Raw genomic sequence first — 56,810 nt, forward strand, 5'->3', positions numbered from 1 at the left:
TCCGCAGAGCGCCGTACCCGCAAAGCCCGTCCCCGAACCCCACCCGACAGCAGACCGCCAAACAGCCCGGCCATCACACCCAGCGACAGCGACCGCATCGGATAATCAACCAACGAATGCAACAGCAGTAGTGTCGATATTCCAACCGCCGAAATGCGTTGTCCCAGTTGGCCATGCGCGCAAATGTGCCTGGATGCGAGCGCCGTCGGGCATATCATTATCCTTCGATCGATGACCTATCTCCACCGTTGCCGGATTATGCCATGAAGGGTCCGGCCTCATTTGCCTTGAACGCCGAATTCTGCTCGCGTCGAACGCACCTAGCCCGTGGACGTCGGGGAATTGAGTGGGCGCGTCAATCTGTTCGCGATGCCATCCATCTGGAAATGCGACCATCTCGTGGCATAAAGGCTGCCGTTCGGCTGATCGGAGATAGGCGGACCGCCGTCGTCTGTAGAGGTAGCCATTGCCGCCGCGCTTGAAGGTGTGGTTTGAGGCGGCTAGGAAATCATAAGATACCGCCGCGTCGCGGTCATTGGAAAGATAGCGCTGGCGGCCCGCTTCGCGTCCATCAAGACGATTGAATTGACTGATGCCTAAATGACAAACCACCGTATCAATCCTTTGAGTTGTCATCATGGCCCCGACTGACATTCGCAGGACCGTAGGAGCGGTGGGGATCACGCTGGGGGCGATCGCGCTTGGGGTGATATGCTGGATGAGCGGCGTCGATCGCGCCACCGCGCAATCGACGCACCCCGGCGTATCCTTCTTTGGCGGTGAGGCCGCGGCCAAGGGCGCGTTCAGCGCTCTCGTGCAGGGCGATCCACAAACAGCGCTGGTCGATGCCAAGCGCGCGGTGCGCGCAGCGCCTGTCGATCCATCGACGACGTCAGCGTTGGGGAGCGCCTTGCTCGCGCTTGGTCGTGACGATGAGGCTCATGCGGCATTCACCGTGGCCGGGACGCTGGGTTGGCGCGACGTGCCGACGCAGTTTTATTGGCTGGCGCAGGCTGGGGCTGTGGGTGATGTCGGTGTTGTCGCACAGCGGCTCGACGCATTGCTGCGCCTCAACATCACCAATGAGGCGGTCGCGAACGCGCTCTACGGCCTCGGCCAAACCTCACTCGGTCAGCAGGCGCTGGCGATGCTTCTAGTCAAGAATCCTCCGTGGGAAGCGCGTTTCGTGGCGGAAATCAGCGATCTTGAGGAAGCCGATTTTGCCGGACGCATGACCGCGATCGACCTTGCCGCGACGCAGGGCGCGACGTTCGATTGCGAAACGGTTGGGATTGTCGCCGGTCGGTTGGTTCGGAGCGGTAACGCGCCGGCCGGTAAGAACCTCTGGCAAATCACATGCGACCGCACCGGCGGGGGCCTGCTGTCCGATGGTGACTTCGAGGGCGATCCATCAATAGCCTCGAGCAGTCCCTTCACATGGCAAATGCGTTCCGAAGGTGGACTCGATGCTGCCGTCCAGCCGGCACCTGCACCGCTCTCGGGCCATGCGCTTAGGATACAATCGTCCAAGACCGCGCGCATCGATGCTGCCAGCCAACTGACTACGCTTGGCCCCGGTCGATATCGGCTGTCGTGGATAGCGGCGGACGAAGGGGGCGGCCCCGGTAGCAGCGTCACGGTATCAGTGCGCTGCGAGGGGGCAGGGGAACTCACCGACACTTATGTCAGAGCGAGCGCGGTCGAGGGCAATCGGGTGGCGACGACCTTTACGGTGCCGTCGGAGGGATGCCCTGTCCAGACCATCGCGATTCAGAAAGCGGCGAGCGGGTTGGGCGAGACGCAGACCGGATGGATCGATGAGATTACGCTCTCGCCGATCAGTGCCCAAATCGCCGCGCAGAGGTCGTAGCCCGCTGCCGGAGTGAGTTTGGGTTATTGTGGGTCGATGCGCGGTGGCGCTCGCGCGCGCTCAGCAGGTTGCGGCGGGAGATGATGCCGATCGGCGCGCCCGATTGCGGATCGACGATGTGCTGACGGCCCATATTGTCGACGATCATCAAATTGGGGATTCGATCGCGCCGTCGGTCATGATGATCGGGTCTAACGGGTCGCCAGTGTCGATCGGCAATGCCGAGATGTAGGGACTTGAGGATGGCTTCGGTAGTCTCGGGAATGTCGTGGTGGCAGATCTTGTCCCGATCCGAACCACGCTATCAGGCCGATAACGATATTGCTCGCGATCGACATAGCGATGAGTGTATTTGTATCGTAATGCGACCTATAGCAAGCGGGCGCTTTCCATGGCATCATGCATCGTGGCCGACGATCCTCTTCGTGACAGCGATTACGCGGCGCTCGCGACCTTTCGCTACGAACTGCGCCGCTTCGCACGGTTCAGCGAGGAGGCTGCGGTCACCGCGGGATTGACCCCACAGCATTATCAGGTGTTGCTCACGCTCCGCGCGGCGCCCGAGGGCGCGATGCTGGTGGGGGCGCTGGCGGGGCGGTTGTTGCTGCGCCCGCATAGCGCGACCGAGCTCGTCAACCGGCTGGAGAAGTTGGGCCTGGTCGAACGGGGGCATATTGACGACGATCGCCGCAAGGTCCGTGTTGCGATCAGCGTGCGCGGGAAAGCGGCGATCACGGCGCTTGCCGAGCACCACCGCGCCGAATTGCGGCGGATGCGGCCGATGCTCGAGCGGTTGCTTGCGGCGATGTGATGATGGGAAATGCCCGATGGGTTTTCTTGTATGTCGCGAAACGATAAAAGCCTTTTTCGGGCATCGAGGCTCGTAAAGGGGGACAGCGCTGGAGGGATAATTGATTCTGCTCGACCGTTTGTTTCGTTCGTTGATCCAGTCGGGCCGGCTCGAGGTAACCTGGCCGGACGGCAAGCACTCGATCTATCAAGGTAGCCAGCCCGGCGATCGCCACAGCGCGGTGCGTATCACCGACAATCGCACGGCGTGGGCGATTCTGCGCAGCCCGTCGCTCGGCGCGGGCGAGGGCTTCATGGATGAGCGCATCGTCATCGAGGATGGCGATATCCGCCAGCTGCTCGATCTGATCATCTTCAACACCCGTTGGCAGCGCGGCAACGGCCATCGCAACCTGCTCGGCCGTCAGCGCGCCTGGCTCAAGACGATGCTGGAGCGCAACGGCGTCGGGCGATCGGTGCGCAATGTCGCGCACCATTACGATCTCTCCGACCGGCTCTACGATCTCTTCCTCGATGCCGATCGCCAATATAGCTGCGCATATTGGACCGATCCGGGGCACGAGACGCTCGAGCGCGCGCAAGCGGACAAGAAGGCGCATATCGCGGCCAAATTGCTGCTCGCACCCGGCCAGCGTGTGCTCGATATCGGTTGCGGCTGGGGCGGGATGGCGCTCTATCTCAACCGCGTCGCCGGTGTCGATGTGCTCGGTATAACGCTGTCCGATGAACAACTCACGGTCGCGCGGCGGCGGGCCAAGGAGGCGGGGGTCGCGGATCGGGTGCGGTTCGAGAAGATTGATTATCGCGACCTCGACGGGACGTTCGACCGGGTGGTCTCGGTGGGGATGTTCGAGCATGTCGGTCGGCCCAATTACGGGCGTTTCTTCGAGGTCGTCGCCGATCGAATGGCGCCCGACGGGGTGGCACTGATCCACTCGATCGGCCGCGCAGGTGGCCCCGGCGAGACCGATGCCTGGACACGCAAATATATCTTCCCCGGCGGCTATTCGCCCGCGCTGTCCGAGATCATGCCGCATGTCGAGGACGCGCGCCTGTGGGCGACCGACATCGAAGCGCTGCGGCTCCATTACGCGTACACGCTCGAGGCGTGGTACGATCGGACAATTGCCGCGCGCGCGCAGATCGAGGCGGTGTACGACGCGCGCTTTTATCGGATGTGGTGCTTTTACCTGGCGAGCGCGATCACCGCTTTCCGCCACGGCGACCATTGCAATTTCCAGCTCCAACTCGCGCGGCAGCGCGATGTGGTGCCGATCACGCGCGACTATATCGGCGAGACCGAGCAGCGCTATCGCGCGCTCGATGCTGAACCCCGCGCGCGGGCAGCCGAATAGCCTGCGCTATTGGGGGTGCTCTACCCTTCGCACCGCGATCGCGGCAGCGTGTCGAGCAGTTCGCGACGTAGCGCCGGATCGTCGCGGAAGTCGCCGAGCCAACAATGCGTCACCAGCGAGACGCCGTGCTGGTTGACGCCGCGGCTCGACATGCAGCCGTGGCGCGCCTCGACCACGACCGCGACGCCGCGCGGCTTGAGCACGTCATCGAGCGTATGCGCGATCTGGCTGGTCAGCCGTTCCTGCAATTGCAGTCGCCGCGCATAGGCATCGACGAGCCGCGACAGTTTCGAGATCCCGACCACGCTCGCGCCCGGCCGATAGGCAACGTGCGCAACCCCGGTGATCGGTGCGAGATGATGTTCGCAGGTCGAGACAACCGGGGTCGATCGCAGTGTGATCGTGTCCTCATAGCCCGCCGCTTCGGTGAAGGTGCGTGCAAGCAGCGCGGCGGGATCGATCGCATAGCCGGCGAACCATTCGCGCCAGGCGCGCGCGACGCGGGCCGGGGTGTCGAGCAGGCCTTCGCGATCGGGGTTGTCGCCGGTCGCCGCGATCATCGTGCGCACCGCTTGCTCGATGCCCGCGGTTGATCGGTGTGCGTAATCACGCGGTTCATCGGTGGTCGGGAAGTCCATCGGGGCACTGTCGTCATAATAATCCATGCGGTTCTTTCCGTGGGCCGTTTTCATCGGGGTACGCATCATTGGATGCCGCGTCCGCGTGAGGGTTCCCGAAGGACATTGTGTGGACGAGCGGGAACCTTCGTGCCGCGCATCGCATCGAACCTTGTACGGCCCCGGAACCGTTCCGGGGTATCCGACCCAAGGGACAAGGATCATGTTCAATCGAATTGCACTGTTCATCGGTGGCGCCAGCCTGATGGTGGCCGGCGCCGCGGCCTATTCGCAGGAAGCCCAGATTACCGATGCCCAGATCGCACACATTGCCTACACCGCAGGGGTGATCGACGTGGACGCCGGGCGGCAGGCGCTGACGAAATCCAAGAATGCGACGGTGCGCGCGTTCGCCGAGGAAATGGTGCGTGACCATCAGGCGGTGAACGATTCGGCGCTGGCGCTGGTCAAGAAGCTCGGCGTCACGCCCGCGGACAATGCGACCAGTGCGGCGCTCACCAAGCAGGCCAAGGTCGAGCACGATAAGTTGGCCGCGCTCGACGGGGCTGCGTTCGATCGGGCCTATGTCGCCAACGAGGTCGCCTTTCACGGAACGGTCAACGGTGCGCTCAAGGATGTATTGATCCCCGGCGCGCAGAATCCCGAGTTGAAGGCGCTGCTCGAAACCGGGCTGACGCTGTTCAGCGAGCACCAGCTTCACGCCGAGCACATTGCCGCGAGCCTGAAGTGATGGTGGACCGAGACAGGCGCGCGCTGTGCGCCGCCGTCCTGCTGGTGGCCGCGTCACCACTGGTCGGGGCGGCCGCCGCGCCGCCCGCGCCCAAAACCTACACCGTCATCATCGACAAGATGAAGTTCGGGCCCGTGCCGAGCGGATTGCACGTCGGCGACACGATCGTGTGGGTCAACCGCGACCTGTTCCGCCATACCGCCACGGCACGCGATCATAGCTTTGATGTCGATCTGCCGCCCGGAAAGAGCGGGCGGACGGTGTTGAAGCGCCCGGGGGCGGTGGCCTTCTGGTGCAAATTCCATCCCGGCATGAAGGGGCAACTCGCCGTCGCGCGGTGAGATGCGCGACTGATCCCGCGCGCGGCTGGGGGCCGCGCGCGCAGTGCCCCATCGTGGTGTGAGCCAAGCCCCCGCGCCCTTCCGCCAGCGTTCCGTCCAGTGATTGCCTGACAGTCCAGGTAGCGCTATCATTGCGAGGCGTTCTGATGGATGGTCGATAAACCTCAAGCAGTATGCACGATTATAGGGCCGTCTTGGCGGTGGTCCGGCAAGGCGGGCGCGGCAACGATGCGCGATACTATCCGTCCACCGAGCCACGATGCGCCGAGGAGAAGCGGCCGGTCGCGGGAGGGGAATGTTATGCGGCATGGACAATGGACGGCGGCGGTGTCGGCTCTTGCGCTTGCTTTGGCGAGCGCAAGCGGTGCGTCGGCGCAGAACGCTGATCGGCTCGCGCTTGGCAATGCGGGCTATTACGAGGCGCCGGCGGTCAATTGGCTGGTGTTCAGCAACTGGTATGACGGGCTGTTCGCCGATGCCAAGATCAGCGGCGTCGAACTGATCCAGCAGGGTGAGCGGATCGCGACCAACGGCGACGTACGGCTGGCGGCGACTCCTGGCCAATGGGATGCGATCGGGCGGCTGGTCGATCGCAAGGTCGATGCCGCGACCGGAACCGTGACCGCGACGCTTGAATATCCCGATTTTGGCTTCCGCTATGTGATCCGCACCGTACCGCGCGGCGATGCGCTGGAGATCAGTATCGATCTGCCGCAAGCCTTGCCACAGGCCCTGGTCGGCAAGGCGGGGTTCAACCTCGAATTTCTGCCTTCCGCTTATATGCGCAAGACCTTCATTGCCGACGGCAAGCCCGGCGGCTTCCCGCTCTATCCGGCGAGCGCGATGGAGCAGACGTCCCAGCGCAACGCGGCGAGCGGGCGCAGCGACGGCCCCGGCGCCGAGCCGCTGCCGATCGCCGAAGGGCAGCGCATCGTGCTGGCACCCGACGACCCGGCGCGTCGCGTGACGGTGCGGTCGGATGGTGCGGCGCTTGCGCTCTACGATGGCCGCAATCAGGCGCAGAATGGCTGGTTCGTGGTGCGTTCGCTGCTGCCGGCGGGCAAGACCGGGACGGTGCTGCGCTGGAGCGTCGATGCAGCCAGTGTGCCAGGCTGGGTGCGCGCGCCGGTGATCGGGCATTCGCAGCTTGGCTATGCGCCCGGCCAGGCGAAGGTCGCGACGATCGAACGCGATCGCGCCGACACAAGGCAGCCGCCGGTGCAATTGCTCAGGATCGGTGAGGATGGCGCGGCGCAGGTCATCAAAAGCGCCAATGCCGCCGATTGGGGAAATTTTCTGCGCTATCATTATGCGCGCTTCGATTTCAGCGAGGTGCGCGAGCCCGGCATCTATGTGCTGCGCTATGGCGACACGCGCACCGCGCCGTTCCGCATCGCCGATGACCTGTATGCCGATGCCTGGCATCCGACGCTCGACGTCTATTTCCCGGTCGCGATGGATCATATGTTCGTCAACGAGGCGTATCGCGTCTGGCACGGCGAGGCGCATCGCGACGACGCGCGGCAGGCGCCGGTGAACCACGAGCATCTCGATCTCTACGCGCAAGGCCCCACCACCGACACGCGCTTCAAGGGCGGCGAGCATATTCCCGGGCTCAATATCGGCGGCTGGTTCGACGCGGGCGATTTCGATATCCGCACGCAGAGCCAATATGCCGTCATCCGCTCGATGGTGCGCAGCTGGGAGGCGTTCGGGCTGACGCGCGACACCACCAGCGTCGATGAGGCGACGCGGCGCACCGAGATGCACGTTCCCGATGGCGCGCCCGATCTGCTCCAGCAGATCCGCCACGGCACGCGCCAATTGGTCGCGCAGTTCGATGCGGTGGGGCATGCGATCAACGGCATCGTCGCGCCCGATGTCGGCCAATATACCCATCTGGGCGATGCGGGCTCCAAGACCGACGGCAAGATCTACGATCCCACGCTCAAACCCTATGAGGTGAAGGGCGATCGCAGCGGGACGCCCGACGATCGTTGGGCGTTCACGAGCAAATCGTCGGCGCTCAATTACGGGTCGATCGCGGGGCTGGCGGCGGCGTCGCGGGCACTCAAGGGATTTGACGACGCGCTGGCGCAAGAGGCGCTGGGGATCGCGACACGGACCTGGGCCGAGGAGCAGGGCCATGCCCCCGATCTGTACCGCCACGGCAACACCACTGGCGGGCCGCTGGAGGCGGAGCAATTCGCCGCCGCGGTCGAGCTGCTCAAGGCGACGGGCGATGCGCGTTATGTCGAGGCGGTGACGGCGTTGTTGCCGACGATCACCGCACATTTCGCGCCCAATGCGGTGACCGCGGTCGATGCGCTTGCCGATATGCCGCCATCGTATCGCGCCGCGCTCGAGCCGGCGGTGCGGGCCTGGGCGGCGCAATCGGCCAAGATCGCGGCGGCCAATCCTTACGGCGTGCCTGTCACCACCGGCGGCTGGGCGGGGAATGGGGCGGTGATCGATTACGGGCTCACCGCTTACGCACTCCACAAGGCCTTCCCCGAGATTGTCGGCGCCGATCCGGTGTTCCGCAGCATCGATTTCCTGCTCGGCAATCATCCGGGGTCGGACATTTCATTCGTCTCTGGCGTCGGCACGCGCTCGAAGGAGGTGGCCTATGGCAACAACCGCGCCGATTTCAGCTTCATCGCCGGGGGCGTCGTGCCGGGGGCACTGATCGTCAAACCTGATTTCCCGGAGAATCACGAGGATTGGCCGTTTTTCTGGGGTGAGAACGAATATGTCATCCCCGAAGCAGCGGCCTTTATCGAGCTTGCCAATGCGGCGCATGATCTGGCGCAAGGCGTGGCAGGGGCGCAATGACGGTCCGCCGGGCAAGGTGGGCGTGCGTCCCTTGCCCGGCCGATGCACCGGTGACGAGCGCGGTGGGTATGATCGTGTTTCCGGCACCCCGGCTTTCGCCGGGGTGACGGTGTTGTCGAACGATCTTGTATCGCGCGCACGCGCTTCAGGTCAGGCGGCCGAGCCGGTGGTAGAGGTTGCTGAACTTGGTCGAGCGCGGATCGTCGGCGATCCGTTTGACGTGCTCGGCGACCGCTTCCTTGAGGAGCGCGAAATCCTCGTTCGAGAAGACGGCACGACTGCGTTGCGGTTCGGTGGGCATTTTTGTCTCCTTCGTCAGCGTGAGGGAAGTGAAAGTCAGGCAGCTTCTTTGGCGAACTGGGCGGCCTCGGTCGATTCACGGAGCGCGGTGGTCGAGCTGGCACCGCCGGCGATCGCCTGCGCGACGCTATCGAAATAGCCGGTGCCCACTTCGCGCTGGTGGCGCGTGGCGGTGTAGCCCGCGGCTTCGCTGGCGAATTCGGCCTGCTGAAGCTCCGAATAAGCGGCCATCCCGCGATCCTTGTAGCCGCGCGCCAGCTCGAACATGCCGTGGTTGAGCTGATGGAAGCCCGCGAGCGTGACGAACTGGAACTTGTAGCCCATCGCGCCCAGCTCGCGCTGGAACTTCGCGATGTCGTCCTTGTCGAGATTGGCTTCCCAGTTGAAGCTCGGCGAGCAATTGTACGCGAGCAGCTTGTTCGGGAACTGCTTGCGGATCGCCTCGGCGAAGCGGCGGGCATCGGCCATGTTGGGCTTCGAGGTTTCCCACCACAGTAGATCGGCGTGGGCGGCAAAGGCGAGCCCGCGCTTGATGCAATGATCGACCCCGGTGCCGTCCTTCAGGCGGAAGAAGCCCTCGGGCGTGCGCTCGCCGGTGAGGAATTCATGGTCGCGTTCGTCGACGTCCGAGGTGATGAGCTTCGCGCTTTCGGCGTCGGTACGCGCGATCACCAGCGTCGGCACCCCCGAGACGTCGGCGGCGAGCCGCGCGGCATCGAGGTTGCGGATATGCGCCTGCGTCGGGATCAGCACCTTGCCGCCGAGATGGCCGCACTTTTTTTCCGACGCGAGCTGATCCTCGTAATGCACCCCGGCCGCGCCCGCGGCGATATAGGCCTTCATGATCTCGAAACAGTTGAGCGGTCCGCCGAAACCGGCCTCGGCATCGGCGACGATCGGCGCGAACCAATCGCGCGTCGTGCCGCCTTCCTGATGCTCGATCTGGTCGGCGCGCTGAAGCGCATTGTTGATCCGGCGGCACAAAGCGGGGCCGGCATCGGCGGGGTAGAGCGACTGATCGGGATACATCGCACCGGCGGTGTTGGCATCGGCCGCGACCTGCCAGCCCGACAGATAGATCGCCTGCAAGCCGGCGCGCACCATCTGCATCGCCTGGTTGCCGGTCATCGCCCCGAGCGCGTGGATATAATCCTCGCTGTGGAGCAATTCCCACAGCCGATGCGCACCGCGCCGTGCCAGCGTGTGCTCGATCGCGACCGAGCCGCGCAGCGCCACGACATCGGCGGGGGTGTACGGCCGCTCGATGCCGTCGAACCGGTGGGGCGGGGCGGGGACGAGATCGTCGAAGGTCATTGTCGCTTCCTTTACAAATCGTGCCGAATCGACGGCGGGGATAGCGGCTAAGTTGACGAAGTTGACGCGATCGAACAGGTGGCACGGGGTGTCTTTGGGGTCATGGGGTGTGAATCCTCAGAGATGCGTTTGTGTTGATGTAAAGATATTGACAACTCTGTGGCATCGGGGCTTCCTGTCGTGCGAGATTTGAACGGTTGGAACAATAGCAGAACGAAGGCGTGTAGGACATGGCCAGCACCGCGTCGCGTCATGCCGGATCTGTTCCGGCATCCGACGTTCCGCACACTCGGGCGCGGGGGTGTTCGCGGCGCGTTGGACCCCGGAACAAGTCCGGGGTGACGGGTCGAGGGGCGGGCGTATTGGAAGGAGGCGTGGGTGGCCGATCGTAAGCTGTTTGCCGGGCACGCGGTGCGGCGGTTGCGGCGGCAGGCGGGGGTGACGCAGGCGGCGATGGCCGAGATGCTGGCGATCAGCCCGAGCTACCTCAACCTGATCGAGCGCAACCAGCGACCATTGTCGGCGACTCTGCTGTTGCGGCTCGCCGAGCGGTTCGATTTCGATCCGCGCGTGCTGTCGGGCGGCGAGCCGGGCGGGGGCGGGGAGGCGATGCGGCGGCGGCTGGCCGATCCGATGTTCGCCGACCTCGAGGTCGATCGCGCCGAGCTGGAGGAATGGCTGGCGGCGGCGCCGGCCGGGGCGGAAGCGTTCGCGCGCGCCTATGACCGGATCGGGCAGGGCGCGGCGCCGGTGGCGGGTGCCAGCGATCCGCTTGACCTGGTGCGGCGCGAGATCGAGCGCTGGCGCAACCATTTTGCCGATCTCGATGCGGCCGCCGAACTGCTGGCGGACGAATTGCGGCTGGGGGCGGGCGATCTGTACGGCGCGGTCGCCGAGCGGTTGCGCGTCAAACATCAGCTGTCGATCCGCATCCTGCCCGCCGATGTGATGCCCGATCGGCTGCGGCGGCTCGATCTGCACGCACGGCAATTGCAATTGTCCGAGATGCTCGATCCCGCCGCGCGGACCTTCGCGGCGGCGGATCAGCTTGCGCAGATCGAGGCGAAGAGCGAAATCGACGCGCTGGTGCGGGGCGCCGGTTTTGCCGATCGCACCGCCGAGCGGCTCTATCGGCGCCATCTGACGAGCTATTTCGCCGCCGCGGTGATGATGCCCTATGCCCGTTTCCTGCGCGCGTGCGAGGCGAGCGGGTACGATATGGCGTTGCTCCAGCGGCGGTTCGGCGCGGGGTTCGAGCAGGTGGCGCATCGGCTGACGACGCTGAGCCGGGTGGGCGCGCGGGGCCTGCCCTTCTTCATGATCCGGATCGATCGCGCGGGGCAGGCATCCAAACGCTATGCCGGGGCGAGCGGCGCGGCGCTGGTCGAGGCGCCGGGGCGGTGCCCCTTGTGGCGGCTGCACCATGCGTTCGACCGGCCGGGGCGGCTGGCGGTGCAACTGGTCGCGCTGGAAGACGGCACGCGCTGGCTGACGATCGCGCGCACGGTGACGCCGCAGGGGCAGCGGCCGGGGAGCGTCGAGGCCGAATTCGCGATCGGGCTGGGGGTCGAGGCCGGGCTGGCGGCCCCGCTGGCGGCGGCGCGCGGGATCGATCTGGCGGGCGAGGCGGTCCCGATCGGGCTCGGGTGCCGGGCGTGTACGCGCGCCGATTGCCCGCAACGATCGGCGCCGCCGGCGGCACGCGCGCTGGTGGTGAGTGAGCGCGAACGGGGGTTGTCGGCGTTCAGCTTTGCGGGGGAAGAGGGGTGAGTCGGAATGTGGCCGTCGACGCGGCGTCTAATCGGCGTTGTCGACTTTCCTGACCTCGACGGTGTTTTCATCGAAATCATCGAGCAAGCGCGCGTTGATGCCCATCTTGCCGAAATCTTCGCCAAGCGACTGCCAATGGGTTCCGCAGCCGCAGATCGGGCAATGGTGGATGCCGATCATGCGGTCGCCCCAGATATAGGCGGTCGTCTCGCCTGAAATGCGCACCTGATCGGGCGGGAAATAGGCCACGCGCCAGGCGAGCAGCCGACAGAGCGAGCAGTTGCACGCCGCGACCCACGCGGGCCTGGCTGGCACTTCGATCTGCACGTTGCCGCAGTGGCAGCTTCCGTGAATGCCCATAATGCTTTGTACGCGGTGAGGGGGCGGGCCCGCAATGCGGAAGCGGAGCCATGCTCAACCATATGGTTGACTAATGGCGCAGGGTGGTCATATACAACCACATGGTTGAACAACGACTCGATGCGACCTTTGCCGCGCTGGCCGATCCGACGCGGCGCGGGATGCTGGCGTGCCTTGCCAGGGGCGAGGCCAGTGTCGGCGACCTCGCGGCGCCTTATGCGATGAGCCTTGCGGGGGCGTCGAAGCATCTCGGCGTGCTCGAACGCGCCGGGCTGGTCGAGCGGCGGCGGGTGGGGCGGCAGCATCTGTGCCGGTTGAACCCCGCGCGGCTCGCCGAGGCGGACCGCTGGCTCAGGCAATGGGAGCGGTTCTGGAGCGTGAGCCTCGATCGGCTCGAGGTGATGCTCGCCGAGGAAAAGGCCGCGCGGGTAGAGGAGAGCGACAATGGATGACGTGATGACCGACGATCAGGGCGGGATGCTGCGCTTCGAGCGGGTGCTCGACGCGCCGGTGGAGACGGTGTGGGCGTGGCTGACCGAGCCCGAAAAGCGCAAATTGTGGTTCGCCGACGGGCCGATGGACCTGCGCGAGGGCGGGGCGGTCGAACTGGTGTTCGATCACGACCATCTGTCGGTGGACGATGTGCCCTATCCCGAGGACGCGATCCGGTGGAAGGGTGTCACGTCGCGCGAGCGGGTGGTGGCGATCGATCCGCCGCGGCTGCTCGCGATGACCTGGGATGGCGGCAAGAACGGCGTTGCGCGGTTCGAGCTGACGCCCGAGGGCGAGGCGACGCGGCTGGTGCTGACGCACACCGGCATCGGCGATCCGGGCCATCGCAAGGGCACCGCGGCGGGGTGGCGCTCGCACCTCGCGGTGCTGGCCGGGCGGCTTTCGGGGCAGCCGGTGCGCGATTTCTGGAAGCTGCACGCTGAATCGATGAAGGCGGTGTTTGGCGGGTAGGGGTTACTTACCCCTCCGGGGTGGGCCGGGGGGGGCAAGAAGAACGGCCCTTCGACAGGCTCAGGGCGAACGGTGTGCTTGTGTGCCGCCGTCAGATCGCGCCGGTGAAGGTGTCGCATTGCGCCGGATCGCCGGTGTCGAGCCCGCGCTTGAGCCATTGCATGCGATCGGCCGAGCTGCCGTGGGTGAAGCTGTCGGGGACGACGCGGCCCTGCGCCTGACGCTGGAGCGTGTCGTCGCCGATCGCGTTGGCCGCGGTCATGCCTTCCTCGATATCGCCGGGATCGAGCCGCGCGCGGTTCGCTGCACCCCATACCCCGGCATAGCAATCGGCCTGGAGTTCGAGCCGGACCGAGAGCGCGTTGGCCTGCGCCCGGCTGGCACGCGCCATCTGCCGCTGGACCTGCCCCGAAGTGCCGAGCAGATTCTGGATGTGGTGGCCGAATTCGTGCGCGATCACGTAATATTGCGCGAAATCGCCCTGCGCGCCGAAGCGGGTGGCAAGTTCGTCGAAGAAGCTCGTGTCGAGATAGATGCCCTGATCGCTGGGGCAGTAGAACGGCCCCATCGCCGATTGCGCCGCGCCGCAGCCCGACTGGCCGTTGCCCGCGTAGAACACGAGCTTGGGCGCCTGAAAGCGCTCGCCAGCGCGCGCGAAGATCGCTTCCCACGTATTGTCCGCCGAGCTGAACGCGTTGCATGCCGCGCGGCTGGCGGTGTCGGTCGCACATGCCTGTTGTGCGCTTGAGCCGCTGCCGCCGCTGTTGGGGACGGCGATCTGGGTGGTAGGGGCCTGGCCGCCGCCGCTGAGCAGCCCGCTCAGATTGCCGAGCCCGCCGAACACCGCGAACAGGATCAGCACCACGGCGATGCCGCCGCAGCCGAACCGGCTGCCGATCAGCGGCAACAGGCTGAACAGCAGGCCGCCGCCGCCCCCGCCGAACCCGCCGCCACCGCGGCCGCGCTGATCCTCGACGTTGATGTTGGGATCGAAATCGTCGAGCCGCATCGCCCGCCCCCTTCATTGTGGTTAGCGCCATGAATGCGCAAGGTCCGGGCAAGTTGCAATCCGTGCTTGATCTTGTTGCAGTGCAGCGCCATCTTTGACGGCAATGGCCGATGCCTCCCATCCGCGCCCGCGCCGCCAGGCGAAGGCGCTGCCGCTTCCCGATCAGGTCGCGCTGGTGCTGCAGGGCGGCGGTGCGCTTGGCAGTTATCAGGCCGGCGTGATCGACGGGCTCGCCGATTCGGGGATCGAGATCGACTGGGTCGCGGGGATCTCGATCGGTGCGATCAACGCCGCGATCGTCGCGGGCAACCCGCCCGCCGCCCGTGTCGAACGGCTGCGCGCCTTCTGGGACAAGGTGACGAGCACGCTGCCGAGCTTTCCGATCCCGCCCAACGACCAGTTGCGCGAATTCGTGCACGAATGGTCGGCGGGGTTCGTGCTCGCGACCGGGGTGCCGGGGTTCTTCAGCCCACGCATCGTGTCGCCGGTGTTCGCGGTCCCGGGGACGCCCGAGGCGCTGAGCTTCTACGATTCGGCGCCACTCGAAAAGACGCTCAACGAGCTGATCGACTGGGATCTGCTCAACGACGGGCCGGTGCGGCTGTCGGTGGGCGCGGTCGATGTGATGAGCGGCAATTTCCACTATTTCGATACCGATTGCGACCGGCTCGACGCGCGCCACATCATGGCCTCTGGCGCGTTGCCGCCGGGGCTGCCGCCGATCGAGATCGACGGGCGGCTGTGGTGGGACGGCGGGCTGGTCTCGAACACGCCGCTGGCGCATGTGCTCGATCATCAGACGCAGGAACTGCTGGTGTTTCAGGTCGATCTGTTCGCCGCCGCGACCGATCCGCCGCGCACGATCATGGATGTGGCCGCGCGCGAGAAGGAAATCCGCTTTTCGAGCCGCACGCGGCAGGTCACCGATCAGTTGATGCGGCGGCGCAAGGACCAGGAGGCGATGCGCGCGGTGCTCGCCAAGCTGTCGCCCGCGATGCGCGATGACCCCGATGTCGTGGCGCTTGCCGAGCGATCGGCCGAAAAGCCGGTCAATCTCGTCCACCTCATCTACCGCGCCAATGCCTGGGAAGGCGGCAGCCGCGATTTCGAATTCTCCGCGCGGACGATGCGCGAACATTGGCACGCGGGCCATGAGGCCGTCAGCGAGACGATGGCCAACGCACAATTGGTGGCGCAGAATATTCTCGACGGACGCAGTTCGGCGTTCGACCTGACCAGCCACCTGCCGCGTTCGCCCTGAGCGTGTCGCGGGGCCGTTCTTTTTTGGTCAACCGAGAAAGAGCGGTGCTTCGACAAGCTCAGCACGAACGAGACTCTGGAAAAGGAGAAGACCATGTTCCTCAAGGGTAAAACCGCCATCGTCACCGGGTCGACCTCGGGGATCGGGCTTGCCTATGCACAGGCGCTCGCCGCCGAGGGCGCGCAGGTGATGATCAACGGTTTCGGCGACGCGGGCGAGATCGAGAAGGAACGCGCCGCGCTTGAGAAGGCGAGCGGCAAGGCGCTGTACGACGCCGCCGACATGACCAGGCCCGAGGAGATCGCGGCGATGGTGCAGCGGTGCCACGACGAACTCGGCGGGCCCGACATCGTGATCGCCAATGCCGGCATCCAGCACGTCGCCAAAATCGAGGATTTCCCGCCCGAGAAATTCGAGGCGATCATCAAGATCAACCTGAATTCGGCCTGGTATCTGTATCGCGCGGCGGTGCCGTTCATGAAGGCGGCGAAATGGGGCCGGATCATCGCCACCGCCTCGGCGCACAGCCTCGTCGCGAGCCCCAACAAATCCGCCTATGTGATGGCCAAGCATGGCATCGCGGGGCTGACCAAGACGCTCGCGCTCGAGGTCGCGACCGATGGCATCACGGTCAATTGCATCTCGCCGGGCTATGTCTGGACGCCGCTGGTCGAGCATCAGATCCCCGACACGATGGCGTCGCGCGGGCTCAACCGTGAGAAGGTGATCAACGACGTGCTGCTCGACGCGCAGCCAACCAAGGAATTCGTGACCGCCGAGCAGGTGGCGGGCCTTGCCGTCTATCTGTGCCGCGACGAGGCCAAGTCGATCACGGGGACGAACCTGTCGATGGACGGGGGCTGGACCGCGGCTTGATCCGATTCCTCTCCCTGTAAGGGAGGGGTTAGGGGTGGGTGGAACCTCGCGCGACCGCCGCGAGGATCACCTGCACGACGCCGTCGAGATTATCGGTGACGTCGTTGTTCCAGAAGCGAAGCACGGTCCAGCCGCGTGCTTCCAGATAGGTCGTGCGTGCCTTATCCTGCTCGGTTTGCAGCGCATGATGGCCGCCGTCGAGTTCGATGGCGATGCGCGCCGATCGGCACGCGATATCGACGATGCGGTCACCGACGACCAACTGACGCGTGAAGCGCGGCCGGTGATGGCGCAGGGCTTGCCAGAGGCATCGTTCGGCGGATGTTGCTTCTCGCCTCAGGCGGCGGGCGTTCGCGGTGAGTTCGGCCGCGGTGCGCTGCATGGGGGTGAGAATAAGGGATGGTGCGCAAGCGTCCACCCACCCCCAACCCCTCCCTTGCAGGGAGGGGAGTCAGAGCGGGTACTCAATTCGCCCAGGCGGCGTCGTCGATGTGGAGTTCGCAGGTGGGACGGGCGCCCCAATCGTCGATCTTGACGCGGCCCGCGAGCCACAGGCGGCGATGCGGCGGGGCGCCGAGCAGGGCTTGCCCGAGTGCGGTATCGGCCTGGCGGAACGCGACCGCCTTGAGGCTGCCGCCGTCGTCGCCCGCCACGATCGCCCGGACATGGCCGTTACCGACCACATCGGCCTTGATGATGCGCACCGGCCCGGCGGCGACGCGCGGCGCAGGCCAGCCCATGCCGTAAGGGCCGCCGCCCTCGAACGCGGTGACGAGATCGATCGTCAGCCCGCGCGGCGCGAGCAAGGCATCGAGCAGCAGCGCGCGTTCGCCGAGCGCGCGCGTCACCGCGTCGGCGAGGCGATCTTCAAGGAAATCGGCCAACGTTTCGACCTTGTCGCCGTCGATCGTCAGCCCGGCGGCCATCGCGTGCCCGCCGCCCGCGACCAGCAGCCCGCTATCCTTTGCCGCGAGCACCGCCGCGCCGAGATCGACCCCGGCGATCGAGCGGCCCGAGCCTTTGCCGACGCCGTCGTCGTCGAGCGCGATCACGATCGTGGGGCGGCCGGTCTTTTCCTTGAGGCGGCCCGCGACGATGCCGATCACGCCCGGATGCCAGCCTTGGCCGGCGACCACCGTGACCGCGCGATTGCCTTTGGCGGCGACGATTGCCTCGGCTTCTTGCTGCACCCCGGCCTCGATCGCGCGGCGTTCCTCGTTGAGCATATCGAGTTCGGTCGCGATTCGGCGTGCCTCGTCGGCGTCGCGCGTGGTGAGCAGGCGCACGCCGAGATCGGAGCGCCCGACGCGCCCGCCGGCGTTGATCCGCGGGCCGAGCGCGAAGCCGAGATCGCTCGCGGTCGGCGCGCGGGTGAGGCGCGATGCCTCGATCAGCGCGTTGAGGCCGATGTTGCGGCGCTTCGCCATCACCTTGAGGCCTTGCGCGACGAACGCGCGGTTGAGCCCCTTCAGTTGCGCGACATCGGCGACGGTGCCGAGCGCGACGATATCGAGCAGATCGAGCAGGCGCGGTTCGGGCCGTTGCGCGAAGAAATTGCGCGCGCGCAGCGTGCGGATCAGCGCGGCGCCGAGCAGGAAGGCGACCCCGACCGCGGCGAGATGACCATGCGCGGCGCCTTCGGCTTCGTCGAGGCGGTTGGGATTGACCAGCGCGTGCGCGACCGGCAGCGCGGCGGCGCATTTGTGGTGATCGACGACGATCACGTCGACGCCCGCGTCCTTCGCCATCGCGAGCGCCTCGAACGCCTGCGCGCCGCAATCGACGGTGACGATCAGCGACGCGCCCGCCTGCGCAAGCCGCACCAGCGCCTCGCCCGAGGGGCCATAGCCCTCCATCAGCCGATCGGGGATATAGGGCGCGGCCTCGATGCCGAGATCGCGCAGCAGCAGGATCATCAGCGCCGCCGAGGTCGCGCCATCGACATCGTAATCGCCGAAGATCGCGATATTCTCGCCAGCCTGCACCGCATCGGCGATCCGCGTCGCGGCGCGATCCATATCGCGAAAGATCGACGGATCGGGCATGAAGCCGCGGATGCTGGGCGCCTTGTGCGCGTCGATCGCGTCGCGCGGGCAACCGCGCGCGAGCAGCAATTGCGTCACCAGATCGTCGGGCGCGAAGCCGGGATCGCGCGCATCGGCGGCGAGCGCGCGCCAATGCCACGGCTGGCCGAGGATCGATGCGGTGATGTTGAGAACGGCGGTCACGGCAGCGGGGGTAGAGGATTGCGCGGGGAGTTCAAAGGGGCGTGTGGCGTCCGCCGTCACGTGGCGGCGCGATGGCCACCGAAACCGCGTTCAGGGTGACGGTGGAGAAGGGGCTACATCCCCGCCTGGGCGAGCCAGCTCGCCTCGCGAAACCATTTGGTGATGATGTATTTCACGCCCTTTTCGACCGGCATCCCTTCGTGCAGCGTCATCGGGTTGGGGGTGCCATCGGGCTTCATGTTGTTCCAGACGAGCAGCAGCCCGCGTTTCGGCGCGACGCGGATGCCGGCGCTGGGGAACCAGGTGGCGCCGCCTTCGGCGACATCGTTCAAATAGATCATCGCCGTCCAGGTGCGCTGGCCGCCCTCGTCCTTCATCCGCTGCCAGTAATATTCGCTTTCGTGGAAATAATCGTGGTGCGCGCGGAAATGCTGGCCGGGGGCGTAGCGCTGGCCCTGCATCGTCTCGCCATTCTGATAGGCGATCCCCAGCAGATCGGCGATGGCTTCGTCGATCGGGCGGACATCGGGCGACCAGCGGCTCATGTCGCAGCTTTCGGAGGTGCGGAAGCCCTCGTCGGCGCGCTCGGACAGCAGCGTCGACGGGCGGCGATCGGCGTCGATCATCCGGATCAGCGCATCGCATTGGGGGCGATCGAGAAAATCGGGGTGGTAATAGAATTGGATGTCGTCGACCGCCGCCCGGGTGATCGCGGGATTGGCCTCGAGCCGCGCCGATACCGCGGTGGCGACGCGCTTGCGCGCGGGGGCCTTGGGTTTGAGCAATCCGAACATCGGGCTAGATTGCGTGGCCAATCGCGAAAGGCAAGACCCGGCGGTACGCCGTAGCGAACCGCCGGGCCCGTCGGGCGCGGGAGCCGATGCGCCCTACCTGATTGGCCTCACCAGAAGATGTCGTAGACGACATCGATCACTTCGCCCGAGTAGATATCGACCAGCAGCGCGTCGTTATAATAGCGCACCCAGCGATACGGGCCGTAGGCCGGCGGCAGGCGATAATAATAGGGGTCGCCGATCCAATAATTCGATCCGAACAGCATCGTATCCATCCGGAAGCCGATCGAGAAGCGGCGATAGCCGTAATTCCAGCCGTGTGGCGCGTAATAGCGCGGCAAATGGTAGGTCGAGCGGTTGCGGGTGCGATAATCGCGCCAATCGTAGCGGCGATCGTCGCGCCAGCGCCGGTTGAAATCGGTCCGGTCGTTGAAACGATCGTTGTTGCGGGCGTGATCGGTCCAGTCGGCGCGGCTGCGGTCCCAGCGATCGTTGCGGTCGCCGCGGTTGGACTGGTAGTGGCGGTCGTTGCGATCACCCCGGTTCCATTGGGGATTGCGATCGTTGCGATCGCCGCGGTTCGCCTGTGGCGGACGATCGTTGCGGTCGCCGCGGTTCCACTGTGGATTGCGGTCGTTGCGATCGCCACGGTTCGCCTGTGGCGTGCGATCACCGCGCTGCTGCCAGGTGGCGGGGCGCTGACGATCGGGACGCTGCTGGGCGGCCGCACCGGCGCGATAATCGGGACGCGCGCGGTTGGGATCGACCCGCTGGATCGGGCGCGTCGCGTTGCGCTGACCCTCGGGTCGGGCGACGCGCGCCGGGGTGCGCGTTTCGGGGCGTTGCGCCGGACGCGGCGCCGCGGCCGGGCGGGCGGGGCGCTCGATCCGCGCGCTGCGATTACCGCGATCGCCATCGCCGCGATCGTGGCGCTGCGCATTGGCGGCCATCGGCATCAGCACCGTCGAGAGCAAGGCTGCAAGAAGGGTCAAACGCATGGGGTCATCTCCCAGAGGGCAGACGAGGTGCCGGCCCGATCATGGACTAACCGTGCCACGGTGCCGGTGAGCCGATGCTGAATTGGCGTGTCAGCTTTGCGAAAGGATTGGGCGAAAGGATTGGGCGACAGGATTGGCGGGACCGATCACCCCGGCGGGGTGAGCGCGGGGACACCGCGCGCGGCCTCCGCCGGGTCGATCCCCGGTCGCGCGCCGGCGTTGATCGTCTCGTCACCGCTGAGCACGCGCCCTGCACGCTGGATCGCGCCGACCAGCCGGGGGTAGATGCCGCAACGGCAGATGTTGGTGATCGCGGCCTTGATCTCGTCTTCCGAGGGTGCCGCGTTCTTTCGCAGCAAGGCCGCTGCCGCCATGATGATGCCGGGGATGCAGAAGCCGCATTGCGGGACGTTGGCGTCGATAAAGGCGAGCTGGAGCGGATGGTCGCGCTCGCGCGCCAGCCCCTCGATCGTGGTCACGAACGCGCCCTCGATCTCGCCGATCGTCACCTGGCACGCGCGCACCGCGTTGCCGTCGATATCGATCGTGCACGCGCCGCAATGCCCGGTGCCGCAGCCATATTTGGCGCCGGTGAGGTTCGAGGCGTCACGCAGCGCCCAGAGCAACGGCGTCTCGGGCGGCAGGCGGTATTCGACCGGCTGGTTGTTGACGGTGAAGCGGGTCATGGCACCTTCTTGGCACACCCGGCGCAAAGCGGAAACGCCGTGTTTCCGATTGGAGCGTTGTGGCCGGCGGTGCGGGCCCCGATCTTTCGACCATGACGCTTCCTACCTTGTTCATTCCGCACGGCGGTGGCCCCTGCTTCTTCATGGACCCGGCGGGTGGAGCGCCCGATCCGATGTGGCGGCCGATGCAGGCCTATCTTGCCGGGCTGATCGCAACCCTGCCCGAACGCCCGCGCGCGATCCTGCTCGTCTCGGGCCATTGGGAGACGGCGCTGCCGAGCGTCCATCTGGGCGCGCAGCCGGCGCTGCTCTACGATTATTACGGCTTCCCCGAGCACACCTATCATCTGCGCTGGGACGCACTGGGCGCGCCCGAGCTTGGGCAGCGGGTTGCGGCGCTGCTCGCCGACGCAGGGATCGAAAGCGGCGAAGAAGAGGCGCGCGGCTGGGATCACGGCGTGTTCGTGCCGATGAAGGTCATGCTGCCCGCGGCGGATATTCCGCTGCTCCAACTCTCGTTGCGGGCCGATCTCGATCCCGCCGCGCATATCGCGATCGGCCGCGCGCTGGCGCCGCTGCGCGACGAGGGCGTGCTGATCGTCGGATCGGGGATGAGCTTCCACAATCTGGCCGCGCGGGGCCCCGCGGTGACGCCGGTGGCGCGCGAATGGGATGCCGCGCTGACCGCCGCCGTCACCGATCCCGACCCCGCATCGCGCGCGGCGCGGGTGATCGCGTGGGACAGGCTGCCGCACGCCCGGTTCGCGCACCCACGCGAGGAGCATCTGTTGCCGCTGATGGTGGCACTGGGCGCGGGGGGCGACGATCCGGCGCGGCTCGACTTCACCGGCGAGGTGATCGGCTGGCAAGTCTCGGCCTATCGCTTCGGGTAAGCCCTGAGGCCTTAGTTGCGCCAGCTCGTGTCGATCTTGTCGACGAGGCGGACCATCGCGTCGAAATCGGCCTTGCCCGCGCCGCCGGGGATCTGGACCTTGGAGAGGTCGCGCTGGTGGACCGCGACGACCTCGGGCGGGACTTCGAGCGGGGTACCCATCGAGGCGGTCGCGATCTGAATTTCGCACGCGCGCTGGAGCGACCAGTGCTTGATGAACGCCTCGGGCAGCGTGCGGCCCATCACGAGGATGCCATGGTTCTTGAGGAACATGACGCGCTTGTCGCCGAGATTGTCGATCAGCCGCGCGCCTTCCTCCGCGCGAACGGTGACGCCCTCGAAATCGTGATAGGCGATCTGGCCGGCGAAATTGCACGCGTAGAAATTGGTCGGCCTCAGCCCGCCTTCGACCGACGACACCGCCATCCCCGCGGTGGTGTGCGTGTGCATGATGCAATGCGCGTCGGGCAGATGGCGGTGGAACACGGCGTGTTGGGTGAAGCCGGCGAGGTTGACCGGAAAGGGCGATCCGTCGAGCTTGTTGCCGTCGATGTCGATCTTGACGAGGTTGGAGGCGGTGACCTCGGAAAAGTGCAGCCCGAACGGGTTGATCAGGAACGCGCCGTCTTCGTCGGGCACCTTGAGCGTGATGTGGTTGTAGATCATCTCGGACCAGCCGAGCATGTCGAACACCCGATAACACGCCGCGAGCTGCTGGCGCGCTTCCCACTCGGCGTCGCTTAGCTGCGTGTTGCGGATTGCCGTTGCCATCGGGCCTCTCCTTCAAGGTCGCTGTTTGCAGGCGAGTATCGCATGGAGGACGGGGAGGGGCAATGTTCGGGGTGGATGTGGGTGGTATGGCGGCGTCCAATGCCATAATGATAGGCCGAAGTCGGTCGTGTTGATCAAGCCGCTGATCGTAGGGTGCCCTATGCCGAACAAGCCCGCCGTGATGATGTCGACAGCGCTGATGGCGCTGTTCGCGGTTTCGGCATCGCCTGCCTTGGCCGACCCCCGTTTTTCCGATTTTCCAGCGCTGGAGGTTTTGGAGGGGGAGGCGGTTCATCCCGATTATGCGGCCGACGCCGCGATGTATCGCACCATGATCAGGCGCGGCATCGAGGACGGGCCCAATGCGGGCGGTCATTATGCGATCGTCCCGATCGGCTGCGGCGGGGGATGCTCGGTTGTCGTGATGGTCGATCTGCGCAACGGTGCCTTGCTGGACTTTCCCGTGGGCGGCGAGGAATATTACCAGCTCGCGCTTGGTTTCGAGCGCGATAGCCGGCTGATCGTTGCCGACTGGAAAGACCCTTCCGACGGCGCGTTCAATACATGTGTCCGGCGCTTTTACGAGATCACGGATGGCGACATCGCGCAGATCGGGGAAACGAGGCGCGCCGTTGGGGATTACACAAGCTGTTCGGAGTGATGAGCGGGCTTCGCATCACCTCTCTCTAACCGTCGGCCGGCGTCTCGCCCCGATCTGGCGCGACGAATCTTGGTGCCGGTGCCGGTTGGATGACGCCATCCCGCGCGATGAACGCACCGCGCGCGACATTGTGCGGATCGGCGGGGGCTTCGTCGAAATCGAGGACGGGGGCGACGCAGGCCTCGTGGCCGGCGAAGGCGGCGCACCAGGCGTCGCGCGGGCGGGTGCGGAAATGCTCGGCAAGGATCGCCTTGCGCGCGGGCCAGCGGGGGACGTCGAATTGCGCGTCCCATTCGGCGCCGCTCAGCCCCATCACCGCGCGTAGCGCGGCGTAGAATTGGGGTTCGATTGCACCGACCGCGAGATATTTGCCGTCGGCGCAGACGTAGGTGTCGTAGAAGGGCGCGCCGCCATCGAGGAGGTTGGTGCCGCGCTCGCCCGGCCAGCGACCGGTGGCGCGGAAGCCCCACATCATGCTCATCAGCAGCGCTGAGCCCTCGGTCATCGCCGCGTCGACGACCTGCCCTTCGCCGGTGGCGCGCGCGTGGAGCAGCCCGGCGAGCATCCCGAACGCAAGCAGCATCCCGCCGCCGCCGAAATCGCCGATGAGGTTGATCGGCGGCACCGGCTTGACGCCTGCGGTGCCGATCGCGTGGAGCGTGCCCGAGACCGCGATATAATCGATGTCGTGGCCTGGATCCTGCGCGCGCGGTCCCGTCTGGCCCCAGCCGGTCATGCGGCCATAGACGAGCGCCGGGTTCTCGGCGTGGAGTGCCGCCGGGCCGAGCCCGAGCCGCTCCATCACGCCGGGGCGGAAGCCTTCGATCAGGCCGTCGGCGTCATGCGCGAGGCGGCGGATGGCGGCGGCGCCCTCGGGACTTTTGAGATCGAGCGTTCGCGTCTCGGCGCGCGACCGCACCAGCGGGTCGCGCGGGTCGGACGGCGTGCCCGGGCGCTCGATGCGGATCACCTCGGCGCCGTGATCGGCGAGCATCATGCCGCAAAACGGGCCGGGGCCGATGCCCGCGATCTCGATGATGCGGATACCCGCCAATGGTGCCGTCACTGCCCCTCCTTTGTTCTTCGGCGCAATTTAAGTCTCCTAACGGTGCCTGAATCGCCGTTGGCTTTGCGCTTCAACCTAGCGCCAGGTGCAGGCTTTGGTAGATGCTAAAGCATACTCGCCGGCGAGGTGAGGAGCAGCGCGACGAGCCCGGCCTGGCGGCTGGCGCCGGTTTGGCGCCGCGTGCCGGCGTTGCCGCGATCAGGCTTTCGGTCGGCGTGAAATCGAACAGCGCCGCGAGCACGGGCGATGGGGCGGCCATATCGCCCCATGCGATCGAGGTGCAGGCCGCGAAGCTGGCGACGGTCAAGGTGGCTATGGCGGTCGTGTCGGTCTGCGCCTGCCTTTCTAAGAGCGGACATACGATATAATGATGCTAGTGGGACTGGCCTCGTGCAGGTGCACGGGGCCAGTTTCTTTCAGAACAGGGAACGTCCCACGCAATGACCAATGAGGCTCAACCAGACCCCGCGGTACCGCCCGCAGAATCTGCCAACGCAAGCAAGATCAGCGTGTCGCGAGGGCTGGGCGCGTGGCTGAAATCGCACGCGACCAGCCTTGCCTTTACCAGCTATCAGACGGGCCAGTTGTTTCTTGTCGGCGTGCAGCCCAACGGCACCGTCTCGTTCAACCAGCAGAATTTCACGCGGGCGATGGGGGTCTATTATCGGCCCGGCCGCCTCTATCTGGGGACGCATTTTCAGCTCTGGCGGCTGGAGAATATCCTGCAGCCGGGCCAGGTCGGGAACCAGCATTTCGATCAGGTTTTCGTGCCCCGCAATGCGCAGGTGACCGGCGACATCGACATCCATGAACTGGGCGTCACCACGAAGGGGCAGGTGGTGTTCGTCAACACCCGCTATTCCTGCCTTGCGACCCCCGATTCCACCCACAGCTTCCGCCCGATCTGGAAACCGCCGTTCATCTCCAAGCTCGCGGGTGAAGATCGCTGCCATCTCAACGGACTGGCGATGGACAAGGGCGAGCCGGCCTATGTCACGGCAGTGAGCAAATCGGATGCGCTGAGCGGCTGGCGCGACCGGCGCCACGAAGGCGGCATGCTGATCGACGTGCGAACCAACCAGATCGTCACCGACAAACTCTCGATGCCGCACAGCCCGCGCGTCCATGGCAAAAAGGTCTATGCACTCGATTCGGGGCGTGGCCAGATCGTCGAGATTTCGGCCCAGGGCGAGATCAGGGATATCGCCTTTTGTCCGGGCTTTCTACGTGGTCTTGCGATCCATGACGGCCATGCCATCGTGACCGTCTCGATGCCGCGCAACGGCGCGTTCAATGGCCTCAAGCTCGATGACGAACTGACCCAGCGTGCGACGACGCCGTGGTGCGGCGTGCTGATCGTCAACATGACCAGCGGCGACATCGTCGAATGGATCCGGCTGGAAGGGCAGATCACCGAATTGTTCGACGTGACGGCGATGCCGGGGGTGAAATGCCCGATGGCGGTTGGCCCGAGCACCCCCGAAATCGCGTCGACGATCACCTATAGCCAGCTCGACTAGCGCCCGAACCCTGGCGATAGCGGCGGTTGGATAGCGCGCGCTATCGCCGGGGCAACGGTGGCGCGGGCTGGTTGAGCACCAGATCGGCGTCGGAGAAGCGGATCGGGGTGCGTACGCCGGGCACCGTCGTGCCGTCGTCGCGCGCGATCGCGAGCGCCATGCCGCGCGCGATCACCTGCGGGTCGGCGAAGGCCTCGGCCACGGTGTTGATCGGCCCGGCGGGGACGCCCTCGGCCTCGAGCCGGGCGAGGAGGGCGTCGCGAGGGAAACGCGCCATCGCCTGCGTGACTCGCGTGGTCAGGGCGTCGCGGTGGGCGACGCGCGCGGGGTTGGTGGCGAAGCGTGGGTCGTCGGGCATGTCGCTTAGCCCCACGACCGCGCAGAAGCGGCGGAACTGGCTGTCGTTGCCGACCGCGAGGATCAGCCAGCCGTCGGCGGTGGGATAGGCCGCATAAGGCGCGATATTGGGGTGTGCGTTGCCGAGCCGCGTCGGCGCGACGCCCGAGACGAGATAGTTCATTGCCTGATTGGCGAGCACCCCGGTCATCACGTCGAGCAGCGCCATGTCGATCTGCTGGCCGCGCCCGGTCCGTTCGCGCATCGCCAGCGCGGCCTGGATCGCGATCACCGCGTAGAGCCCGGTGAAGATATCGACAAAGGCGACGCCGATCTTCTGCGGTGCGCCCGCGGGATCGCCGGTCAGGTCCATGATCCCCGACATGCCCTGAACGATGAAATCATAGCCTGCGCGGTGCGCATAGGGGCCGTCCTGCCCGAAGCCGGTGATCGAGCAATAGATCAGCGCCGGGTTGCGCGCCGCGAGGCTTGCGTAATCGAGGCCGTAGCGGGCGAGCGCGCCGACCTTGAAATTCTCGATCACGACATCGGCGTCGGCGATCAGCGCCTTGACCTCGGCCTGACCCTCGGGGGTGCGGAAATCGATGACGACCGCGCGTTTGCCGCGGTTGGTGGCGTGGAAATAGGCCGCGTCGCGGCTGCCGTCGGCATTCTCGACGAACGGCGGGCCCCAGGAGCGGGTGTCGTCGCCATCGGGGCTTTCGACCTTGACGACCTCGGCCCCCAGATCGGCGAACACCTGCCCCGCCCATGGCCCCGCGAGGATGCGCGCGAGCTCGACGATCTTGAGGCCGGTGAGGGGAGCGGGTTTCAAAACGCCGGAATGCCCGTGATCGCACGACCGAGGATCAGCGCGTGGACGTCGTGCGCGCCCTCGTAGGTGTTGACCGTTTCGAGGTTCATGGCGTGGCGCATTACCTGATAGTCGGCCGAAATGCCGTTGCCGCCGTGCATGTCGCGCGCGGCGCGGGCGATATCGAGCGCCTTGCCGACATTGTTGCGCTTGACGATCGAGATCATCTCGGGCGCGAACCGGCCCTCGTCGATCAGGCGGCCGATGCGCAAAGAGGCCTGCAAGCCCAGCGCGATATCGGTCTGCATGTCGGCGAGCTTCTTCTGATAGAGTTGCGTTGCGGCGAGCGGGCGGCCGAATTGCTTGCGATCGAGCCCATATTGGCGCGCGGCGTGGAAGCAGAATTCGGCGGCACCCATCGCCCCCCACGAAATGCCGTAGCGCGCCCGGTTGAGGCAGCCGAACGGGCCTTTCAGCCCCTCGACCTCGGGCAGCAGCGCGTCATCGCCCACCTCGACATTATCCATCATCACCATGCCGGTGACCGAGGCGCGCAAGCTCAGCTTGCCCTCGATCCTGGGCGCCGAGAGACCCTTGGTGCCCTTGTCGAGCACGAAGCCGCGGATCTTGCCGCCATGCGCGTCCGATTTGGCCCAGATGACGAACACGTCGGCGATCGGCGCGTTGCTGATCCACGTCTTGGCGCCCGACAGCGCATAGCCGCCGTCGGTCTTGACCGCGCGGGTCGTCATGCCGCCGGGGTCCGAGCCGGCGTCGGGTTCGGTGAGGCCGAAGCAGCCGATCCACTCGCCCGTCGCCAGCCTGGGCAGATATTTCCGCTTCTGCGCGTCGGTGCCGTAGGCGTGGATCGGGTACATCACCAGGCTCGACTGGACGCTCATCATCGAGCGATAGCCCGAATCGATCCGCTCGACCTCGCGCGCGACGAGCCCGTAGGCCACATAGCCCGCGCCAACGCCGCCATAGTCGGGGGGGATCGTCGGGCCGAGCAGCCCGAGCGCGCCCATCTCGCGGAAGATTTCGGGATCGGTGGTCTCATCGTTGAACGCGGCGATCACGCGCGGGGCGAGCTTGTCGGTCGCGTAGCTGCGCGCGGTATCGCGGATCATGCGTTCGTCGTCGGTCAATTGATCGTCGAGAAAGAATGGGTCCGCCCAGTCGAAGGCTGCCATGCCGGCCATGATGCTCTCCTTTGTCCTTTCGATGGCGCCGATCGGGCGGGTTTGTCCACCCCCGGCAATTGGGGCAGAAGGCCTGCCATGACCGAGTCGATCCGTCCGCGCCGCAGCGCGCTCTATCTCCCTGCCTCCAACCCGCGCGCGATCGCCAAGGCGCGGGGCCTGCCATGCGATGTGGTGATCCTCGATCTGGAAGATGCGGTGGCGCCCGAGGCCAAGCCCGCGGCGCGCGCGGCGGCACTGGTGGCGGCGCGCGAGGGGTTTGGCGGGCGTGAACTGGTGGTGCGGATCAACGCGCTCGATACCCCATGGGGCGCCGACGATCTTGCCGCGGTGGCGGAGGCCGGGCCAGAGGTCAGGATCGATGCGGTGCTGGCGCCCAAGATCACGCGGGTCGACGATGTCGCGCGCTATGACGAGGCGCTGGCGCGCGCGCCGGCGGCCATGGCCTTGTGGACGATGATCGAGACCTGCCGCGTCTTTTCCGAGCTTCAGGCGATCGCCGACATGGCGGCGACGACGCGGCTGTCGGGGTTCGTGATCGGCAGCAACGACCTTGCGATCGAGATGCGCGCGCGGCCGGGGGCGGACCGGGTGACGCTGCTCCCGTTCCTGACGGCGACGGTGGCGGCGGCGCGCGCGAGCGGAATCGCGGTGCTCGATGCGGTGTGCAACGATTTTCGCGATCTGGACCGCGTCGCCGCCGAATGCGCGCAGGGCCGCGCGCTGGGCTTCGACGGCAAGAGCCTGATCCATCCCGCGCAGATCGAGGCCGCCAACGCCGCTTTTGGCCCCGATGCCGACGAACTGGCGGACGCGCGCGCGGTGGTGGCGGCGTTCGCGCTGGCGGAGAATGCGGGCAAGGGGGTGATCCGGCTCGACGGGCGGATGGTCGAACGGCTCCATCTGCGCGAGGCCGAACGCGTGCTCGCGCTCGACGCCGCGATCGCGGAACGCGGCTGACCACATTGGTCTGTTGCATCGACGACACATTGTCGCGGTCATTTCACGCATTGGTATCGACCACCGCACAATTCTATTGTGAACGTTATCAGCTTCTGCTTTTCTAACTCTACCGCGTGGCGACTCGATCGTCGGCGGGACGAGGGAGGTGGATGATGACGGCACGAGGCAAGACGCTTCCGACGTAGCGCCGATCGGTGTGGAGGCGCACGAGACCGGCGTTCCAGGAATTTGTTTACCGCGTTTTCCGGCATGTCGGGTGGTTCGCTCGATGTGAGGCTGCGCCAGCGGCGCCCGGACCGCGGCACGACCCAGTTCAAGCGTAGAATCGACCGCCCGGCATGGCTCGAGGCGGATGGCGTGGTGCGCACCAGCGCGCCGCGACGAGGGGGAGTGTGCGTTGATAAATCGGCCCATGGGATGTGCGATCGCGACGCTGCTGCTGGGGACGGTGGCGATGCCGCTTGCCGCGCAGCCGGTGGCCGCGCCTGTCCCGGCATCTGCCCCGGATTCTGTCGTCGCGCCTGTCGCCAGCGCGGCGCGGGTGCGCGCGCAGGCGATCGTCGCCGAGATGACGCTCGACGAGAAATTGCTGCTCGTCCACAGCCTGTTTCCGCCCAAGACCAAGGCCGACCCGCACGGTGAACTGATCCCGTCGGCGGGGCATGTGCCGCCGATTCCGCGGCTCGGCATCCCGATCGTGCGCGAGAGCGATGCCAGCCTCGGCGTTGCCAACCAGGTCGAGCAGCGCAAGGGCGATACCGCGACCGCTTTGCCCTCGGGGCTGGCGACCGCGGCGAGCTTCGATCCCGAGATTGCACGCGCAGGCGGTGCGATGATCGGCGCCGAGGCGCGCGCCAAACGTTTCAACATACTGCTCGCGGGCGGGGTCAATCTGACGCGCGATCCGTGGAACGGCCGCAATTTCGAATATATGGGCGAAGACCCGCTGCTCGCCGGACGGATGGCGGGGGCGGCGATCGCGGGGGTGCAATCGAACCGGATCGTCTCGACGGTCAAACACTATGTGCTCAACGCGCAGGAAACCGGGCGGATGGTGCTCGACGCGCGGATCGGCGAGGCGGCGTTGCGCGAAAGCGACCTGCTCGCGTTCGAGATCGCGATCGAGATCGGGCGGCCCGGATCGGTGATGTGCGCCTATAACAAGATCAATGGCGATTGGGGGTGCGAGAACCCGCATCTGCTCACCGATGTGCTCAAGCAGGACTGGGGCTACGAAGGCTGGGTGATGTCCGATTGGGGCGGGGTGCATTCGACCGTCAAGGCGGCCAATGCCGGGCTCGATCAGCAATCGGGGCAGGAACTCGATCACGCGCTCTATTTCGGCGCGGCGCTTGAACAGGCGGTGGCATCGGGCGCGGTGCCGATGGCGCGGCTCGACGATATGGTGACGCGCATCCTGACGGGCATGATCGCAAACGGCGTGCTCGATGCGCCGATGTCCGAGACCGCGCTGCCGATCGATTATGCTGGCCATGCCAAGGTCGCGCAGCGTGCCGCCGAAGCGGGGATCGTGCTGCTCAGAAACGCGGGCCGTGTGCTGCCGCTGGCCCGTAGCGCGAAGCGGATCGTGCTGATCGGCGGCCATGCCGACGTCGGCGTGCTTTCGGGTGGCGGATCGAGCCAGGTCCGTTCGGTGGGCGGCGCGCCGGTCGAGATTCCGTTGACCGAGGGCGCGGCAGCGTCGTTCGCGCGGGTGACGTGGCACGCCTCGTCACCGCTCAAGGCAATCCGGGCAATGGCGCCGGGTGCCGAGGTTATTTACCTCGATGGCCGTGATCGGGCAGCGGCGGCGAAGGCGGCGGCGGGGGCCGATGTCGCGATCGTGTTCGCGACGCAGTGGACCACCGAGGCCGAGGACGTCGACAGCCTGTCGCTGCCGCACGATCAGGACGCGCTGATCGCGGCGGTTGCGGCCGCCAACCGCAACAGCGTGGTCGTGTTAGAGACCGGCGGGCCAGTGCTGATGCCGTGGCTCGACACGGTGCCCGCGGTGATCGCGGCCTGGTATCCGGGGCAGCGCGGCGGCGAGGCGATCGCGAACGTGCTGTTCGGCGCGGTCAATCCGTCGGGGCGTCTGCCGATCACCTTTCCCAAAGCGGCGGCACAGGCCCCGCGCCCCGCGCCGGTCGGGCGCGATGTGCTGGGCGCAGCGGGCGATGCGGCGGCCAACGCCGATGCGCCGTCGGATGCTGCGCCGGTGAGCTTTCCGGTCGATTATATCGAGGGCTCGGATGTCGGTTATCGCTGGTACGAGAAGATGGCGCGCCCGCCCGCTTTCTCGTTCGGCTACGGGCTCAGTTACACCGCTTTCGCGTATCGCAACCTCAAGGTGACGGGGGGCGACCGCCTGACCGTGAGCGTCGATGTGACCAACACCGGCGCCCGCGCAGGGGCCGATGTGCCGCAGCTTTATGTCGGGCACGGCGACACGCCGATGCGGCTCGCCGATTTCCGCCGCGTGACGCTTGGCCCCGGTGAGACGCAGCGCGTGACCTTCGTCGGCGAGCCGCGCGTGCTGGCCGATTACGACATCGCGCTGCCCGGCTGGCGGATCGCTGGCGGCCCCTATCGCGTCGCGGTGGGCCATAACGCCGCCGACCGCGCGCTTACCGCCACCGCCACTCTGTCCGAGCGTACCATGCGTCCATGATTCAACGAAAAAAGTAATCGAGGAGGAAGACATGACCAACCGAAAGGGAATCGTTGCCGCGCTGATGGCGACCACGGCCTTTGCCGGCCCCGCGTTCGCGCAATCGACCGATGTGGCGGCCACCGCCTCCGGACCGCAGACGAGCATCGACGATGCACAGAGCGCCACGATCGTCGTCACCGGCATCCGCGCGTCGCAGGAAAAATCGATCGACCTCAAGCGCGAGGCGACCGCGATTGTCGACGCGATTTCGGCGGAAGATATCGGCAAGCTGCCCGACGTGACGATCGTCGACGCGCTCCAGCGCATTTCGGGGGTGCAGATCCAGCGCAACGCGGGTGAGGGCGCCACCGTCAACATTCGCGGGCTGCCGCAGATCGTGACGCTGCTCAACGGCGAGCAATATCTGTCGCCGGGCAACCTCGGCACCGCGCAGCCCAACCTCAACGATATTCCCGCGCAGTTGATGAACGCGGTCGTCGTCTACAAGACCACCGACCTGCACAACGCCGTGTCGGGCATTTCGGGGACGATCGATCTGCGCACGCGCCGCCCGTTCGACCTCAAGGACGGTTTCACGATTTCCGGCACCGGCGAATATGCGCGCGGTCGCGATACCAAGGACAATGACTATCTGTTCAGCGGGCTGGCAAGCTGGCGCAAGGGCAATTTCGGCGTGCTGGCGTCGGGGGCGTACAGCAAGGCCAATCTGGGGAACAATTACGCCGGAATCTCGGGCGGGCCGTTCGGCAACAACGATTGGGGCGGCGCCGGCGACAACTGGATATCGCCGCACGGCTACGACACCTTCCACCGCGAGGTGGAGCGCGATCGGCTCGGGCTTTCGGGCGCGGTGCAATGGGAGATCGATCCCGGCATCACGCTGACCGGCGAGGTGTTCTACACCAAGCTCAAGGAACATAATCGTGCTGCGGGGATGAACATCTCCAACCGCTGGACCGGGCTGACCTGGACCACGCCGACGCAATCGAGCGATTCGGGCGTGATCAGCCACGGCAATGGCGGGCCCTGGCTCGATGTCGATCAATATGATCTCGATGCCTGGTGGGTGAACTCGTTCACCGTCAACCGCAGCACCGATTCACATACGACCGATTTCAACCTCCAGCTCGATTACGATCGCGGCGGGCCGTTCAGCTTCAGCTTGCGCGGCATCCACGGCGATGCCGATTATCTGAGCATGAACGGGCAGGTGCAGGGCGATCTCAGCAACTGGCGGCCGGGCGGGCATACGTTCACGCTGTTCCGCAACGCTGCCGATCCCACCCGCGGGACTTTCTATCCGGCCGATATCGCGGCGATGTATCCCGCCAGCCGCTACACCAACAACATCGTCGGCGCGAACGGGGGACGCTATGTCGATCCCAATCCGCTCGGCTATGGCGAAGACCCGCAGCTCCATATCGACGTTTCGGGACGCGATATCGTGTGGAGCGGTTTCGATACGCCGATCGCGGGCGGGCTGGGCGCCGGGCACGGCCTGGCCGATTATATGGCGAATAAGGACAGCTACACCGTCGCGGCCTATTCGTCCGAGGGCAACCAGCACAACAAATCGAACCTCACCGCCTTCCGGCTCGACGGCGCCTATGATTTCGAGAAAGCGGGCGGCGCGCTGTTCGGGCTGTTCCAGCGGGTCGACGTCGGGATGCGGGCGAGCAAGCGTTCGACCCAGATCGTCAGCTTCCACCTGTTCTCCGATTTCTATGCGGGCAACGGCGCCGCCGATCCCAATGGGTGCGCGGCGCAGTGGAAGGCGATCGACGTGGTGATGGACAACCCGCAATGTTCGGCGGGCGAGATGGTCCCCAACGCGGCCTTCAATCCGGCGCTTCCCGAAAGCGCGGAGAACCCGGCGATGGTGTTCCAGGGCTATACGGTCAACCGGCCGACCAAGATCGACGAGCATAACAACGTCTATTTCCTCGACGATTTCGGCTCGGTCACCAAGGGTTTCCCCGGCGTGTGGGTGGTCGATCCGCACGATTTCGACGACGAACTCGAATTCCAGAAGCGCGTTTTCGGCAACGCCTTCCCGGTGATCGTCCCCGGTGCGACCTATGACGTCGATTTCTACGAAAAGAGCGCGTACGCGAACGCGGTGATCGATTCGGGCCGGCTGCACGGCAATCTTGGTCTCAAGACGGTGTATACGCGCATCAGGGTGCGCCAGAACCAGACCGGCGACACGCGCGCTTATGGCGATACCAACCTCGATGTCGGCGATACCTTCAGCACCAACAGTTACTGGGACTGGCTGCCGTCGGTGAACCTGCAATATGACGTTACCGACAATCTCAAGCTGCGCGCCTCGTTCGCCAAGACGATGATCCCGCTCGATCTGGGCAATTACGGCGGGGGCTTGCAGATTTTCACCGCCGATTCGCAAGGGCCCACGCCCGAGAATCCCAATGCGGCGCCGCTTGGCGTGCGGCAGGTGACCGGCGCCAGTTCGAGCGGCAACCCGTATCTCAACCCGTGGCGGTCGAACAATTACGACCTCGCGCTCGAATATTATCTGGGCCGGGCGTCGATGTTCAACGTTGGCTTGTTCAAGCTCGACATCAACAGCTTCGTCACCACGGGGACCGACAAGGGCAGCTTCCCCGACCAGGACGGCGTGATCCGGCGCGAGGTGCCGGTATCGCGGCCGATCCAGGGCAAGGGCGGCACGCTTCAGGGGCTCGAAGCGGGGGTCAAGCTGGCGTTCAGCGACGTAGTGCCGAATGCGGGTTTCCTGCGCAATTTCGGCATCGACGCGAATTACACCTTCTCCGACAGTTCGCAGGAACGTCGTGGGCTCGACGGCAAGAAGCTGCCGTTCCAGGACAATTCGAAACACCAGATCAATTTTGCGCTCTGGTATCAGGACAGCCACTTCCAGGCGCGTGTCGCGTATAATTACCGCACGCCGCGCCTGTCGGGCACCTTCCAGCCCGGGACGACCTTCTGCACGGGCAATAACGACCCATCCTATTGCGTTCCGGCCGATCAGCCGGCGCCGGTGATCCCGATCTTCCAGGACACGGCACAATATGTCGATGTGAACGTCACCTATAATCTGACCGACAATTTCGCGATCTACGCCAACGCATCCAACCTGCTTGGCGAGATCGAGCAATATTACTTCCAGTTCGACAAGGACTCGAAGCAGTTCAATGCACGCAACGAATTCGAGCCGCGTTATTCGGCGGGGATTCGGGTCAAGTTCTGACAGTCTCCCACTGACTGGCCGGTGGCCTTGCGCCGCCGGCCGGATTTTTTAGGCTGATCGGTGGGTGAGGAGACCGACACAAGGCATGGATACACGTTCCCCGGAGCGCATCCGGCAACTCGTCATCGTCGGCGGGGGGACCGCGGGGTGGATGGCGGCGGCGGCGCTGGCCAGACATTTCGAGCGTACCGACCTGAGGATCACGCTGGTCGAATCGAGCGCGATCGGCACGATCGGCGTGGGCGAGGCGACGATCCCGACGATCCGCCGCTTCTACGCGCGGCTCGGCATGAGCGACATGGAGGTGATGCGCGCGACGCATGCGACCGCCAAGCTGGGCATCAGCTTCGAAGGCTGGGATCATCCCGGCAGCCGGTGTCTCCATCCGTTCGGGCTGTTCGGGCAGGATTATGGCGAGATCGGTTTTCATCACCTGTGGCTCGATGCGTGGGCGCGCGGCGATGAGACGCCGCTGACCGCTTATTCGCTGGGCGCGGGGCTGGCCAACGAAGGGCGGATGGCGCTGCCGCAGCCCAACCCGCCGACGCCGCTGGCGACCTATGACTGGGCGCTGCACCTCGATGCGAGCCTGTTCGCGCAGCATCTGCGTGGGTTCGCCGAGCGCGCGGGCGTGACGCGGATCGATGCGCGGGTCGAGCATGTCGAACTGGCCGCGGACGGGCGGATCGCGGCGATCCGGCTCGACGAGGGACGTCGCGTTGCGGGCGATTTCTTCATCGATTGCACCGGCTTCCGGTCGCTGCTGCTCGGCGAGGCATTGGGGGTCGATTATGTCGATTGGGGGCAATGGCTGCCGTGCGATACCGCGATCGCGATCCAGACCGAGAATGATCCCGCCACGCCGCTGCCGCCGCATACGCGGGTGATCGCGCGCGACGCCGGATGGCAATGGCGCATCCCGCTCCAGCACCGGGCGGGCAACGGGATCGTCTATGCGAGCGAACATTGGTCCGACGACGAAGCGCTGGCCGCGCTCACCGCCGATCTGCCGGGCAAGGCGGTTACCGAGCCGCGCCGGATACCGTTCCGCCCCGGTCGGCGGGCCAAGTCGTGGGAGAAGAATTGCGTCGCGCTGGGATTGGCGGCGGGGTTCGTCGAGCCGCTCGAATCGACCAGCATCGCGGTGATCGAAACCGGGATCGAGCGGCTGAAACAGCTCTTTCCCGACACGCGGCTCGATCCTGCGCTCGCGAGCGAGTTCAACGATGCCACCGGCCGGGAGATGGATCGATTGCGTGACTTTCTGGTGCTCCACTACAAGCTCGCGCGGCGCGGCGACACGCCGTTCTGGCGCGCGTGCGCCGCGATCGACCTGCCCGAGACGCTGCGTCACAAGCTTGCCGTATGGGATGCGTGCGGCGAATTCGTGCGCTATCGCTGGGAGATGTTCCATCCGTCGAGCTGGCTGGCGATCTATTCGGGCTTTGGCCGCCTGCCGCAGCGGCTGAGCCCGGCGCTCGACGGGATCGACCGAACGGCGCTCGACGCGGCGATGGCCAAGATGCGTACCAGCGTCGCCGAAACGGTGGTGCGCACCCCGAGCCACGCGCAATTCCTTGCGGCGATCCCGCAATGAACGGGGACCCTGCGAACGGCGTGCCCGGCCCGATCCGCCGCATCTGCATCGTCGGCGGCGGTACCGCGGGGTGGATCGCCGCCGCGGTGCTCGCGCACCAATATCGCGGCATGATTGCGGTCGACCTCGTCGAATCGGACGATATCGGCACGGTGGGGGTGGGCGAGAGCACGATTCCGCCCTTCATCCAGTTGCTTGCCGGGCTGGGGATCAGCGAGAGCGATTTCGTCAAGGCGACGCAGGCGAGCTTCAAGCTGGGGATCGGCTTCGAGGATTGGGGCGCGCCGGGGCATCGCTATTTTCATCCGTTCGGCACGATCGGGCAATTGGCCGACCCGCGCGATTTCTATCAGATCTGGCTGCGCGCTGCTGCTGCCGGCGAGGCGCCGCCGTTGCTCGCGTTCGCGCCGGCGCATGTGATGGCGCGCGCGGGCAAATTCATGCTGCCGTTCAAGGCGCGCGACACGCCGATCGCGGGGGCATCCTATGCGCTGCACGTCGATGCGAAGCGCGTTGCGCGCTTCCTGCGCGGCTTTGCCGAGGAACGCGGGGTGACGCGCCACGAGGGGATCGTCACCGAGGTGGCGACGCGGCCCGACGGCTTTGTCGAGCGCGTGATCCTGAACGACGGGCGATCGATCGCCGCCGATTTCTTCATCGATTGCTCGGGTTTCCGCGCGTTGCTGATCGGCAAGACCCTGGGGGTCGGCTATACCGACTGGTCGCACTGGCTGTTGTGCGACCGCGCGGTGGCGGTGCAGACCGAGAATGTCGGGCCGCCGCCGCCTTATACACTCGCGGTCGCCCAGCCCGCCGGGTGGCGCTGGCGGATTCCGCTCCAGCACCGCACCGGCAACGGTCATGTCTATTCGAGCGCGCATATGAGCGAGGACGAGGCGACCGCGTTGTTGCTCGATCAGGTGGTGGGCGAGACCGTCTCCAACCCGTTGCCGCTGCGCTTCACCAGCGGGGTGCGCGAACGCGGTTGGGACAAGAATGTGTTGTCGCTCGGGCTCGCCTCGGGATTTATCGAGCCGCTTGAATCGACCGCGATCCACCTCGTCTATCGCGGCCTCGAATATTTCCTCCGCTTCCTGCCCGGCACCGATTGCGCGCCCGAGCTGGCCGACGAATATAATCGCCGGATGACCGCCGATTACGAGGAAATTCGCGATTTCGTGATCCTCCATTATTGCCTGACCGGGCGCCGCGACACCGCCTTCTGGCGGGCGTGCAATGACATGGAACTGCCGCCGTCGCTGGCGCGGCGGATCGCGCTGTTCCGCGTCAACGGGACGATGCCCGAACATGTCGACGAACTGTTCCGCGCGGTGAGCTGGCAGGCGCTGATGGACGGGCTGGGGGTGCGCCCACGGACCCACCATCCGGCGATCGACCGCGCGGGGCCGGGCGATGTCCCACGCGAACTGGGTGCGATGGCCGATGCGCTGGCCGGGTTCGTCGCGACGCTGCCCGCGCATGAGGAATTTCTCGCCAGGCATTGCCCCGCGCCGGCGCCCGCCCCATAGCGAACACGCAGTAACTGGAAGGGTTTATGGGCCGCTCGCCGCGCCAGTCCGTCACGATCAGGCACGTCGCCGCCGAGGCCGGGGTTTCGCTCCAGACCGTGTCGCGCGTCGTCAACAACGAGCCCAATGTCCGCCCGCAGGTCCGCGAGCGCGTGATGGAGGCGGTCAACAAGCTCGGCTATGTGCCCAGCCTGGCTGCGCGGCGGATGGGTGGATCGCGATCCTATCTTATCCTTGCGCTCAACGACCGCGACCGCACGATCGAGGGCTGGCGCTTGGGGCAGGGCTCCGACTGGATCGACCAGATGCTCTATGGCGGGATGCTGGCGTGCGCCGAGCGCGGCTATCGCATGATCTTCGAGCTGATCGACACGCATTCGGCCGAGGTCGAGCGCGAGGTCAACGCCGCCCTGTCGTCGCTGCGCCCCGATGGCGTGATCCTGACCCCGCCGCATTCGGACAATCCCGCGATCACCGATCTGCTCGTCAAGCAGGGCGTGCCGTTCGCGCGGATCGGCTCGAACGATGCAAGCGCGGGGTTCGCGATCCGCATGGATGACGGTGCGGCAGCCGAGGCGGCGACCGCGCATCTGATCGCGCTTGGCCATCGGCGCATCGGCTTCATCACCGGCAGCGCCGAATATCGGCTGAGCGGCGCACGCACCGACGGCTATCGCACAGCGATGGCGGCGGCGGGGCTGCCGATCGCCGCCGGGCTGATCCAGCCCGGCGATTTCAGCTTCGAAGCGGGCGATGCGGCGATGCGCGCCTATCTGGCGCTCGCCGAGCCGGTGACCGCGGTGATCGCGAGCAGCGAGCAGACCGTGCTGGGGGCGCTCGACGTCGCGCGTGCCCGCGGCGTCGCCGTGCCCGGCGATCTCTCGCTGGTCAGTTTCGACGATACGCCGGTGGTGCGCTTTTCGGTGCCGCCGCTGACTGCTATCACCCAGCCGATCGCGCCGATGGCGGCGAAGGCGGCCGAGCTGCTGATCGATGCGGCGAGCGGCAAGGAGAGCGAGCCTGGCGTTCATGTCATCCCGTTCGCGCTTGCCGTGCGTCGATCCAGTGGCCCGCCACGCGACTGAGGGCACACGCTCCTGGCGGTTTCTGGCGCTGTATGCGCTGGCCAATGCGGGCGGGGTCGCCGCATTTCTGCCGCTGCTGACGCTGCTGCTGCCGCTCAAGGTGCAAATGGTGGCCGGCGACGCGCGGATGCTGACGCTGACGCTGTGCGCGTTGGCGGGCGCGGTGACGGCGAGCCTATCCAACATCCTGTTCGGCGCGCTGAGCGACCGGAGCTTTGCCAAGGCCCGCAACCGGCGCGGCTGGATCGCGGGCGGCCTGGTGGCGACGCTGGCGACCTATCCCCTGATCCATTGGGCGGCAACGCCCGCGCAGATCATCGCCGCGGTGCTGGTCTATCAGGCGGCGCTCAACATGATGCTCGGGCCGCTCTACACGATGATGGCGGACGAGGTGCCCGATCATCAAAAGGGCGTCGCGGGCGGGTTGCTGACGCTCGCCAGCCCGATCGGCTCGGCGCTGGCGGCGGTGCTGGTCGCCACCGCGCTGGGCGAGGGCGGGCGGTTCGCCTTGTTGTGCGGGTTCGTTGCGGCGTGCGTGGTGCCGATCCTGTTCGTCCGCCCGCGGGCCGTTGTCGCAGTGGCGCCGGCGCCGCTGGTGCGGGCGATCCGGCGTGGCGATCTTGCGCTGACGTGGGGGGCGCGGCTGCTTGTCCAGCTCGCGGTCAACGTGCTGTTCACCTATCTGCTGTTCTATTTCGAGAGCGTCGAACCCGATCAGGCCCCTGCCGTGCTGGCGCCGCGCGTCGGGCAGATGACGACGATCGCGTTCGCGCTGTCGATCCCGGTCGGCTTGCTCGTCGGTCGCGCGTCGGACCGGATCGGCGCGCGCAAGCCGTTCCTGATGCTGGCGACGATCGTCATGGCCGGTGGGCTGCTGGTGATGGCGCTGTTCCCCGAATGGCCGAGCGCGGTGGCGGGATACGGGGTGTTCGCGATCGGTAGCGCGGTGTTTCTCGGGCTGCATTCGGCCTATGCGATGCAGATCCTGCCCTCGCCCGCGCATCGCGGCCGCGATCTGGGCATTCTCAACCTCACCAACACGCTACCCGCGATTCTGGGGCCGGCACTGACCTGGGCGCTGGCGACCACCGAGCGGTTTACGCCGGTGCTGTTGGCGCTGGCGGTGCTGACGCTGCTCGGTGGGGCGATGGTGATGTTTGTGAGGAGCGAGCGGTAGGGAGGGTATCCCCCCGATCCGTTCGTGCTTCGACAAGCTCAGCACGAACGGAGGGGAATGGATCTTACTCCAGTTCGCCGTCGATCAGGCGCGGGAGGCCCAGCGGATTGGCGCGCTGGATCGCCTTGGGGAGCAGCGCGTCGGGCAGATCCTGATAGCAGACCGGGCGCAGGAAGCGCTCGATCGCCCCGGTGCCGACCGAGGTCGTGCGCGAATCCGAGGTGGCAGGGAAGGGGCCGCCATGCACCATCGCATAGGAGACCTCGACGCCGGTCGGCCAGCCGTTGGCGAGAATGCGGCCTGCCTTGCGCTCGAGGATCGGGAGCAGTGCGCGCGCGTCCTCCACATCCTCGTCGTCGAGCTGGAGCGTCGCGGTGAGCTGGCCTTCGAGCCCTTCGAGCACGCGGGCAACCTCGGCCTTGTCGGCGCAGCGGATGACGATCGAGGCAGCGCCGAACACTTCGTCTGCGAGCGCCGGGTTGGCGACGAACGCCGCGCCGGTGGTGCCGAACAGCGCCGCGCGGCCGCGGTTGACGCCGCTATCCTCGGTGCCGCGCGCGATCGTCTCGACATCGGCATGGCCGCTGAGCAGCGTGACGCCCTTGTCGTAATTGGCGTGGATGCCACCGGTGAGCATCACCTGCGGCGCGGCACCGCCCAGCGCCTCGGCCGCCGCATCGACGAAGCGGTCGAGATCGGGGCCGTCGAGCGCGACGACGATGCCGGGGTTGGTGCAGAACTGGCCCGCGCCCATCGTCAGCGAGCCGACATAGGCCTTGCCGAGATCGGCGGCGCGGGCGGCAAGCGCATGGGGAAAGAGTAACACCGGGTTGATGCTCGACATCTCGGCATAGACCGGGATCGGCTCAGGGCGCTTTTGCGCGATCGCGACCAGCGCGAGCCCGCCGTGACGCGAGCCGGTGAAGCCCACCGCCTTGATCCGGGGATCGGCGACGAGCGCGCCGCCGAGCGCGTTCGACGCGCCCTGGACGAGCGAGAACACGCCTTCGGGCAGGTCGCATTTCTTGGCCGCGGCCTGGATCGCGCGGCCGACCAGCAACGAGGTGCCGGGGTGCGCCGGGTGGCCCTTGACGACGACGGGGCAGCCCGCGGCGAGCGCCGAGGCGGTGTCGCCGCCGGCAACCGAAAACGCGAGCGGGAAGTTCGATGCGCCGAACACCGCGACCGGGCCAAGCGCGATGCGGCGCTGGCGCAGATCGGCGCGCGGCAGCGGCTGGCGATCGGGTAGCGCGGTATCGACCACGACGCCGGCCCAGCGGCCCTGACGCAGCAGCTTGGCGAACAGGCGGAGCTGGCCGGTAGTGCGGCCGCGTTCGCCGGTGATGCGGGCGATCGGCAGACCGGTTTCGCGCGCGGCGCGCTCGATCAGCCCGTCGACCGCCTCGATCTCGTCGGCGATCGCCTCAAGGAAGGTGGCGCGCGCCTCGGGATCGGTGTCGCGGTAGGTATCAAAGGCGTCGGCGGCGAGGCGGCAGGCCTCGGCGACATCCTCAAGCGTCGAGGTGGCGAAGGCGGGGTCGAGCGCCTCGTTGGTTGCGGGATCGATCGCGCGGAAGGTCTCGTCGCGCGTCACCGCGCGCGCGCCGATCAGAAAGCTGCCATCCATGAAATCGTTCTCCATCCTATTGTCCGACAAGTAAGCAAGCTGGGGTCTCGCTTCCCAATGACAAGGGAGCGATATCATTGGCAACCGCCGGTTGGTGCGAATCGCGATAAATTATTCGCTCAACCCGTGAATCGAACGCCGATCCATAGCGTGCGCGGCGTGCCGAGATCGATCGAGCCGCCGTCGTTGCGCGTCACGACTGCCTCGTCGAACAGATTCTCGGCGCGGCCGATCAGCGTGACGCGGCGGGTGAGGGGGAGGCTGGCGACCGCATCGACCGTCAGCGCGGCGGGAAGCACGTCGATCTCGCGATCGTCTTCATATTGCTTGCCGATGTAGCGGATCGTCGTGGCGAGGCTGGGGCCGTATTCTGGCGCCCAACGCAGCGTGCCGCTGGCGGCGTGGCGCGGGCTTTGCGCGGGGGCGAAGCCGTGGAGCGCGGCCGATGGCCCCGTCGCGCGGACGTGGCTGTCGCTATAGGCGTAGGAGGCCGAGAGATCGAACGCGGCGAGCCGCGCGGCGGCGGTGAATTCGACACCCCTGGCGACGATCGCATCGACATTGCGGCGCTGGCGCAGATTGTCGGCGATCGTGACATTGGCGATCGCATGGTCGAGCCGGTTCCAGAACGCGGTGACGCCGAGGTGCACACCGGCGCGTGGCGTTACGTCGAGCCCTGCTTCGACGCCCTTCAGGCGTTCGAGATCGAGCGCGGCATTGGCCTGGGTCGTCACCGGGAAAACGGTGAAGGGACGGTAGAGTTCGTTGAGCGTCGGCAGGCGGAAGCCGGTATAGCCCGCGGCGCGCAGCGCGAGCGCGGGGCTGGCGTGATAGAGCGCGCCGAGCCGACCCGTCGCCGCGACGCCGTCACGATTGGCGAAGCGTTGGTCGGTGACGACCGTGCCGGCGGCGTTGGTCTCATGGAAGAAACCGTCGGTGATCCTCCAGCGATCGACCCGGCCGCCGCCGGTGAGGACGAGCCGGCCGAGCTTCCAGTCGTCCTCTACGAACAGCCCGGCGGTGGTCGAGGCGCCGCCCGCGTTGCGGTGCGCGGTCGCGAGGCCGGTGGCGGCGCTGTACGGATCTTCGTAGAGTTCGCCCTCGGCATGGCGCCAATCCACGCCGATGCGCAAAGTGTGGTCGGCGCCGACCGGGGGGCGCAACTCGATCTTGCCGCCGAGCCCGGTCGAGGGCGTGTTGCGCTGATCGAGGACGAGCTTGTGGTTCGACGCGCTGATCACCTTGTTGGCGAAGTTGCGCGTCTGCAGATAGGCGAGCGCATCGAGTTGCCAGCGCCCGCGATGAACGAGGCGGATGCTCGCGTCGTTGGCGGCCGAGGCGCTGTCGGCGCCGGCGAAGCGCAAGGTGCGATCGTCGCGATAGACGATCGCGCGCGCCTGGATTTCGGTATCGGCGTCGATCGGGGCGACCGCGCGCAGCGAGGTCGACCAGTTTTCGTAGCGCGCCCGCACGTCGGCGGGGCCGCGTTGATCGGCAGGGGTGGTGAAGAAGCCGTCGCCGCGGTCGTAATGGGCGCCGATCGACACATAGCCGCCCCCCACATCGGGCGAGATGCTGGCCGAGGCCATCAGCGAATCGCGGCTGCCCGCGAACAGGCTGGCCTCATAGGGCGGCAGATCGTCGCGCGTGGCGCTGCCGAGTTCGATCGTGCCCGCGACCGCGCCCGCGCCGAACGGCCCCGCGCCGCCGCCGCGCGTGATCCGCACCACCGACAGCCGATCGGGCACCAGCGCGTTGAACGGGATATAGCCGAAGAACGGATCGGCCTGCGGCACGCCATCGAGCAGCACCAGCGCGCGGCTGGTGGCGTTGCCGCCCAGTGCGCGCAGCGTCACGCCTTGCGCGGTGGGGTTGGCGGCGCGGCTGTCCGCGCGGCGGAATTGCTGCACGCCCGCGACATCGGCGAGCACATCCTCGAGCCGGCCGCTGGCGTCGCCCGTCAGCCGATCGCGATCGATCGTGACCGAGCCATAGGCTGGCGTCCCCGGCGGCAGCGGCAGGCCCTCGCCGATGACGACGATGCCGGGCGCGTCGGTGGATTGGGCCTGCGCGGCGGCGGGCAGAATCAAGGCGAGCAGCGGCAGGGTGACGAGGACAGGGGGCAATGAACGGCTCCGGCGAAAGGGCACGCCCCGCCTAGCCGTTTGTCAGCGTAGCGAACAAGACTCAGCCGCGCAGTTTCTCGATTGTTGCTACGATTCGACGTTCGCGTGTCTCGGACTTTTTGGCGCCCTCGACCGCTTCGGCGGCCTCGCGCTGGCTGGTGTAGCTGAGCCTGGCCCACGCCGCGTCGAGCCCGGCGGCGTGGATCGCGACGGCGAGATCGGCAGGCGGCGTCACCGTGCGGGGTGCGGTATCGAGCGTCAGGGTGACCGTGATCGTATCGCCCTGTGCGACGCCGGCCGCCGCGCGGTGGCTGCGGCGCAGCGGCACAAAGGTGACGCCACTCATGATCGCGATCGTGCTGCGATAGCGGTGGCCGTTGAGCGTGACGATGACCGGTGCACGCGCCTTGCCGAACACCGTGCGCGGATCGAACGGTACGACAATCGCGCCCTCGTCGGTGAGCGTGACGGAGAAGGTGCGCGACGGATCGGTCACAGGCTGCGTCCGATCAGCTCCTTCATGATCTCGTTGGTGCCGCCGTAGATCCGCGTCACCCGCGCCGCGCGCCAGCTTCGCGCGATCGGATATTCATTCATATAGCCCGCGCCGCCGTGGAGCTGGAGGCATTTGTCCATCACCTCCCATTGCAGCTCGGTGTGCCACAATTTGGCGGCGGCGCCCTCGGTGGCGGTCAGTTCGCCCGCCAGATGCCGCGTGAGCGCCCAATCGAGATGCGCCCAGCCGATCTGGAGCTTGGCCTTGAGATCGGCGAGCACGAACCGGGTGTTCTGGAAATCGAACACCACCCCGGCAAACGCCTTGCGATCCTTGGTGAAGGCGACCGTCTCGTCGAACGCCTTTTGCGCCGATGCCTGTGCACCGATCGCAATCGACAGGCGTTCCTGCGGCAATTGGCTCATCAGATAGATGAAGCCCTTGCCTTCCTCGCCAAGGCAATTGGTGATCGGCACGCGCACGTCGTTGAAGAACAATTCGGAGGTGTCGGCGGCGTCCTGCCCGATCTTGTCGAGCTTGCGGCCGCGGCGGAAACCCTCGCGATCCGATTCGACGAGGATGATCGACATGCCCTTGTACGCGGGCTGGGCGCCGGGATCGGTCTTGGCGACGACGAGGATCAGATCGGCGTTCTGGCCATTGGTGATGTAGGTTTTCGAGCCCGAGACGACATAATGGTTGCCGTCTTTTTTGGCGGTGGTGCGGATCGATTGCAGGTCCGATCCGGTGCCGGGTTCGGTCATCGCGATCGCGGTGATCGTCTCGCCCGAGACGAGCCGGGGGAGCCATTGCCGCTTCTGCTCTTCCGAGCCGTAGGCGACGATGTAATCGCACACGATGTCCGATTGCAGCCCGAAGCCCGCGGGCACGCCGGCATAGCTCAATTCCTCATCGACCACCGCGTTATAGCCGAAATCGAGGCCGAGCCCGCCATATTGCTCGGGCACGGTGGGGCAGAGCATCCCGATCTCGCCCGCCTTGCGCCAGAATTCCCTGGGGACGAGACGGTTGGCTTCCCACGCGGCTACGTTGGGCACGCCTTCCCTGGCGAGGAAGCTGCGCACCGTTGCGCGGAATGCCGCGTGATCGGGATTATGGGCCGAGCGGCCAGGCACATCGTCGAGCGTCATGATCCGTCCTCTTGTGCAACCTTTCGTCAAGCTGCGCGGGATTGACGCGCACGTCAATCTCGGTTTGTCGGCAGTATCTTCGCGGGCGGAATGAATGCGGCTATGACGGCCCAAAGCGCACAGGAGATTCTATGAAACTCGCCAGCCTCAAGCACGGACGTGACGGCAAGCTGGTTGTCGTTTCGGAGGATCTCGCCTTTTATGCCGATGCCGGGCAGATCGCGCCGACCTTGCAGGCCGCGCTCGACGGTTGGGCGGGCATCGAGCCGCTGCTGCGCAACCTGGCGACCGACCTCGAACACGCGGTGATCCCGCGCGAACGCTTCCGCGAACATGAGGCCGCCGCACCCTTGCCGCGCGCGTATCAATGGGCCGACGGCTCGGCTTATGTGAACCATGTCGCGTTGGTGCGGCAGGCGCGCGGTGCCGATATGCCCGACAGTTTCTGGCACGATCCGTTGATGTATCAGGGCGGATCGGACGGTTTTCTGGGGCCGCGCGATCCGATCCCGCTCAAGGATGAAAGCTGGGGCTGCGATCTCGAGGCCGAGGTCGTTGTCGTCACCGGCGACGTGCCGCTGGGGGCGAGCCGCGCGCAGGCGCTCGACGCGATCCTGCTCGTCGGGCTGACCAACGATGTCAGCCTGCGCAACCTCATCCCCGGCGAGCTGGCGAAGGGGTTCGGCTTCTTCCAGTCGAAGCCCGCGAGCGCGTTTTCGCCCGTTTTCGTGACGCCCGATGCGCTGGGCGATGGCTGGCGCGACGGCAAGCTCCACCGCACCTTGATGGTCGATCTCAACGGCGAACCGTTCGGCCGGGCGCAGGCGGGCGAGGACATGACCTTCGATTTTGGCGCACTGATCGTGCATGCCGCCAAAACGCGGCGGCTGGGGGCGGGGACGATCATCGGATCGGGCACCGTTTCCAACCGCGATCGCGATGGCGGCCCCGGCAAACCGATCGCCGATGGCGGCGTGGGCTATTCGTGCCTTGCCGAACTGCGCACCGTCGAGACGATCCGCGACGGCAAACCCGCGACGGGGTTCCTCAAGGCAGGGGACAGGGTGCGGATCTGGGCCGAGGACGACCAGCGCCGCTCGATTTTCGGGGCGATCGAACAGGTGGTCGAGGGCTGACTTGTGCCTCCCCGGCACGCGGGGGCGGAACGGTGACTCGCCATGGCCGTTGAAATTTTATAACAAGAGGATGAAAGGCGATTCCAACGCCTTCACCGCGCGCCGCGCCGCGTGATGGTTATGGAGAGACTATGGCAAGCGATCCGCGCGCCAATTTGAAGCCCTTGTCGCTGCACGTCCCCGAACCGCGCTTCCGGCCGGGCGATGTGGTCGACTTTTCCGATATCGCGGTGCCCCCCGCCGGGGCCGGGCGCCGCCCCGATAGCGCCGATAATGCCGCGACCTTTACCGAGCTTGCTTATGGTCTTGTCCGCGTGCTCGACGAGGAGGCGCGCGCTGTGGGGCCGTGGGACCCCCGGCTCTCGCCCGATGTGCTGCGGCGGATGTTGCGCGCGATGGCGCTGACGCGCGCGTATGACGAGCGCATGTTCCGCGCACAGCGGCAGGGCAAGACCAGCTTCTACATGAAATCGACCGGTGAAGAGGCGGTGGCGGTGGCCGCCGCCTTCGCGCTCGACCGCGACGATATGTGCTTCCCGAGCTATCGCCAGCAGGGCCTGCTGATCGCGCGCGGCTGGGACATGGTCGACATGATGAACCAGGTCTATTCGAACCGCGGCGATCGGCTCGAAGGCAAGCAATTGCCGATCATGTATTCGACCAAGGCGGGCAGCTTCTTTTCGATCTCGGGCAATCTCGCGACGCAATATCCGCAGGCCGTGGGCTGGGCGATGGCATCGGCAGCGAAGGGCGACACGCGGATCGCGGCGACCTGGACCGGCGAGGGATCGACCGCGGAGGGCGATTTCCATTCGGCCTGCACCTTCGCCGCGGTCTATCGCGCGCCGGTCATCCTTAACGTCGTCAACAACCAATGGGCGATCAGCTCGTTTTCGGGCTTTGCCGGGGCCGAGGCGACGACCTTCGCGGCGCGCGCGATCGGCTATGGCATCGCCGGGCTGCGCGTCGACGGCAACGATGCGCTGGCGGTCTATGCGGCGACCGCCTGGGCCGCCGAGCGCGCGCGGACCAACGCCGGCCCGACGCTGATCGAGCATTTCACCTATCGCGCCGAGGGCCATTCGACCTCGGACGATCCGACCCAATATCGCTCGGCGGGCGAACCGACCGCGTGGCCGCTGGGCGATCCGATCGCGCGGCTCAAGGATCATCTGATCCAGCTCGGCGAATGGGACGAGGCGCGGCAGGCGGCGATGGACCTCGACCTCGCCGAAAAGGTGCGCGCCGCGCAGAAGGAGGCCGAGAAGAACGGCGTGCTCGGCCACGGCCTCCACCAGCCGCTCGATACATTGTTCGAGGGGGTTTACGAGGAGATGCCGTGGCACCTGAGGGAGCAGCAGCAGATGATGCTCGACGAGGAAGAAGCGAGCGGCCGGCCATGGGCGCGGAAGTGACGGAGTTTGCGTCGTGAGCGAGCTTATCGAACAACAGCAGCGCATCGCCCCCACGCCCGAGCATGAGGGTGACAGCGTGCGGATGAACATGATCCAGGCGATCAACTCCGCAATGGACGTGATGATGGCCCGCGACGCGGACGTGATCGTGATGGGCGAGGACGTCGGCTATTTCGGCGGCGTGTTTCGCGCGACCGCGGGGTTGCAGGCGAAATACGGCAAGCGCCGCGTGTTCGACACGCCGATCACCGAATGCGGCATCATCGGTGTCGCGGTGGGGATGGGGGCGTACGGGCTGCGCCCGGTGCCCGAAATCCAGTTCGCCGATTATATCTATCCCGCGCTCGACCAGTTGGTGAGCGAGGCGGCGCGGCTGCGCTATCGCTCGGCGGGCGAGTTCACGTCGCCGATCACGGTGCGCTCGCCGTTCGGGGGCGGCATCTTCGGCGGGCAGACGCATTCGCAATCGCCCGAAGGCATCTTCACCCACGTCTCGGGGGTCAAGACGGTGATCCCCTCGACCCCCTATGACGCCAAGGGACTGCTGATCGCCGCGATCGAGGACAATGATCCGACGCTCTTCTTCGAACCCAAGCGGATCTACAACGGCCCGTTCGACGGCCATTGGGATCGCCCGTCGAAGAACTGGTCTGGGCATCCCGGCGGCGAGGTGCCGACCGGCTATTACCGCATCCCGCTGAGCACCGCGAAGGTGGTGCGCGCCGGCGAGGCGCTGACGATCCTCGCCTACGGCACGATGGTGCATGTCTGCCGCGGGGTGATCGAGGAAGCAGGCGTCGATGCCGAGATCATCGATCTGCGCACATTGGTGCCGATCGATATCGACGCGATCGAGGCATCGGTGAAGAAAACCGGCCGCTGCATGATCGTGCATGAAGCGACGCGGACGAGCGGGTTCGGCGCCGAATTGTCGGCGCTGGTGCAGGAACGCTGCTTCTACCACCTCGAGGCGCCGATCGAGCGCGTCACCGGGTTCGATACGCCGTATCCGCACAGCCTGGAATGGGCCTATTTCCCAGGGCCGGTGCGGATCGGCGAGGCGCTCAAGAAGATCATGAAGGACGCATCATGAGCCGCTTTACCTTCAAGCTGCCGGATATCGGCGAAGGCATTTCCGAAGCCGAGATCGTCGCCTGGCATGTCGCGGTCGGCGATCGGGTCGAGGAGGATCAGCAGATCGCCGACATGATGACCGACAAAGCGACGGTGGAGATGGAAAGTCCGGTCGCGGGGGTTGTCGTCGAACTGGCGGGGGCGGTCGGCGAGCAGGTGTCGATCGGCGCCGCGCTGGTGGTGATCGAGACTGAGGGGGGCGAGCAACCGGGTGAGGGCGCGACGCTCAAGGTCGAGGCAGCAGCGCCGGGCAAGCTCGAAGTAACGTCGGAAGCAACATCTGCGTCGGAAGTTCCCCTCCCGCCTGCAGGAGGGGCTGGGGGAGGGCCTGTCGAGGCGCCTGTCCGGGAAAAAACAAGCCCTCCCTCGACCCCTCCCGCAGGCGGGAGGGGAGAGAGCCGGGTGCTCGCCAGCCCTGCCGTCCGTGCGCGGGCGCGCGATCTGGGGGTCGATCTGGCGCAGGTGCGGGCGGCCGAAGGCGATCGCATCCGCCATGCCGATCTCGACGCCTATCTGCGCTACGGCGCCGGCGAGGGGTATCAGCCGCCGCACATCAGCCGCACGCGGCCGGATGAAGCAATCAAGGTGATCGGGATGCGGCGGCGCATTGCCGAGAATATGGCGGCATCGAAGCGCGCGATCCCGCATTTCACCTATGTCGAGGAAATCGACGTCACCGCGCTCGAGGCGATGCGCGGCGATCTGAACGCGCATCGCGGGGCGCGGCCCAAGCTGACGATGCTGCCGTTCATGATCGTCGCGATCTGCCGCACGGTCCCTGATTTCCCGATGATCAACGCGCGTTACGATGACGAGGCGGGGGTGGTGACGCGCCACGGGGCCGTTCATCTCGGGATGGCGACGCAGACCGATGCCGGGCTGATGGTCCCCGTGATCCGCGACGCGCAGGACCGCAATCTGTGGCAACTCGCGACCGAGATCGGGCGGCTGGCCGAGGCGGCGCGCACCGGCAAGGCGAAAAGCGAGGAATTGTCGGGATCGACGCTGACGCTTACGTCGCTGGGGCCGCTGGGCGGGATCGCGACCACGCCGGTCATCAACCGCCCCGAAGTCGCGATCATTGGCCCGAACAAGATCGTCGAGCGCCCGATCTTCCACGACGACGACATTGTCCGTGCCAAGCTGATGAACCTTTCGATCAGCTGCGACCATCGCGTCGTCGATGGCTGGGACGCGGCGAGCTTCGTTCAGGCGCTCAAAAAGCTGCTTGAGACCCCGGTGTTGCTGTTTGCCGATTAATCGGCGAACGAACCGCGCCATTGGGGTGCGATGACAGCGATCATCTCCCTGGGGATGGCGATGTCGAACAGGTAATTGCCTTCCGAATGCGGGCCCGCGACGATCGAGGGGATCGAGACCGCGATCCGGCTGAATGTGTCGCTTGCCGGGCTAGCGAAGGCGAGCGTGATCTGATCGTCGAACGCAGGGCATTGCGTCGACCAATCGTCGGCGGTGCCCACGCTTCCGCCGCGCCGCGTGGCGCGTTCCTTGTTCAGTGCGTCGCAGAACGGCGTGCGGATCGCCGCCAACGCCTTGGCCTTGTCGGTGAACAGCGCATCGAACGGCACCGCGCGGTTCGCATGCTTGTCCCACACCAGCCCCTCGAACAGATTGTTGCCGTGCGCGCCGCCGGTGTAGACATAGCTGTGCGCGACGAGCGAGAGCAATTGCGCCGTTCCGCCCGCGACCGACCAATCTTTCTGAAGGCCATAGGGCCGCGCGGGGGCATCGGGCGGCAGGAGCGTCACATATTGGGCGTGGTCGCGCAGCATCGCCTCTTTGGCCGTCTTGGCGTCGGCGAGCAGGTGCGCGCGCAGGGCCGGAATCGCTGCCGCGTCGGCCGGAATCTTATAGTCGAAATCGATCGCGGTGGTCTTGTCGACGAGATGGATCGGCTCGGCGGGCGCGGCTGCCACGGCGTTATCCGGCGCTTCGCCACTGGCATTGGCGGCGGCGCTGTCGGCGGTGGGTTGCGAGGTGCAGCCGGCGATCAGCATGACGGCGGCGGCGAGGGCGAGCGGCAATCTGGTATCCATAACCGGTGCCAATGCCGGGCGGCGGCCAAGGTTCCCTCATTCAGCGCCGATCAACCGCCGCGCGGCTATGCCGCACGCTGGTTATGAGGGACTCGCGCTACACGAGCAGTGCGCCGGGGCCGCGGTTGGCGGGTGCCGGTGGCGCCGTGACGGCAACTGCGTTGCTGTTCGCGGCGCTGTGGATCGGGCTCGCGGTGCACCAACGCGTCGCCGATGACGCCGCCTTGCACGTGTTCGACGTGCTGCCGCCGCCGATCCCGGCGCCCGCGCCGGTGGAGCGATCGGCACAGCCGAGCGGCGATGCAGCGCCCGCGCATCGGCTGGCGCGGCCGGTGGTGGTGGCCGCCCCGACCCCGATCGTCCGCGTCACCGTGCCGCCCGTTGTCGCGGCGCCGGTTGTTGCCATCAGCATGGACCGCGCGGCGGGCGCCGCCGATGCGGGCATGGGGACCGGTGCGAGCGGTGCCGGGATCGGGCTGGGCGCAGGCGGAAGCGGGACGGGGACGGGGGGCGGCGCCATCGTTCGCGCGCGGCACGTCTCGGGGACGATCACCAACAAGGATTACCCCAAATCGGCGCGCAAGGCGGGGCATGGCGGGATCGTGACGGTGACGCTGACGATCGCTGCCGACGGCCGCGTGAGCGATTGTCTGGTCGCGCGGTCAAGTGGGGTGGCATCGCTCGACGAGACGACCTGTCGGCTGGCACGGATGCGCTTCCGCTACACGCCGGCGCGCGATGCGGCGGGGCGTGCGGTGCCCGATCTCGCGGGCTGGCAACAGCGCTGGTGGTTCGCGGGGCGCTGACCCGTGGGGTCAGGCGCCTGCGGCAGTGAGGCGGGCGAGCTGATCGTCGGTCAGCGTGAGATCGATCGACCCCATCAATTCGTCGAGTTGTGCCACGCTGGTTGCGCTCGCGATCGGGGCGGTGACGCCGGGCTGTGCGGCGAGCCATGCGAGCGCGATCTGCGCCAGCGTCGCGCCGGTCTCGGCCGCGACCGCGTCCATCGCCTCGAGCACAGCGGCCTTGCTGTCGAGCAGACCGCCGAGGCGATTGCCGCGGACCGATTTATCGAGATCGTCCCTGGTGCGATATTTGCCGGTGAGGAAGCCCGAGGCGAGTCCGTAATAAGGCGTGACCGCGATATTGTGCTCGACGCACAGGTCCTGAAGCTCGCCCTCGAATTTCTTGCGGGAAACGAGATTATATTCGGGCTGGAGCAGGTGATAATGCGGCAGGCCGCTTTCGCGGGCCACGTCGAGCGCCGATTTGAGCCGCATCGCGCCGAAATTGGAGGCGCCGATCACGCGCACCTTGCCCGCGGTGATGAGCCGGTCGAACGCCTCGAGCACGGCCTCTTGCGGCACGTCTTCATCGTCCTGATGCGCGAAATAGATATCGATACGATCGGTATCGAGCCGCATCAGCGAGGCTTCGCAGGCGATCGCGATGCGCATCGGCGCCAGTTTGGCACCGCCTTCGCCGGGCAGCATCCCCACTTTGGTCGCGATCAGCACGTCGTCGCGCTTGCCCGAACGGCGCAGCCATTCGCCGATCAGGCGTTCGGATTCGCCGCCGGTATGGCCCTCGACCCAGGCCGAATAGACGTCGGCGGTGTCGATCAGGCACCCGCCCCGATCGACGAACCGGTCGAGGATCGCGAAGCTGGTCTGCTTGTCCGCGGTCCAGCCGAACACATTGCCGCCGAGCATCAGCGGCGGTGTCTGGAGATCGGTGGCGCCGAGGCGGCGAAGCGTGGTCATCGGCTGGTGTCCTGATTGGTGACGGCATTGATCGCGACGCTGTTGGCATCGAGCATCGCGGCGGCTTCGTTCAGTTCCCGCGCCTGATCGGGGGTGACGCCGCCAAGGCCCGGATCGTCGGGCGACGGACCGCACGCCACGAGGCCCAGAGGCAGGATCAATATCGGCATGACCATCGGGATACGCATTCCATTCTCCCCCCAAACGCGCCACTTCCCCCAAACGAGAAAGGGCCGCATTCCGGGATGGAACGCGGCCCTTCCTCAAACGATCCGAGCCGGATCAGTCCTTGATGGCGTTGCCGGCATCCTTGAGCGCATCGCCGGTCGCATCGGCGGCGGCATCGGCGGTGTTGGAGATCGCGCTGCCGGCGTTGTCGATCGCGGTTTCGGCGGCGCCGAGCGCGTTGTCGGTGGCGGCATTGACGTCGTTGATGCCTTCGTTGGCGGTCGCTTCGGTGTCCGCGGCGATGGCGTTGGCAGCCTCAGCCGACTCGTTCTGCGCATTCTGGCTGCATGCGGCGAGGCCGACGGCGGCGAACACGGTGACGGCGGCGATGATCGACTTCTTCATGCGAAAACCTCTTTTCTGGATTGACCCCGAACGCCGTCGTCAACGGGCGGCGGCGCGCGAAGGTACCGATGCGTAACGATCCGTGCAACGGGCAGTTTCATCAAGCGCCTCGTTGACCTGATATAAAGATATCTTTATATGTATATCTGAAATGACCATCGCCCTCGACATTTTTCGCGCTCTTGCCGATTCGACGCGTCTGCGCATCCTCGCGCTGCTGCGCTCGATGGAACTGTCGGTCGGCGAGCTCGCGCAGGTGCTCGGGCAAAGCCAGCCGCGTGTCAGCCGGCATGTGAAGATCCTGTGCGATGCCGGGCTCGCCGAGCGCCGCAAGGAGGGAAGCTGGGTGTTCGTCGCGCCGGGCAGGGCCGAACTGGTCGAGCCGATCGCGGCCGCGCTGGCCGCGTGGCACAAGGTCGAGCCCGATCATTGGGCGGTCGCGGATGCCGCGCGGCTGGCCGCGGTGCGCGCCGATCGTGCGGCGGCGGCGCAGGCGTGGTTTGCCGCCCATGCGGGTGAATGGGATGCGATCCGATCGCTCCATGTCGCCGAAAGTCAGATCGAAGAGGCGATGGAAGCCGTGCTGGGTGACACCGGCATCGCGCAACTGATCGATATCGGGACCGGCACCGGGCGGATGCTCGAATTGTTCGCCGGGCAGGCCGAACAGGCGCTGGGGATCGATCGCAGCTCGGAAATGTTGCGGCTTGCGCGCGTCAAGCTCGCCGAGCGCGGGCTGGACCATGCCGAATTGCGCCAGGCCGATCTCTATGCGCTGCCGCTGGCCGATGGTGCGGCCGATGTGGCGATCGTTCACCATGTGCTCCATTTCGCGCAGCAGCCGGGGGCGGCGATCCGCGAGGCGGCGCGCGTGCTGATGCCGGGCGGGCGGTTGCTGATCGTCGATTTCGCGCCGCACGACGTTGAAGAACTGCGGACGCGCGATGCGCACGCGCGGCTCGGCTTTTCGGATGAACAGATGCGTGGCTGGTTCGCGGGGGCAGGCTTGCTGCCCGCGCGCACCGAGACGCTCGAAGGAGGCGAACTTACCGTGAAATTGTGGCTCGCGCGCAAGGCCGGGACCGGACTCAAGGAGGCGAAGGCGGCATGAGCCTGACTCTACCCGAACTCGAAGAAGCGCGCCGCGCGCTCGACGCGCCGCTTTATGCCGATCTCGCCGGCGACGCCGACGTGTCGTTCGAATTCTTCCCGCCCAAGAGCGAGAAGATGGAGGCGACCTTGTGGGAGTCGATCCAGACGCTGGCGCCGCTGGGGCCGCGCTTCGTGTCGGTGACCTATGGCGCGGGCGGCTCGACGCGCGAGCGCACGCACGCCACGGTGGCGCGCATCCAGCGCGAGACGCCGCTTGCCGCCGCCGCGCATCTGACCTGCGTCGAGGCGACCAGGGCCGAGATCGATGCGGTCGCCGAGCAATATTGGGCATCGGGGGTGCGCCATATCGTCGCGCTTCGGGGCGATCCGCCGCGTGAAGGCGCGCACTTCGAGCCGCATCCCGGAGGCTATGCGAACGCCGCCGCGCTCGTCGCGGGGCTGAAGAAGCGCCACCCGTTCGAGATTTCGGTTGCGGCCTATCCCGAATGCCATCCCGATTCGACCGACGTTCAGGCCGATATCGACAATCTGAAAGCCAAGATCGACGCCGGGGCGACCCGCGCGATCACGCAATTCTTTTTCGCGCCCGAGGCGTTCTTCCGTTTCCGCGATCGCGCGGCCGCGGCGGGGATCACCGCCGAGCTGGTGCCGGGCATCCTGCCGGTATCGAACGTCGCGCAGACACGGAAGTTTGCCGGCATGTGCGGCGCGGCGATCCCGCCCTGGATGGACCGGCTGTTCGAGGGGCTCGACGATCATCCGGCGGCACGCCAACTCGTCGCCGCGACCGTGGCCGCTGAAATGTGCCGCAAACTCTACGCCGGCGGCGTGCGCAGCTTTCACTTCTACACGCTCAACCGTGCCGAATTGAGCTTCGCGATCTGCCACCTGCTGGGGCTGCGCGCCAAAGAAGGCGTGAGCGTAGCGGCGGCATAGACTTTCGTATCCCGGCGTTGCCGGGGCCTCGTGCCGCAAGGGGCACGCCATGATTACCGGGAGACCTCGGCTTGCGTCGGGGTGACATTTATGACTGCACGTGACCAACTCAACGCCGAAGCCGCCAAGCGTATTCTGATTACCGACGGTGCGTTCGGTACCGAGATTCAGGCGTGGAAGCTCTCCGAGGCCGATTTCGCGGGCCATCTGGGGCTGACCAAGGATCAGAAGGGCAATAACGACATTCTCGCGCTGACCAGGCCCGAGGTGCCGGAGAAGATCACGCGCGCCTATCTGGAGGCGGGGTCGGACATCGTCTCGACCAACACCTTCTCGGCCAACCGGATCAGCCAGGCCGATTATGCCGCCGAGGCGCTGGTCGGGGACATCAATCGCGCGTCGGCGAAAATCGCGCGCCGCCTGGCTGACGAATTCGCCGCCAAGGACGGCCGCCCGCGCTTCGTCGCCGGCGCGATCGGGCCGACCAACAAGACGCTGTCGCTTTCTCCCGATGTCGAAGACCCCGGCTATCGCGAGATCGATTTCGACTATCTGAAAGAGGTCTACCGCGAGCAGGTCGATGCGCTGATCGAGGGGGGCGCCGACTTCATCCTGATCGAGACGGT

General features: G+C 66.5%; 53 protein-coding genes (1 of these 53 running past the window's edge). 30 read left to right on the top strand and 23 right to left on the bottom strand.

Annotated features, from left to right (window positions below; genetic code table 11):
- Nucleotides 1-105: 105 nt before the first annotated feature.
- Nucleotides 106-639 (bottom strand): hypothetical protein, encoded by a 534-nt coding sequence (locus tag NFE57_RS12020; RefSeq protein WP_252135827.1) that lies wholly within the window; start codon nt 637-639, stop codon nt 106-108.
- Between the two features lie 79 nt (nt 640-718).
- Here NFE57_RS12020 and NFE57_RS12025 point away from each other — a divergent pair, with 79 nt between their 5' ends.
- From NFE57_RS12025 to NFE57_RS12040, 4 genes are all read left to right on the top strand, one after another.
- Nucleotides 719-1,870: a hypothetical protein gene (locus NFE57_RS12025; RefSeq protein ID WP_252135828.1), complete on the top strand. Its 1,152-nt coding sequence runs from the start codon at nt 719-721 to the stop codon at nt 1,868-1,870.
- A gap of 43 nt (nt 1,871-1,913) precedes the next feature.
- Nucleotides 1,914-2,102, top strand: coding sequence for a hypothetical protein (locus NFE57_RS12030; RefSeq protein WP_252135829.1), 189 nt, complete (start codon nt 1,914-1,916; stop codon nt 2,100-2,102).
- 174 nt (nt 2,103-2,276) lie between these two features.
- Nucleotides 2,277-2,681: a MarR family winged helix-turn-helix transcriptional regulator gene (locus tag NFE57_RS12035; protein WP_252135830.1), complete on the top strand. Its 405-nt coding sequence runs from the start codon at nt 2,277-2,279 to the stop codon at nt 2,679-2,681.
- A gap of 100 nt (nt 2,682-2,781) precedes the next feature.
- The gene (locus NFE57_RS12040) at nt 2,782-4,035 is read left to right on the top strand and encodes an SAM-dependent methyltransferase (RefSeq protein WP_252135831.1); all 1,254 of its coding nucleotides are present in this window, start codon (nt 2,782-2,784) and stop codon (nt 4,033-4,035) included.
- A 20-nt stretch (nt 4,036-4,055) separates the two neighbouring features.
- Here NFE57_RS12040 and folE read toward each other — a convergent pair whose 3' ends face one another.
- On the bottom strand, nt 4,056-4,700 hold the full coding sequence (gene folE, locus NFE57_RS12045) for a GTP cyclohydrolase I FolE (RefSeq protein WP_252135832.1): 645 nt from the start codon (nt 4,698-4,700) through the stop codon (nt 4,056-4,058).
- Between the two features lie 175 nt (nt 4,701-4,875).
- Between folE and NFE57_RS12050 the strand changes: the two genes are divergently transcribed.
- The 3 genes from NFE57_RS12050 (at nt 4,876) to NFE57_RS12060 (ending at nt 8,579) form a co-directional block, all read left to right on the top strand.
- Nucleotides 4,876-5,403: a DUF4142 domain-containing protein gene (locus NFE57_RS12050; RefSeq protein ID WP_252135833.1), complete on the top strand. Its 528-nt coding sequence runs from the start codon at nt 4,876-4,878 to the stop codon at nt 5,401-5,403.
- Nucleotides 5,403-5,744: a cupredoxin domain-containing protein gene (locus NFE57_RS12055; protein WP_252135939.1), complete on the top strand. Its 342-nt coding sequence runs from the start codon at nt 5,403-5,405 to the stop codon at nt 5,742-5,744. The genes NFE57_RS12050 and NFE57_RS12055 overlap by 1 nt, the downstream gene beginning before the upstream one ends.
- A 300-nt stretch (nt 5,745-6,044) precedes the next feature.
- The gene (locus NFE57_RS12060) at nt 6,045-8,579 is read left to right on the top strand and encodes a glycoside hydrolase family 9 protein (protein WP_252135834.1); all 2,535 of its coding nucleotides are present in this window, start codon (nt 6,045-6,047) and stop codon (nt 8,577-8,579) included.
- 145 nt (nt 8,580-8,724) lie between these two features.
- Here the strand turns inward: NFE57_RS12060 and NFE57_RS12065 are convergent, their stop codons facing one another.
- Entirely contained in the window at nt 8,725-8,880 is a 156-nt protein-coding gene (locus tag NFE57_RS12065; protein WP_252135835.1) for a hypothetical protein, read from the bottom strand.
- Nucleotides 8,881-8,915: 35 nt separating this feature from the next.
- Nucleotides 8,916-10,193, bottom strand: a complete 1,278-nt coding sequence (aceA, locus tag NFE57_RS12070) for an isocitrate lyase (RefSeq protein ID WP_252135836.1) — start codon at nt 10,191-10,193, stop codon at nt 8,916-8,918.
- 378 nt (nt 10,194-10,571) lie between these two features.
- Here aceA and NFE57_RS12075 point away from each other — a divergent pair, with 378 nt between their 5' ends.
- Entirely contained in the window at nt 10,572-11,963 is a 1,392-nt protein-coding gene (locus NFE57_RS12075; RefSeq protein ID WP_252135837.1) for a helix-turn-helix domain-containing protein, read from the top strand.
- A gap of 27 nt (nt 11,964-11,990) precedes the next feature.
- Here NFE57_RS12075 and NFE57_RS12080 read toward each other — a convergent pair whose 3' ends face one another.
- On the bottom strand, nt 11,991-12,323 hold the full coding sequence (locus NFE57_RS12080; RefSeq protein ID WP_286207814.1) for a GFA family protein: 333 nt from the start codon (nt 12,321-12,323) through the stop codon (nt 11,991-11,993).
- A 101-nt stretch (nt 12,324-12,424) separates the two neighbouring features.
- Here NFE57_RS12080 and NFE57_RS12085 point away from each other — a divergent pair, with 101 nt between their 5' ends.
- Both NFE57_RS12085 and NFE57_RS12090 read left to right on the top strand, forming a co-directional pair.
- Nucleotides 12,425-12,775, top strand: a complete 351-nt coding sequence (locus NFE57_RS12085; RefSeq protein ID WP_252135839.1) for an ArsR/SmtB family transcription factor — start codon at nt 12,425-12,427, stop codon at nt 12,773-12,775.
- Nucleotides 12,768-13,286 (top strand): SRPBCC family protein, encoded by a 519-nt coding sequence (locus tag NFE57_RS12090; RefSeq protein WP_252135840.1) that lies wholly within the window; start codon nt 12,768-12,770, stop codon nt 13,284-13,286. Before NFE57_RS12085 ends, NFE57_RS12090 begins: the two co-directional genes overlap by 8 nt.
- Nucleotides 13,287-13,377: 91 nt before the next feature.
- On the opposite strand, the gene ypfJ is transcribed toward NFE57_RS12090, so the two are convergent.
- Complete coding sequence (gene ypfJ / locus NFE57_RS12095; protein ID WP_252135841.1) at nt 13,378-14,295, bottom strand: KPN_02809 family neutral zinc metallopeptidase; 918 nt, start codon at nt 14,293-14,295, stop codon at nt 13,378-13,380.
- Nucleotides 14,296-14,398: 103 nt separating this feature from the next.
- On the opposite strand from ypfJ, the gene NFE57_RS12100 reads away from it, so the two are divergent.
- Both NFE57_RS12100 and NFE57_RS12105 read left to right on the top strand, forming a co-directional pair.
- Nucleotides 14,399-15,556 carry a patatin-like phospholipase family protein gene (locus NFE57_RS12100; RefSeq protein ID WP_252135842.1) on the top strand — a complete coding sequence of 386 codons (1,158 nt, stop codon included), beginning with the start codon at nt 14,399-14,401 and terminating at the stop codon, nt 15,554-15,556.
- A 93-nt stretch (nt 15,557-15,649) separates the two neighbouring features.
- Nucleotides 15,650-16,432: a 3-hydroxybutyrate dehydrogenase gene (locus NFE57_RS12105; protein WP_252135843.1), complete on the top strand. Its 783-nt coding sequence runs from the start codon at nt 15,650-15,652 to the stop codon at nt 16,430-16,432.
- A gap of 28 nt (nt 16,433-16,460) precedes the next feature.
- Here NFE57_RS12105 and NFE57_RS12110 read toward each other — a convergent pair whose 3' ends face one another.
- The 5 genes from NFE57_RS12110 to NFE57_RS12130 form a co-directional block, all read right to left on the bottom strand.
- The gene (locus tag NFE57_RS12110; RefSeq protein WP_252135844.1) at nt 16,461-16,814 is read right to left on the bottom strand and encodes an endonuclease domain-containing protein; all 354 of its coding nucleotides are present in this window, start codon (nt 16,812-16,814) and stop codon (nt 16,461-16,463) included.
- A gap of 82 nt (nt 16,815-16,896) precedes the next feature.
- A complete protein-coding gene (recJ, locus tag NFE57_RS12115; RefSeq protein WP_252135940.1) occupies nt 16,897-18,660 on the bottom strand; it encodes a single-stranded-DNA-specific exonuclease RecJ in 1,764 nt (587 codons plus the stop codon).
- Between the two features lie 113 nt (nt 18,661-18,773).
- On the bottom strand, nt 18,774-19,454 hold the full coding sequence (locus tag NFE57_RS12120; protein WP_252135845.1) for a prolyl hydroxylase family protein: 681 nt from the start codon (nt 19,452-19,454) through the stop codon (nt 18,774-18,776).
- Between the two features lie 107 nt (nt 19,455-19,561).
- Nucleotides 19,562-20,452 carry an RcnB family protein gene (locus NFE57_RS12125; RefSeq protein ID WP_252135846.1) on the bottom strand — a complete coding sequence of 297 codons (891 nt, stop codon included), beginning with the start codon at nt 20,450-20,452 and terminating at the stop codon, nt 19,562-19,564.
- A 146-nt stretch (nt 20,453-20,598) separates the two neighbouring features.
- Nucleotides 20,599-21,138: a (2Fe-2S)-binding protein gene (locus NFE57_RS12130; RefSeq protein ID WP_252135847.1), complete on the bottom strand. Its 540-nt coding sequence runs from the start codon at nt 21,136-21,138 to the stop codon at nt 20,599-20,601.
- Between the two features lie 92 nt (nt 21,139-21,230).
- Between NFE57_RS12130 and NFE57_RS12135 the strand changes: the two genes are divergently transcribed.
- Nucleotides 21,231-22,031, top strand: a complete 801-nt coding sequence (locus tag NFE57_RS12135; protein ID WP_252135941.1) for a DODA-type extradiol aromatic ring-opening family dioxygenase — start codon at nt 21,231-21,233, stop codon at nt 22,029-22,031.
- Between the two features lie 11 nt (nt 22,032-22,042).
- Here the strand turns inward: NFE57_RS12135 and NFE57_RS12140 are convergent, their stop codons facing one another.
- On the bottom strand, nt 22,043-22,801 hold the full coding sequence (locus tag NFE57_RS12140; protein ID WP_252135848.1) for a class II aldolase/adducin family protein: 759 nt from the start codon (nt 22,799-22,801) through the stop codon (nt 22,043-22,045).
- Between the two features lie 160 nt (nt 22,802-22,961).
- Between NFE57_RS12140 and NFE57_RS12145 the strand changes: the two genes are divergently transcribed.
- Entirely contained in the window at nt 22,962-23,462 is a 501-nt protein-coding gene (locus tag NFE57_RS12145; protein ID WP_252135849.1) for a hypothetical protein, read from the top strand.
- Nucleotides 23,463-23,487: 25 nt separating this feature from the next.
- On the opposite strand, the gene NFE57_RS12150 is transcribed toward NFE57_RS12145, so the two are convergent.
- Nucleotides 23,488-24,528: a CaiB/BaiF CoA transferase family protein gene (locus NFE57_RS12150; RefSeq protein WP_252135850.1), complete on the bottom strand. Its 1,041-nt coding sequence runs from the start codon at nt 24,526-24,528 to the stop codon at nt 23,488-23,490.
- A 509-nt stretch (nt 24,529-25,037) separates the two neighbouring features.
- On the opposite strand from NFE57_RS12150, the gene NFE57_RS12155 reads away from it, so the two are divergent.
- Nucleotides 25,038-26,048, top strand: a complete 1,011-nt coding sequence (locus tag NFE57_RS12155; RefSeq protein WP_252135851.1) for a TIGR03032 family protein — start codon at nt 25,038-25,040, stop codon at nt 26,046-26,048.
- Nucleotides 26,049-26,088: 40 nt separating this feature from the next.
- Here NFE57_RS12155 and NFE57_RS12160 read toward each other — a convergent pair whose 3' ends face one another.
- Both NFE57_RS12160 and NFE57_RS12165 read right to left on the bottom strand, forming a co-directional pair.
- Nucleotides 26,089-27,219 (bottom strand): CaiB/BaiF CoA transferase family protein, encoded by a 1,131-nt coding sequence (locus NFE57_RS12160; RefSeq protein WP_252135852.1) that lies wholly within the window; start codon nt 27,217-27,219, stop codon nt 26,089-26,091.
- Nucleotides 27,216-28,400: an acyl-CoA dehydrogenase gene (locus NFE57_RS12165; protein WP_252135853.1), complete on the bottom strand. Its 1,185-nt coding sequence runs from the start codon at nt 28,398-28,400 to the stop codon at nt 27,216-27,218. The genes NFE57_RS12160 and NFE57_RS12165 overlap by 4 nt, the downstream gene beginning before the upstream one ends.
- A gap of 78 nt (nt 28,401-28,478) precedes the next feature.
- Between NFE57_RS12165 and NFE57_RS12170 the strand changes: the two genes are divergently transcribed.
- The 7 genes from NFE57_RS12170 to NFE57_RS12200 all read left to right on the top strand — a co-directional run bounded on the left by NFE57_RS12170 (nt 28,479) and on the right by NFE57_RS12200 (nt 40,657).
- Nucleotides 28,479-29,360 carry an HpcH/HpaI aldolase/citrate lyase family protein gene (locus tag NFE57_RS12170; protein ID WP_252135854.1) on the top strand — a complete coding sequence of 294 codons (882 nt, stop codon included), beginning with the start codon at nt 28,479-28,481 and terminating at the stop codon, nt 29,358-29,360.
- A gap of 415 nt (nt 29,361-29,775) precedes the next feature.
- Nucleotides 29,776-32,034 carry a beta-glucosidase gene (locus NFE57_RS12175; RefSeq protein ID WP_252135855.1) on the top strand — a complete coding sequence of 753 codons (2,259 nt, stop codon included), beginning with the start codon at nt 29,776-29,778 and terminating at the stop codon, nt 32,032-32,034.
- A 31-nt stretch (nt 32,035-32,065) separates the two neighbouring features.
- Nucleotides 32,066-35,269 carry a TonB-dependent receptor gene (locus NFE57_RS12180; RefSeq protein WP_252135856.1) on the top strand — a complete coding sequence of 1,068 codons (3,204 nt, stop codon included), beginning with the start codon at nt 32,066-32,068 and terminating at the stop codon, nt 35,267-35,269.
- An 85-nt stretch (nt 35,270-35,354) separates the two neighbouring features.
- A complete protein-coding gene (locus tag NFE57_RS12185; RefSeq protein WP_252135857.1) occupies nt 35,355-36,866 on the top strand; it encodes a tryptophan halogenase family protein in 1,512 nt (503 codons plus the stop codon).
- Entirely contained in the window at nt 36,863-38,395 is a 1,533-nt protein-coding gene (locus NFE57_RS12190; protein WP_252135858.1) for a tryptophan halogenase family protein, read from the top strand. The genes NFE57_RS12185 and NFE57_RS12190 overlap by 4 nt, the downstream gene beginning before the upstream one ends.
- Before the next feature lie 26 nt (nt 38,396-38,421).
- Complete coding sequence (locus tag NFE57_RS12195) at nt 38,422-39,480, top strand: LacI family DNA-binding transcriptional regulator (protein ID WP_252135859.1); 1,059 nt, start codon at nt 38,422-38,424, stop codon at nt 39,478-39,480.
- Nucleotides 39,425-40,657: an MFS transporter gene (locus NFE57_RS12200; RefSeq protein ID WP_252135860.1), complete on the top strand. Its 1,233-nt coding sequence runs from the start codon at nt 39,425-39,427 to the stop codon at nt 40,655-40,657. The genes NFE57_RS12195 and NFE57_RS12200 overlap by 56 nt, the downstream gene beginning before the upstream one ends.
- Before the next feature lie 64 nt (nt 40,658-40,721).
- Here the strand turns inward: NFE57_RS12200 and NFE57_RS12205 are convergent, their stop codons facing one another.
- The 4 genes from NFE57_RS12205 to NFE57_RS12220 form a co-directional block, all read right to left on the bottom strand.
- Nucleotides 40,722-42,299 carry an aldehyde dehydrogenase (NADP(+)) gene (locus NFE57_RS12205; protein WP_252135861.1) on the bottom strand — a complete coding sequence of 526 codons (1,578 nt, stop codon included), beginning with the start codon at nt 42,297-42,299 and terminating at the stop codon, nt 40,722-40,724.
- A 104-nt stretch (nt 42,300-42,403) separates the two neighbouring features.
- Nucleotides 42,404-44,410 carry a TonB-dependent receptor plug domain-containing protein gene (locus NFE57_RS12210; RefSeq protein WP_382280533.1) on the bottom strand — a complete coding sequence of 669 codons (2,007 nt, stop codon included), beginning with the start codon at nt 44,408-44,410 and terminating at the stop codon, nt 42,404-42,406.
- A gap of 61 nt (nt 44,411-44,471) precedes the next feature.
- Entirely contained in the window at nt 44,472-44,906 is a 435-nt protein-coding gene (locus NFE57_RS12215) for a YdeI/OmpD-associated family protein (RefSeq protein ID WP_252135862.1), read from the bottom strand.
- Nucleotides 44,903-46,057: an acyl-CoA dehydrogenase family protein gene (locus tag NFE57_RS12220; RefSeq protein ID WP_252135863.1), complete on the bottom strand. Its 1,155-nt coding sequence runs from the start codon at nt 46,055-46,057 to the stop codon at nt 44,903-44,905. The genes NFE57_RS12215 and NFE57_RS12220 overlap by 4 nt, the downstream gene beginning before the upstream one ends.
- A 131-nt stretch (nt 46,058-46,188) precedes the next feature.
- Between NFE57_RS12220 and NFE57_RS12225 the strand changes: the two genes are divergently transcribed.
- From NFE57_RS12225 to NFE57_RS12240, 4 genes are all read left to right on the top strand, one after another.
- Entirely contained in the window at nt 46,189-47,193 is a 1,005-nt protein-coding gene (locus NFE57_RS12225) for a fumarylacetoacetate hydrolase family protein (protein ID WP_252135864.1), read from the top strand.
- A 131-nt stretch (nt 47,194-47,324) separates the two neighbouring features.
- Entirely contained in the window at nt 47,325-48,608 is a 1,284-nt protein-coding gene (locus NFE57_RS12230) for a 3-methyl-2-oxobutanoate dehydrogenase (2-methylpropanoyl-transferring) subunit alpha (RefSeq protein ID WP_252135865.1), read from the top strand.
- Between the two features lie 82 nt (nt 48,609-48,690).
- Nucleotides 48,691-49,701, top strand: a complete 1,011-nt coding sequence (locus NFE57_RS12235) for an alpha-ketoacid dehydrogenase subunit beta (RefSeq protein WP_252135943.1) — start codon at nt 48,691-48,693, stop codon at nt 49,699-49,701.
- Complete coding sequence (locus NFE57_RS12240) at nt 49,698-51,002, top strand: dihydrolipoamide acetyltransferase family protein (protein ID WP_252135866.1); 1,305 nt, start codon at nt 49,698-49,700, stop codon at nt 51,000-51,002. The genes NFE57_RS12235 and NFE57_RS12240 overlap by 4 nt, the downstream gene beginning before the upstream one ends.
- Here NFE57_RS12240 and NFE57_RS12245 read toward each other — a convergent pair.
- Nucleotides 50,999-51,799, bottom strand: a complete 801-nt coding sequence (locus tag NFE57_RS12245) for a PdaC/SigV domain-containing protein (protein WP_252135867.1) — start codon at nt 51,797-51,799, stop codon at nt 50,999-51,001. The genes NFE57_RS12240 and NFE57_RS12245 overlap by 4 nt on opposite strands.
- Before the next feature lie 146 nt (nt 51,800-51,945).
- On the opposite strand from NFE57_RS12245, the gene NFE57_RS16790 reads away from it, so the two are divergent.
- Nucleotides 51,946-52,605 carry an energy transducer TonB gene (locus NFE57_RS16790; protein WP_252135868.1) on the top strand — a complete coding sequence of 220 codons (660 nt, stop codon included), beginning with the start codon at nt 51,946-51,948 and terminating at the stop codon, nt 52,603-52,605.
- Nucleotides 52,606-52,614: 9 nt separating this feature from the next.
- Here the strand turns inward: NFE57_RS16790 and NFE57_RS12255 are convergent, their stop codons facing one another.
- From NFE57_RS12255 to NFE57_RS12265, 3 genes are all read right to left on the bottom strand, one after another.
- Entirely contained in the window at nt 52,615-53,562 is a 948-nt protein-coding gene (locus NFE57_RS12255) for an aldo/keto reductase (RefSeq protein ID WP_252135869.1), read from the bottom strand.
- Nucleotides 53,559-53,750 (bottom strand): hypothetical protein, encoded by a 192-nt coding sequence (locus NFE57_RS12260; protein WP_252135870.1) that lies wholly within the window; start codon nt 53,748-53,750, stop codon nt 53,559-53,561. Before NFE57_RS12260 ends, NFE57_RS12255 begins: the two co-directional genes overlap by 4 nt.
- A 94-nt stretch (nt 53,751-53,844) precedes the next feature.
- A complete protein-coding gene (locus NFE57_RS12265) occupies nt 53,845-54,135 on the bottom strand; it encodes a hypothetical protein (protein ID WP_252135871.1) in 291 nt (96 codons plus the stop codon).
- A 151-nt stretch (nt 54,136-54,286) separates the two neighbouring features.
- Here NFE57_RS12265 and NFE57_RS12270 point away from each other — a divergent pair, with 151 nt between their 5' ends.
- The 3 genes from NFE57_RS12270 to NFE57_RS12280 all read left to right on the top strand — a co-directional run.
- Nucleotides 54,287-55,246, top strand: a complete 960-nt coding sequence (locus NFE57_RS12270; protein WP_252135872.1) for an ArsR/SmtB family transcription factor — start codon at nt 54,287-54,289, stop codon at nt 55,244-55,246.
- The gene (gene metF / locus NFE57_RS12275; RefSeq protein WP_252135873.1) at nt 55,243-56,184 is read left to right on the top strand and encodes a methylenetetrahydrofolate reductase [NAD(P)H]; all 942 of its coding nucleotides are present in this window, start codon (nt 55,243-55,245) and stop codon (nt 56,182-56,184) included. The genes NFE57_RS12270 and metF overlap by 4 nt, the downstream gene beginning before the upstream one ends.
- Nucleotides 56,185-56,274: 90 nt before the next feature.
- Nucleotides 56,275-56,810, top strand: partial view of a homocysteine S-methyltransferase family protein gene (locus NFE57_RS12280; RefSeq protein ID WP_252135874.1) — the 5' portion only. 511 nt of this gene lie beyond the right edge of the window; 536 of the gene's 1,047 nt are visible here — the first part of the coding sequence; the start codon lies at nt 56,275-56,277; the stop codon falls past the right edge of the window.

The sequence above is a fragment of the Hephaestia sp. MAHUQ-44 genome, assembly GCF_023806085.1.
In the GTDB taxonomy this organism is placed as follows: domain Bacteria; phylum Pseudomonadota; class Alphaproteobacteria; order Sphingomonadales; family Sphingomonadaceae; genus Sphingomonas.

Coding starts and splice junctions, on each gene's coding strand:
- NFE57_RS12020 (WP_252135827.1), bottom strand. CDS start 639: ATGATGACAACTCAAAGGATTGATACGGTGGTTTGTCATTTAGGCATC.
- NFE57_RS12025 (WP_252135828.1), top strand. CDS start 719: ATGAGCGGCGTCGATCGCGCCACCGCGCAATCGACGCACCCCGGCGTA.
- folE (WP_252135832.1), bottom strand. CDS start 4,700: ATGGATTATTATGACGACAGTGCCCCGATGGACTTCCCGACCACCGAT.
- NFE57_RS12050 (WP_252135833.1), top strand. CDS start 4,876: ATGTTCAATCGAATTGCACTGTTCATCGGTGGCGCCAGCCTGATGGTG.
- NFE57_RS12055 (WP_252135939.1), top strand. CDS start 5,403: ATGGTGGACCGAGACAGGCGCGCGCTGTGCGCCGCCGTCCTGCTGGTG.
- NFE57_RS12060 (WP_252135834.1), top strand. CDS start 6,045: ATGCGGCATGGACAATGGACGGCGGCGGTGTCGGCTCTTGCGCTTGCT.
- NFE57_RS12065 (WP_252135835.1), bottom strand. CDS start 8,880: ATGCCCACCGAACCGCAACGCAGTCGTGCCGTCTTCTCGAACGAGGAT.
- aceA (WP_252135836.1), bottom strand. CDS start 10,193: ATGACCTTCGACGATCTCGTCCCCGCCCCGCCCCACCGGTTCGACGGC.
- NFE57_RS12080 (WP_286207814.1), bottom strand. CDS start 12,323: ATGGGCATTCACGGAAGCTGCCACTGCGGCAACGTGCAGATCGAAGTG.
- NFE57_RS12085 (WP_252135839.1), top strand. CDS start 12,425: ATGGTTGAACAACGACTCGATGCGACCTTTGCCGCGCTGGCCGATCCG.
- NFE57_RS12090 (WP_252135840.1), top strand. CDS start 12,768: ATGGATGACGTGATGACCGACGATCAGGGCGGGATGCTGCGCTTCGAG.
- ypfJ (WP_252135841.1), bottom strand. CDS start 14,295: ATGCGGCTCGACGATTTCGATCCCAACATCAACGTCGAGGATCAGCGC.
- NFE57_RS12100 (WP_252135842.1), top strand. CDS start 14,399: ATGGCCGATGCCTCCCATCCGCGCCCGCGCCGCCAGGCGAAGGCGCTG.
- NFE57_RS12105 (WP_252135843.1), top strand. CDS start 15,650: ATGTTCCTCAAGGGTAAAACCGCCATCGTCACCGGGTCGACCTCGGGG.
- NFE57_RS12110 (WP_252135844.1), bottom strand. CDS start 16,814: ATGCAGCGCACCGCGGCCGAACTCACCGCGAACGCCCGCCGCCTGAGG.
- NFE57_RS12120 (WP_252135845.1), bottom strand. CDS start 19,454: ATGTTCGGATTGCTCAAACCCAAGGCCCCCGCGCGCAAGCGCGTCGCC.
- NFE57_RS12125 (WP_252135846.1), bottom strand. CDS start 20,452: ATGCGTTTGACCCTTCTTGCAGCCTTGCTCTCGACGGTGCTGATGCCG.
- NFE57_RS12130 (WP_252135847.1), bottom strand. CDS start 21,138: ATGACCCGCTTCACCGTCAACAACCAGCCGGTCGAATACCGCCTGCCG.
- NFE57_RS12135 (WP_252135941.1), top strand. CDS start 21,231: ATGACGCTTCCTACCTTGTTCATTCCGCACGGCGGTGGCCCCTGCTTC.
- NFE57_RS12140 (WP_252135848.1), bottom strand. CDS start 22,801: ATGGCAACGGCAATCCGCAACACGCAGCTAAGCGACGCCGAGTGGGAA.
- NFE57_RS12145 (WP_252135849.1), top strand. CDS start 22,962: ATGCCGAACAAGCCCGCCGTGATGATGTCGACAGCGCTGATGGCGCTG.
- NFE57_RS12165 (WP_252135853.1), bottom strand. CDS start 28,400: ATGGCCGGCATGGCAGCCTTCGACTGGGCGGACCCATTCTTTCTCGAC.
- NFE57_RS12170 (WP_252135854.1), top strand. CDS start 28,479: ATGACCGAGTCGATCCGTCCGCGCCGCAGCGCGCTCTATCTCCCTGCC.
- NFE57_RS12175 (WP_252135855.1), top strand. CDS start 29,776: ATGGGATGTGCGATCGCGACGCTGCTGCTGGGGACGGTGGCGATGCCG.
- NFE57_RS12180 (WP_252135856.1), top strand. CDS start 32,066: ATGACCAACCGAAAGGGAATCGTTGCCGCGCTGATGGCGACCACGGCC.
- NFE57_RS12185 (WP_252135857.1), top strand. CDS start 35,355: ATGGATACACGTTCCCCGGAGCGCATCCGGCAACTCGTCATCGTCGGC.
- NFE57_RS12190 (WP_252135858.1), top strand. CDS start 36,863: ATGAACGGGGACCCTGCGAACGGCGTGCCCGGCCCGATCCGCCGCATC.
- NFE57_RS12195 (WP_252135859.1), top strand. CDS start 38,422: ATGGGCCGCTCGCCGCGCCAGTCCGTCACGATCAGGCACGTCGCCGCC.
- NFE57_RS12200 (WP_252135860.1), top strand. CDS start 39,425: ATGTCATCCCGTTCGCGCTTGCCGTGCGTCGATCCAGTGGCCCGCCAC.
- NFE57_RS12205 (WP_252135861.1), bottom strand. CDS start 42,299: ATGGAGAACGATTTCATGGATGGCAGCTTTCTGATCGGCGCGCGCGCG.
- NFE57_RS12220 (WP_252135863.1), bottom strand. CDS start 46,057: ATGACGCTCGACGATGTGCCTGGCCGCTCGGCCCATAATCCCGATCAC.
- NFE57_RS12225 (WP_252135864.1), top strand. CDS start 46,189: ATGAAACTCGCCAGCCTCAAGCACGGACGTGACGGCAAGCTGGTTGTC.
- NFE57_RS12230 (WP_252135865.1), top strand. CDS start 47,325: ATGGCAAGCGATCCGCGCGCCAATTTGAAGCCCTTGTCGCTGCACGTC.
- NFE57_RS12235 (WP_252135943.1), top strand. CDS start 48,691: ATGAACATGATCCAGGCGATCAACTCCGCAATGGACGTGATGATGGCC.
- NFE57_RS12240 (WP_252135866.1), top strand. CDS start 49,698: ATGAGCCGCTTTACCTTCAAGCTGCCGGATATCGGCGAAGGCATTTCC.
- NFE57_RS12245 (WP_252135867.1), bottom strand. CDS start 51,799: ATGGATACCAGATTGCCGCTCGCCCTCGCCGCCGCCGTCATGCTGATC.
- NFE57_RS12255 (WP_252135869.1), bottom strand. CDS start 53,562: ATGACCACGCTTCGCCGCCTCGGCGCCACCGATCTCCAGACACCGCCG.
- NFE57_RS12260 (WP_252135870.1), bottom strand. CDS start 53,750: ATGCGTATCCCGATGGTCATGCCGATATTGATCCTGCCTCTGGGCCTC.
- NFE57_RS12265 (WP_252135871.1), bottom strand. CDS start 54,135: ATGAAGAAGTCGATCATCGCCGCCGTCACCGTGTTCGCCGCCGTCGGC.
- NFE57_RS12270 (WP_252135872.1), top strand. CDS start 54,287: ATGACCATCGCCCTCGACATTTTTCGCGCTCTTGCCGATTCGACGCGT.
- metF (WP_252135873.1), top strand. CDS start 55,243: ATGAGCCTGACTCTACCCGAACTCGAAGAAGCGCGCCGCGCGCTCGAC.